This window comes from Psychrobacter sp. Ps4 (genome assembly GCF_022129285.1).
In the GTDB taxonomy this organism is placed as follows: domain Bacteria; phylum Pseudomonadota; class Gammaproteobacteria; order Pseudomonadales; family Moraxellaceae; genus Psychrobacter; species Psychrobacter immobilis_A.
This window is the reverse complement of the sequence record NZ_JADQAK010000004.1, coordinates 115,343-173,013: the sequence shown is the minus strand read 5'-3', so window position 1 is coordinate 173,013 and position 57,671 is coordinate 115,343. Positions and strand designations below refer to the sequence as shown.

Genomic DNA, 57,671 nt, shown 5'->3' with positions numbered 1-57,671 from the left:
AAGTATGGCTCCCTAATATGCGTACCTTCGGTCATGGCACCTACCGTACAAAGAAGCGTCGAGGTTTACCGCCCATAACAAACTAATTTCAAATACATACTACATTCATGAGATCGAGCATTAGCGTCTTAATGCTCATCCTTACTCAACATCAAAGGCCTGCCTCGTGCAGGTCTTTTTTATGCGCGCAATAAGGAGCCCTTATGAAACCAGTATGTCCACGCTGTCAGTCGTCCACTGTTTATGTGATGACTGATAGTAACGAGCTGTTATCACCCGCTGCACTGATCGGTCTTGGTGTCAGTCTATGCAAATCATTCAAAGTCCATCCTATGATCGGTGTGGTTGCAGGTACTGCGATTGCAGCCGTCATCGAGCTTGCAGAGCCTCATAGCACTTTACCGATGCTCATCAATAAGCAGCATCGCTGTGATGACTGTACGCACGTTTTTTCAACCCTCAACTAATGAATAAACGCATTACTCAATGCATTTAACTTATCAATAAAAAGGAAATGAATCATGGCACATTTAATCGAAAATATGGCTTATGTCGGCGATACCCCGTGGCACGGTCTCGGCAGTCAGCTACCAAAGAATCAGCCTATTGAAGTCTGGGCTCGTGAGGCTGGTATGGATTGGCGTATCGAATCCTCAGACGTCAGCTACATGGCAAGCAATGAAAAAGGCCAAAGCCTTATCATGCCCTTCGACAGCAATAAGGTCCTGTACCGCAGCGATAACCTAGAACCATTATCAGTGGTCAGTCAACGCTACCAAGAAGTACAGCCACGTGAAATTCTAGAGTTCTATCGTGATCTTACTGAACAATCACACTTTGAGCTTGAGACGGCAGGGGTATTAAAGGGTGGTCGTAAGATGTGGGCACTCGCTCGTACAGGTCAGTCTATGACTCTCAAAGGCGGTGATGTCAGTAACGGCTATCTGCTACTAGCAACCGCTTGCGATGGCACGCTTGCGACCACTGCACAGTTCACTAATATTCGTGTGGTGTGTAATAACACCTTAGCGATTAGCCTCGCTGACGGCAGCGGCGGCGTGGTGAAAGTACCGCACAGCACCTCCTTTGATGCGGACAAGGTCAAGCAGCAATTAGGCGTCTCCGTTAAGCAGTGGAATGAGCATACGTATGAGATGAAGCAGTTAACCCAGCGCCGTGTTACTCAGGCAGAAGCGGCAAACTATCTGAACCGTGTCTTCAATGATCAGGACAATGACATCATTCTGTTTAATAGTGCTAAGAAGGAAAAGGATGCGGTGCCCAATGCCCGTGCCATGAATCAGGTGATGAACATGTTTAACGGCCAAGGTCGCGGTGCAGATTTGGATTCAGCGCGTGATACCGCTTATGGGCTGCTGTCAGCAATGACAGAGTATGTGGACCATGAGCGCCGTGCTATGTCGACAGATCATAGGCTCGATTCAGCATGGTTCGGTGCAGGCGCTAAGCTCAAAGACAAAAGCTTAGAGGAAGCCTTTGCACTGATTGCCTAAAGACGCTTAGTACACGCAACGATTAAACCACGCCTAAGCGCGTGGTTTTTTTATGCCGTTTGTTTGTCAGTAATCAGTAATCAACCAATACTCAACTTAACGAAGGAATTTACCATGAACATGATCGCATTAAATACCAACACTCAGCCAAGACAGGTTAAGCGTGCCACCGCTAAGGTAAAAGCTAAGCACAGCATCGAAGATATGCCAACGCTTAAGGTTCAAAATAAAACCGTTAAACCTTCCGCTAGTCAAGCAGCCACTGCTAAGCGTTTGGTTAATACCAAAGACTTAAGCCGTGAGGACTGGTTACAAGTACGCAAGCAAGGCATTGGCAGCTCTGATGCTGCTGCCGCTTGTGGTATCCATCCGTACCTATCCATGCTTGAGCTATGGATGATTAAGACCGGACGCATGGAAACAAGCATTGATGAAGGCTTAGAGGGCTACTCACCACTGTATTGGGGCAATACCTTGGAGCCGATGGTGGCGAAATACTATCAAGAACATACCGGCAATAAGGTGCGCCGCGTGAATGCTATCTTGCAGCACCCTGATCCTGACAAAGCCTTTATGCTTGCCAATTTAGACTATGCAATTACTGGTAGTGACGAGGTACAAATACTAGAGTGTAAAACTGCTGGGGAGCATGGTGCTAAGCTTTGGAAGCATGGCGTGCCGTTATACGTCACCTGCCAAGTACAGCATCAATTGGCAGTCACAGGTAAAACTGCGGCGCACATCTGCGTGCTGCTTTGTGGTCATGAAGCCAAGATATACAAGGTTGAGCGTGACGAGCGCTTGATTTCATCCATCGTGGAACATGAGAGTCTGTTCTGGCAATACGTGCAGACCGACACGCCACCAACTCCTGATCACTCTGAATCTGCAGCTCGGGCATTAAAGCAGCTGTATCCAACGCCTAAACCTTCAAGCAAGGTTGATCTGCGTGATGACGATGGCGCTAATAAATTATTTGAGCAACTGCTAAGTTATCGTGATTACATGCAAGAGTTAGAGCAGCGTCATGATCAAGTGAAGCATCAGCTGCAAACGCTGATTGCTGATAATGAAGTGGCCGTATTTTCGATGGGCGCGATTTCGTGGAAGCGCTCGAAAGACAGTGTCGGTCTTGATAGTAAAGCCGTTATTAAAGCCCATCCTGAGCTATTAGCTAAATTCAGTAAAACCCGTCAAGGCAGTAGACGCTTTGTTGTCTTAAACGATTAAACCGCTATCTATTCTCAACACATCAACAAACCAAGTCTAGCGCATAACCGCCCACCTATCACAGGTGGGCTTTTTTATGGCTAAACATAATCTATTAAACACATAAGGAATATCACCATGATTAAAGGTCTCACTATAACCCCGCCCGTTTTAGGTCGTATCAGCATTGGACGTGTCATTGTAAAAGATGGCAAACGTCTCCCTGCCAAAGACGATCAGTTCACCATTACCAGCCAAATCCAAAACAAAGACGGCTGGGTCAATCATCCGCTTGATGCAAAGCTACGTGCAAAGAGTGATGGTAAGCTGCGGCAAATACCCGTGCGCATGCTGTTTAACGATCCGACACTAAACCTAAGAGCGGAGTACACGCTGTTCGATAGGCAAACAGGACGCCCGCTATGCGTGGGCGACGGTGAGCAATGTCAGCGCCGCACAAGCAATGGCGTAGAAACACTGCCATGCCCATCACCTGATCGCTGTCCATTAGCGCAAGGCGGTGCTTGTAAGCCATACGGTCGTCTGTATGTCAATCTGTCTGAGGACGATGAGCTGGGCACGTTTATATTTCGCACGACTGGCTTTAATAGCATAAGAACGCTTGCGGCACGCTTAAGCTACTTTGCCGCGGTATCAGGCAATAAGCTGTCGTGTTTGCCCCTGCAATTAACGCTTAGAGGTAAAAGCACCACACAAAGCTATCGCACGCCAATTTACTTTGTCGATTTGACCTTGCGTGATGGGGTGACGCTTAAAGATGCGGTATCTAACGCGCAAGCTATTGATGCGGAGCTTAGCGAACACGGCTTTAATCAGGCAGCATTAGAGGCCGCAGCGAAGCTTGGCTATGTGAACTCAGCCTTTGAGATTGATAATGACGAGGCACTTGCAGTCGTGGAAGAGTTTTATCCAGTCGAGACAGGCGATTCTGGTCAACATCAAGATGCGCATGAGGACTTGAACCATGTCTTAGCCGATCATGACGTAACCAGTATTGAGCAGGGATTACGGCAAAGCGTGACAGCGGTTAGTTAGTCTAGCGAACTAGTCATAAAAGGAGCTGTGTCATTCAGCTCCTTTTTTTTATTAGCTGCGTCAAAAGCTAACTGTCGGACGGCATGGGATGCAGTAAAAAAATATAGGACTCGGTAAGTATATGAGAGGAGATGCTCTCATTCACTTATAAGGAGCAAATCATGGAAAACTTGAATGCAACACAGCCAGTAATAGAACAATGCAATCATATACCGCAACTGCTTAGTATCAAAGATGTTGGTCATTATACCGGTCTTAGTCGTTCTACGATCTACGAGATGGTCAATGAAAAGTCTGATCGTTACGACCCAACGTTCCCCAAGAAGGTACAACTGACACAGGTGAGGGTGGTGTGGGTAGCAAGCGAGATTGCAGAGTGGATTAATACTAAGATTGCTGAGCGCTCAGTTTAAGCTTATCAAGCCGCCTTAACTCTAAGAGTATGGCGGTTTATTTTTTTAGTATTTTTTAAGCTTTTAAAAATCAGGTTAAAAAATTTACCGTTCATCTGTAGACCTCTTGCAAAAGTCAGATATTAAGCTCAAGATTTACCAGTCCTGCGAACAGCTTCATTCTTAAATCATAACGTTGACGTCGATTACGGTAGCGTTCAGCCACAATTTTGAATAGCTTAATCAGCCCTATTTTATGCTCAACCAGAATACGACATTTTGCCAAATATTGATTGGCCTGTTTGCAAAGCGCTAGCAACTCACCGCCTTTTGGTTTCTTAAAGGGGATAAAGGTCTGATCGTATAGCTTGGCTATACCTTGATAACCGCTGTCTGCTAGATAGCTGGTGTTTTTAGGCAGCCAATCAGGACAAGTTTGTTTATAAAGATTAAAGTCATGTACTGAACCGTTGCAGGTTTGCACATCCAATATCAGTCCTGTTTGCCAATGTACGATGACTTGCGCTTTTAAGGTATGTTGTTTCTTTTTTCCACTGTAGTACTGTTTTTGGTTTTTTTTGGCCGTTCAATGGGCGTTTCGGTGGCATCAATGATGACTGCTGACCAATTGATATCCTCAGGCTTACCGTGTGGTAGTTTTCGTGGCAAATCAAATCTGCCTGAGTGGATAAGGATGTCTTCTACTCTTCTGACAATGCGACTGGCAGAGGACTCATGAACGTTGAAGTCCACACCAATATGATAAAGGGTTCGGTATTCACGCCAATAGGTCAGTGCGAGTAAAATCTGCGCCTCTAAGCTAAGTTCACTTGGACGACCTGATTTGGTCTTGGAAGCTTCATGCTCTTGCATGGCTTCTAGCATTTTCTCAAAAGTGGCTTTGTGGATGCCAGTATAACGTTTAAAACCTGCATCGCTCTGTTCAAGTAGTTTGGCTATATTTGGCATATCTTTTAAATATTTAGGGTTCAGTTATAGACTTTGAGTCTTGAAACTACTTTTGCAAGAGGTCTTGTATAGAATGCTGTTCATCGGAATATGATTGCTTAAGTGTAGTGTTTACGTAATAATACGCAATATTAGAATATGCTCATACTATTTCTTTCATTGAAACGTAAATAGATTCAAAATAACTGGAGTTTTGCCATGCAATTTAACAAATCTTTAATGACAGCCGCCCTACTTGCTGTTGGCTCTTTGACTGCTGTTTCTGCGAATGCTGCTGTTACAGCGGATAAGACTTTTCAGGTCAAGATTGAAATCACGTCTGTTTGTACTGTAGACGCTACTATAGGTGCCAATGATGTTGATTTTGGCCAAGTTGTTGCAGGCACTGCAGCGACAGCTCTAGCAACCGCTCCTCTTACCGTAAGCTGTTCTAAAAACACCCCTTATATTGTTAACTTAACGCCATCAAATGCTAATACAGATGGTTTGGGTCAAATGAAAGGTCCAGGAACTGGAACTACAGAAATCCCTTATCAACTTAGAAAGGCTGCAGGTGAGTCCGCAGCAGTGTGGGGCAATCAGGGAACTCTCACTACAGCAGGCAATGGTATAGCTGGCACTGGACTAGGTGTAAATAGTCCCATTACTCACACTGTGTATGCAACGGCTACTGCTGCTGCCACAGACGTGCCAACTGGTAATTATGTAGATACTGTAACTGTAAACGTAACCTACTAATAGCTATGTTAAGTCTTTTGCTACGCCGCGTTGCGATACGCGGTATTTTTTCTGGTTTGCTTCTGTCTAGTAGTGTGGCAATGGCGAGCGGCCTTCAGGTCTCTCCCATTTCCCTCAGCTTACAAGCCAAACAAAATGCTAGTGGACTGACGCTGAGTAATACTGGTGACAACGCGGTACATGCGCAAGTGCGTGTGTACCAATGGTCTCAGGACGAAAAGGGTGATCAGCTCACCACATCACGAGGATTATTGGCCAGTCCGCCAATGATTGAACTGCAGCCGGGTGAAAAACAGCTTATCCGGATTATCCGCGCATCCGCTCCGCCAAGCGGCGTCGGAGCTGTGGAAAGCAGCTATCGACTATCGATTGATGAACTGCCTATCAAATCTGCCGAACAAAAAAGTGGCCTACAATTTGCGCTGAGCTACTCACTACCCGTGTTTGTAAATCCGGTTGGGATTACTAAAACCACCCCAAGATTGCAATGGAGTTATAGTCTACAACCAGACGGGGAGCAGATGAATTTAAAAGTTAGCAATAGTGGGAATGGTCATGCCCAATTGGCTGATTTGAGCATTATAGATGATGCTGGCAATAGTATTGACTTACATCAAGGGTTGCTGGGTTATGTTTTGCCAGGCGCCACCATGAACTGGACACTGAAAAAACTGCCATCTTCAATGAAGACAAGTGGTAAATTCAAGGTGATGATTAATGGAACTCAGACTACACAAGATGTCACGTTGGACAATTCCACTCGTTAAAGTACTTGTACTACAGAGTATAACTGTCTCATTTAGCCATGCTGTCACCTTTAATGATACTAGGTCTACCACCGCACCTGCTACGAAAACCATAGCTAATTCTCCTGATGCTAGAACTACCCAACTCAACCTCGATGAAGATGCGAGTAGTACAGAAGGCTTAGATTTATATTTAGATGTTACCCTCAACGGAGCTAACGTTGGTTTAGCTCACTTTGATTATCGTGATGGCGAATTATGGGCAAGTATTGCAGTATTGCAGCAGCTAGGTTTTATAGTGCCGCCAGGTACTACAGACCCATTACTACTAAATAGTTTTGCCAATATCAAAGTAGACTATAACGCCCGCATGCAGTCGGTGAATATTCTAGCTCCTTTAAGCATCCTTAATCTAAACACTACGGTGTTAAATACCCTCGATAACCGTCGCACTCAAGCCAGCTCTTCGCCTGGGCTATTATTGAATTATAATCTCTATGGCTCACAAACAGAGAGTAGTTCAACCAATCTAAGCGCTTATACCGAGGTACGCGCCTTCAACTCCCATGGTGTCTTGAGTTCCACTGCACTGACGACAGGTGACCGTTTTCCTAATAGCAGTGCTAATAATGGTGATAAAAACCGAGACTGGGACAGTCGTACAGTACGTCTAGATACCAGTTGGAGTCAGTCATTTCCTGACAAGTTAATTACGGTTCGTGCTGGTGACATACTTACAGGGGCACTGTCATGGACGCGGTCTACGCGTTTGGGTGGTCTACAGATTGGTAGCAATTTTGATTTGCAACCTTATATGACGACTACTCCATTGCCGTCATTTTTTGGTTCAGCCACTCTGCCCTCTGCAGTAGAGCTCTATGTCGATGGGTTAAAGCAATATAGCGGTGACGTGCCTGCTGGCCCTTTTGAGCTAAATACAGCCCCCAGCATCAGTGGAGCAGGGAATGCTCAGCTTGTATTGACCGATGCATTAGGTCAAAGCTCCACCGTTAATTTCTCGCTTTATGATACTCATCGATTACTACAGCCAGGTCTTTCTGATTGGTCAGTAGAACTTGGTGCTGTTCGTGAAAACTATGGTATAAAATCTTTTGACTACGGCAGCGATATCGCTGCTAGTGGCACTTGGCGTTATGGGGTAAGTAACCGATTCACCGCTGAGACCCATGGTGAAGCAACCAAGGATCTTGCTAATGCAGGGATTGGCGGCACATGGGTATTAGGTGGACCAGGTGGTGTTTTGTTTGCTTCATTGGCAGGTAGTGAAAGCCAAGGAAAGGGCGGATCACAATATAGTGCCAGCTACTCATGGAGTAACAATCGCTTTAATATCGGTCTCAATACTTTAGGTACCAGTGGTCATTACCGTGATGTGGCAACCCAATACGGATCAACGCCCATACGTCAAAGCAATCAATTTTCAACAGGCTATAGCACTCAATCTCTAGGTAGTTTTGGAGTAAGTTATAACGAAGTCGACTATGCGGAGGAAGATACGGCGCAATTTGCCAGCGCCTACTGGAGCAAGTATTTGGGTCGACGCCTCAGCCTAAATGCTAGCTACAACCACGACCTTAATAATTCTGCTAATAACAGTGCCACAATCGGTGCATCATTCTCGCTAGATCGTAATATTTCGCTCAATAGCAGTCTCCAGCATACTGACGATCGTAATGATTTTGTGGCTGATGTATCACAGTCAGCTCCAAGCGCAGGTGGTATCGGATGGCGAGCACAGGCTAGACACAGTATCGATAACGGCATAAATGATAATACCAGCAGTGGTGGACTAGCAGAGCTCAATTATCTTGGGCGTTATGGTCAGGTACAAGCAGGCATTAGTAGTTACGATGGTAATCATTCTACCTTTGCTAGTGGCACAGGTTCGCTAGTCATGATGGGTGGTGGCTTATTTGCTGCACGCCAAATTAACGATGGCTTTGCCGTGGTATCCACTGATGGCGTCGCCGATGTACCTGTGTTGCTACAGAACAATGTTATTGGTACCACTAATAAGCGTGGTCTATTGCTGATATCACCGTTGAATGCTTATCAAGAGAACAAGATTGGTATTGATCCCATGGACTTACCTGCTGATCTGCGTATAGATAAAGTGGCTCTTGAGGCCACACCGTCTGACCGCGCTGGTACTTTGGTGACATTCGACATTACAGAAACGCGCTCTGCCTCTGTCATCTTAAAAGACAGCAACGATGAGTTTATACCGTTAGGCAGCCAAGCACGCTTAATCAGCAAAAAGAATACGCCAGCAGCAGTGGTTGGATTTGATGGTGAGGTTTATCTGGATACACTCGATAAGCATAACACTCTAGAGGTGATTAAGCCCTCTGGTGAGGTATGCAAGGTCAGTTTTGATTATCAAAAATCAGGTGATGATATTCCACTTATGGGCCCGTTTACTTGTCAGAAGGAAGAAGAATAGTGAGTTTATTTCGGTGGTATTACAGTCCTTTTTTGATGTTAGGTGCATTTTGGCTAACAGTAGGCAACGCAAATGCTGCAGCGACTTGTAGTGCAAGTATGAATGCGGGCACTGTAAATATTGGAAATAACCTGACTTCAGATAATGTCGATAGTGAAAGTATCACTGCCACTCTGAATTATAAATGTAGTAATGGCACTGGTAGAAGGTATGTTTCAGTTTGTCTTGCTATTGATGGTGGTGATATTGCAAGCGAGATTAACCCACGCTATATGAAGAAAAGTGGAGCTAATACTCCTCGCTTAGCATTTACTATGCTAAAGCCTGATCAAACTCTTTGGGGCACTCGTAATCTTACCGGGATTAATTCAGAGTATATTGCTTATCACGAAATGCCTAGCAATACATCAATATCAATAGATGTGCCTATAAAAGTAGCCTTGTTGCCAAACTACGGTAACTCTCTTGCCACTCCAGGAGTTTACACTAACAACTTCAATGGTGGTCATACCGCACTAACTTATCAAGACCGTGTTTTTTCTACCTCTTCTGATTGTACATCGGGTGGGCAAGACGATAATCGATTTCCCTTTATAGTCCAAGCTACCGTAGTTAATAGTTGTGAAATAACTACTACAAATGATGTCAACTTGGGTGCTCATCCAGCAAGTAATACAAACATCCTTGGTAGCAGAGGGAATGCTATTGGCGTAACCTGTACAAAAGACGCACCCTATACGATTGGCCTAGCTCCGTCCAACGGTAACCAAGCTGGATCGGGGGTTATGAGTGGTACTGGCAGTAATAATGATAAAGTTCCCTACCAACTACGTTCAGCACCAGGCTTTAATGGGAAAACATGGGGTAATACTGCTACCTCTACTAGTACAGGAAATGGAGTTGCAGATATTGGAAATGGCTTAGTTCAAAATAAGACAGTTTATGTTACTGTACCGAGCGCTGATTTTAGACCAGACAACTACTCTGATACAGTTACTATTAAAGTTAACTATTGAGATAAGCATAAGAATTATTGGTAGATATTTTCAAAGCTACTACTCATTCAAGTAAAACTCAGCCATGCTATCGAGCTGCGTCTTAACTTCTTTCCAGTGAGGCATGACCTGAGTAAGCAGTCGCCAGAATCGGTCACTGTGATTGTATTCAGCAATATGACACAGCTCATGCAAGATCACGTAGTCGATACATTCTTTGGGAGCTTTAACCAAATGCGGATTGAGGACTAAGTTACCTTGAGTCGAGCAGCTGCCCCATTGTTTTTTCATCGATAGTATCTTGAAGGTAGGGGAGCTATTTACCCAAATAGCTTGAGGCAATACGGCAGCAAGGCGCTCTGCAAATATCGTTTTGGCCTTGGTCTGATACCAACCATCTAACAGTGACTTAACTTTAGTGGCTCGATCGCTTCCGTCACTGGCATTACTGTCATCATGAGTTAAGGTAACCGTTAGCTTGCCACGAATGAGCTTCACACCAGCGACTTGCTCAGGGTCGATAATCACCTTTAACACGTACCTGCGGCCCAAATAGAACTGGGTCTCACCACTGACATAGCGTCTGGGTAGCACGTCGCTTTTTTGCTTGGCAAAGTCTTGCACGTGCTGCCAGATCCAGCGAGCACGTTTTTTTACTGAATTATGTATAAACTCATCTGTCACTTGCATCGGTACAGTGACCACTACGCGCTGATCAGGATGCACCTTAATACGTAGCTTACGAGCTTTGTCTTTCCGTATCACCTCATAGCTTATTTTGTCTTGTCCATAGTGCAAATGGTGCAGCAGACCATCAGCTTTGGTATGCCTGCTATCTTCGATAGGCTGCTTGTCATTGTTTGCTGTAGTGTGCTCTAAGCGACTTGCCATGATTAGTTGCCCCTAGAGATGCCATGGCGAGTGATATCTATTACTTTATCAGACAGCTTTTTAGCGTTGTCGGTACCGATGGCCTTGAACAATAGCTTTAGCAATCCAACTCTAATATCTTTTTCCATTTGTGACGGATTCAGTGAGTTCTCTGCCACCGCTTTATTAACGACTTCATCTATATCATAGGCACAGCTGACAAGTGATTCATTGTCTAAATCGTTTTTTGCTAGGAAGTTTGCAGCAAATAAATGTTTGAATAACCCAAAGTAGGCTTGTGCATGCTTGTTATGTTTGCCTGACTCATCGATAAACTCATTAGGAATATCAGGCACTTTGCGAGCTTTGACGTCTTGTTCAAAGTCAGCAAACATCATGTATTGCTTGACTGGTGCATCGAACATGGCCTTGGCATCTTCAATGGCTTTTTTCAGGAGCTTGGAGAAATGCTCTTGCGCATAGGGATCATCAGCCAAATCTTGCTCAATCATTTTAGTGACGCGGCTGGTGATCTTATCGGTTTGGTTACGTGCCTCATCATCACTCAGCACTTCAGGCTTAATGTCTTTGCCCATATTACCGACTAGGTAAGCGCCTTTAGGCTCTCTGACTTCTATGCCTGCGATATGCTTGTTGAGTAGGGTACGAATGTCGTCTTCAAACTCATCAAAGTTGATGGTTTCATTAGCATCTTCACGCACTTGCTTACGCAGTTCAACGAAAGACTTTAAGTCCTTTTTATAACGATCTCGCTTACCGTCAAAGAAACTGTCTTCAAAGTATGAAGCAGACTGTAATGCGACTTTCATGACGTTAGCAAACTCAGTTAAAGCGGCATAAAAGTCATCACGCTTTTTCAGGCGCGTATCGATGAATACACCCTCTCTTTCTTCTATTTTAGGTGATAGAGATTGGCGAAGTGATGGACCATGTTGCTTGTTTGCGACATCAGAGAAAATGCCCCAAACCTTTTTGTGGAGCATCGGCAGTTTTTTGTACTCAGAGTCCATGGCATGGTACATACCAGCCAAGTCTTCAATGTCAAAGCCACCTTGGGTGCGCTCAGCAAGATCTTGGTATTTTTCAATAGTGATATCTAGCTCTTTTAAGATACCTCGATAATCAATCAAGTAACCAAACTGCTTTTTGCTATGCAAACGGTTAACGCGAGCAATGGCTTGAATCAGGTTATGACTCTTTAAAGGCTTGTCGATATACAGAACGGTGTTTTTGGGTTCATCAAAGCCCGTCAACAGCTTATCCACCACGATCATAATGTCGGGGCCATCGTCTTGACTAAAGGCATCGATAATGTCCTTAGTATATTGGGTATCGTCCATACCGTATTTGGGAGCGACGTTATCCTGCCACCAGTTTTGTACGATGTCTTTACTCTCGGCGTCGACGACTTCATGCCCTTCACGAGTATCAGGAGGTGACATAGCCACTACTGAGCTGACCTTACCAATGGTATCTAAGGTTTGCTTATAGCGAATGGCAGACACTTTAGAATCACAAGCCAGCTGACCCTTTAGGCCTTGTTGTTTGAAGTTCTGAAAATGATCGGAGATATCATGGGCTATCAGTTCAATGCGGCCTTCAACTTGATATACCTGTCCTTTTTTAGAGAACTTACGTTTGAGATCCGCTTTTTGATCACTCGTCAGCTTTTGGGTAATGCGGTCAAACCATTTATCGATAGCGACATCATTGGTATTGAGCTCAGGGATGCGTTCTTCGTAGAGTAGGGGCGTGACGGTTTTATCGGCTACGGCTTGCTGCATGGTGTAGGAGTGAATGATGGTACCAAATTTGTTTTCGGTCTTATCATCTTTTAATAGTGGTGTACCAGTGAAAGCGATAAAAGCCGCATTTGGCAGTGCTTGCTGCATACGGATGTTGTTTTCACCGTTTTGGCTACGATGCCCTTCATCGACTAAGACGATGATGTTGCTACTTGGGTTATAAAAGTCATCGTATTGCGCAGCCGCGCCAAATTTATTAATGATAGAAAATATAATACGCTCGTTGGTCTTGCCAATCTTTTTCGCTAAGTCTCGACCTGATAGCGCTTTGGCTAGGCGACGATCTATATCGCTTAGGGCACCTGCTGATATAAAGGTACGCGCGATTTGGTTCTCTAAATCCACCCGGTCAGTGACCACAAACACACGGCATTTAGCCAATTCCTCAAGCCAAATAAGTGCCTTGGATAAGAACACCATCGTGTACGATTTGCCACTACCTGTGGTATGCCAAATCACGCCACCCTCACGGCTTCCTTGCTCGTCAAAATTACTGATACGCTTAACTAGGGCCTTAATACCAAAGACTTGCTGATAACGCGCTACGATTTTACCTGCTTTACTATCAAACAGCGTGTAGTAGCGGGTCATGTCCAGCAGTCGATCTGGGCGCAGTAAGCTGATGATTAGCCTGTCTTGATCGGTCACAGCTAACTCGCCAGCAGCAAGCAGCGACTGATATTCACGCTTATCATAAGCGCTACGCTGAGCAAATAGATGGTCGATTTGAGCGTCATCTAAGCGCTGGTTTTTTAGCCGATAAAACTCAGGCTCGCTGATTTCTTCTTCAATCCACTTCGACCAAAACTTTTCAGGGGTGCCGCAAGTAGCGTATAAGCCTTCATGACCATTGACCGCAAGCAAGAGCTGACTGTAAGCAAACAGATGCGGAATGTACTTTTGACCTTGATTGCGGATGTGCTGCGAGATGGCTTGCGCATTGGTCGATTGATGCGGATTGTTTGAGTCGGGGCGTTTGGCCTCTATGACCACCAGTGGTAGCCCATTCACAAAGCAGACAATATCAGGTATCACGTTACCAGTCGCATCAGCGTTTTGCACAACCATCTCTTCGCTAACATGATAAGCGTTATTTTCAATATTTTGCCAGTCAATAAGCTGAATAGTAGGCGAGGCTCTTTTACCATCGATAAATTCGGTGACGTTGACGCCGTAGAGTAGGGCGTCATACAGCATTTCGTTAGCTCGCGTTAACCCTAGGTTCATTGCAGGGTTAAGCTCGCTAATGATTTTGTCGATACCAGCATCAGACAGGTGGTGCTGCTGACCTTCGAATGGAAAGGTTTGACGGGTCAAGTACTCACGTAATACAGGCAATAGCAGCACTTGGTTACTGCTATTGGCTGCTGAGTACGCTGGGGTCTGTAAACTAGAGCTACGCAGCTTTAAACACTCTTCAGGGGATAGGTAGCGATAACCCAAATTCATTAGTAGGATAAGAGCGGGAACTTTTGAGCTAAATTCTTCTTTGAAGTTGATGCTGGGATTGGTCATATCTGCCCGTCTCGATTACATTGTTCATAATCTAATTTGATTACATCCGATAAGGGTGTGAATCTTGGATTCAAAACAACTTCTCTTTCCCCAGCTCTCATCCAAAAAATATCAGAATTACTTATAGTAGTTTTGATCACAACTCGATCTTCTTTGTCAAACCCATAGTGATTAAAAGCGAATGCTTTTGCCGTATCAAAATCAGTAGTCCAGGATTGCCTATTCCTATAGCTCTTATCTTCAAACGATTTTAAAGAACATCCTCTGTATACAGTCATCTCAGCTGGTTGTTCAGAGTAATCATCCACAGGTGAAGATATTACTACTATAGGAAACCATTCATTTTCACCACGATTTACATGTTTATAAATAGCTTTATACACCTCTGTACTCTTTGAGATGTTAAGCTGCTGAAAACAGCTGAACATTGCGTCCATAAATTCATTTTGTTCATCACTACCATCTTGACGATAATGAATCTCAGGGTCGAGTGGAACAGATTTTTTAGAGTCCATAAGCATGTTAAAGAGCAATTTATTTGCTCTTCTTTTGAAACCGTCATCAAAACTATCGTACTTCTCAAAGAAATGCTCCATCTCAATCTGCATCTCGTTTTTTAAGCAATCTAGCACTGACTGTGGAAGCCCAACTATAATCATTCTGCACTACCCCTAAACAAAGAAAAACCGCCAAGGTTGCGCGTTGCCCAAAGGCACTAAGCGTGACGGTTGTATCAAACACAGCGTAATTAGCTACGATGTCACGGTAACTATTCATAGTAAACCAAGATCATCAAACAATCGCAGAAATAAATATCTATATTAGAATACTATTATTTATAGTCTATCAAATATAGAGCCTTTATTAGGAGTGAAAAACTTCTCATAAAACTTGGTTGCGTAATCATCAGTCATACCAGCGATAAAGTCACAAATAACTCTCATTTGTGCAGATTCTTGCGCTTTTTCTACGACGTTTTTTCCTTCTTGCTCAAATTTTTCTCTAGTAGACTGTGATAAGTATTTTTCTGGATATTTCGAAGCATCCTCTTTAGCCTCTATCCAAATTTTTTTAGTGGGTTTTGGTAAAAATCGCTTTGGGTCTTCCGATAATACTTGAAACAGCTCTATTATTAATTTTTGACCTTTAAACTCAAGCTGCTGAACATTTTCATCTTTTATAACAATATCGAATACGATGTTAAAAATATGCTCTCTTAACTGTTCAACTCTGCTTTTTAATTTAACTTCATAACGTAATAATGGATCTTTACATCTTGAACCATTATCCTCAATAATCACATTAGTTATCATCAAGTGAACTAGACAGCCGATTGCATTTTTTCTTTCATGACTAGCATTACTAAAAAGCCTCTTAGTGATGTTATCAAACTTTAACTCACTATTACCTAGCTCATTTGATAGGTTATTAAACAAGTTAGTTCTAGACTTAAAATGATTTTCCCATTGTGCCTGATTGATCATGCCTAATGATAGTGCGTCTTCCAAGTCGTGTAGGCTATAAGAGATATTATCTGATAAGTTCATGATTGAACAGTCAAGAGACTTAAAACAAGTTTTATCATGCTTATTTTCTTCTGGTTTAGACCTAACAAATTTCTTCACGTCTTTAGGACTAAACCCTTTAAAAACAAAGTCCACAATATCTTTGTCAGTATCGTGATAACATTTAGGTGGTTTCTGTGAATCTGCTTTGAATAACCAATAAGGTGTATCTGTATCCTGCTTAGATTCGTAAACACGGTTATTGACTAAACCACTATATGCAGCGGGATACTTTAAAACACCTAGTAACATTCTTCTTGTAGGATTTAAGCCATGGTCAGCAGTATATTTGTCCAACTTCCCAAGGATTCTTAGCGTTTGACCATTCCCCTCAAACCCACCGTAATTTCTCATGCAATAGTTGAGAGCTACTTCACCTCCATGACCAAAAGGTGGATGCCCAATATCATGCGCTAAACAAATAGCTGTAATTAGAGATATATCAGGCAAGTGATCTTTATGTTCTTTAAATTTCTTCTTTTTACTAAGATATTGAACAATACCTCTACCAATTTGAGCTACTTCCATAGAGTGTGTCAATCGAGTTCGATAGAAGTCACTTTCACCCAAACCTAAGACTTGAGTTTTGGACTGTAACCGCCGAAAAGCAGCTGAATGTATTAGCCTTGCTTCATCTCTATCATACTCACTGCGAACATCACCACGACGTTGGTCTGTAGGCTCTCTTCGCTCTTTCATTTTTTTCTTATCAATACTATCAGTCATTTATATTGCTTCTTTGAATTAAATTTCGCTTAAGTATCGTCTATATTATTTGCATAAGCAAACCTTTGTTTATATTAGATCACCACCCGAACCTTACCCGTCAACAACACCTGCATCAGCGCCTTTTTTTCTTGCTGCAAATCAGCCAGTTGCTGCTCAAGCAATTCAATCTCATTATCAGCATTGGTTAACACGGTGGCGATTTTTTGTTGTTCTTCGAGTGGTGGCAACATTATTAGACAATGATTTATTTCCCCAAGATTGATCTTCCTAGGAAATGCTACGTGAATGGTTCTTTTCCATAATTCACGATGAAATTCTTTTGAGTTAATATAGTAAGTTAGAAATCTAGAATTAAACCTATAGTTTGATTTGATCAATGCTAAGCTAACATAAAAGGATGCTTTAACATCCCATGTCAAACATTTAGCAGTTCCAATATCACCAATTCTTGTCATCAAAATATCATTTTTCTCAAGTTTTACACGCTTATTTTCTTTTTCGTATACTTCCTCAGAAATATATTTTGTGTTTGAAAAATCATTTCTTGTTAGGTGTTCAACACTATAAAAAGGTATACCTTGTTCAAGATATTTTGGTGTACTATGAGTCCCATCATAAATTTTGGTAACGTGCCCAAGCTCTACCTCTTCCCACTCACCCGCAAACGGTTTCCCCTCATCATCAAGCAACCACTTTTTACCCGTCAGCAACTGCTGCATCAGGGCTTTTTTCTGCTGGGTACTATTGTCAATTAAACGCTCGGTGGTGCTAATCGCTTTATCCCAAGTCGATAGAATTTTGGCGATTTTTTGTTGTTCTTGGAGGGGTGGAGTTAATATTTTTGTAGATTTAATAGTTTTTAGCGAAAGGTTTTTTATTGTAGAGCCAGTTAGCTCTGTAGTGTAGAAAGCTTGAGTTTTAGAACTATCCAATGTGTAGTATATGTATTTGATATCAACATCATGATTCACATTTATATAGCACGCACTTTTACCTAGAACAACATTTTCGTTGTTATAAAAAGCTAAGTTACCAATAGTCCCATTAATTGACATTAGAATCGTTCTATCACTCAAATCTCTTCCATGATTCTCAGCATCTTCTGGGCAAACTTTCTTTGTCGTAGATGAAATTGTTATCGAACCATTTTTTAGGTTATTGCCATTAATAAAATGGATATCTGACTTCTCGGTATATTTAGGTGTACTATGAATACCATCACTTATTTTTGTAGTCAGATCAGCTAGCTGTTTAATCTCCCAACCATTAGGCACCATAACCCAACTCCTTTAAAAATCCCGCCATCTCAGTCTCTAAACTTTCCAATTCAGCCTTTAACTCAAGACGCTCAGCACGCACCGCCTCCAAATCGATCTCCGCCTCTTCCTCAAAGGTATCGACATAGCGCGGAATGTTTAGGTTAAAGTCATTTTCTTTTATCTCATCAAAGCTTGCTAGATAAGCGTATTTATCAACACTTTCTCGCGCCTTATAAGTCTCAATGATTTTGGCAATATTATCCTCAGTCAGCTGATTCTGATTTTTACCTGATTTGTACTCATTACTGGCATCGATGAACAACACCGTGTTATCCGCTTTATTCTTTTTAAACAGCAAAATAGCGGCTGGAATACCCGTGCCAAAGAACAGCTTTTCGGGCAGACCAATCACCGTATCGAGTAAATTTTCTTCAATCAATTGCTGACGGATTTTACCTTCACTAGAGGCACGAAACAGCACGCCATGCGGTACGACCACACCCATACGACCGGTATCGTTTTTGAGCGTTTCAATCATATGAGTGATAAACGCATAATCGCCTTTAGTCTTGGGCGGTACACCGCGATGGTAGCGACCATGCGGATCATCGGTTGCATCTTCATGACCCCATTTACTAAGCGAGAAGGGCGGGTTGGCAGTGACCACATCGAAGCGTAATAGATTACCTTTGTCATCGAGTAACAACGGATGGCGCAGGGTATCGCCCCATTCAATGCGGTGATTGTCTTCCCCATGTAAAAACATATTCATCTTTGCCAGTGCCCACGTCGAGCCAATCGCTTCTTGCCCAAACAGCGCATAGTTCTTGCTGCCAGAGTTTTTACGTGCCATGGCTCCGCATTTGATAAGCAACGAGCCAGAGCCACACGCAGGATCGCAGATAGCATCACCTTCGACAGGCTCTAATATAGTTGCCAATAGAGTAGATACTTCAGGCGGCGTATAGAACTCGCCAGCACTGGCACCAGCGTCAGCCGCGAAGTGCTTAATTAAAAACTCATAGGCATTACCAATCACATCCAAGCTACCCACACGAGAGGGGCTGAGGTTCATGACATCTTTGCCAAAGTCTTCGAGCAAATGACGCAGTAGCTCGTTTTTCTTCTTCTCATTACCCAGACGATCGGTATTGAAGCTAATATCTTGGAAGACGTTTTTTAGCTTATTACCGTTGGCCTCTTCAATTGCATGCAGCGCTTCATCGATACGCTGACCGTTGCCGGGCTGATGACGCAGCTCGTATAAATCCCAAAAGCTTGCGCCATCTGGCAGTACAAAGCGCTGGTTCGACATCAGCTCTTTGACCAAGTCCGCATCGCCATATTCTGCCATGAGCGTGTTGTACTCATCTCTATACATATCAGACAAATACTTCAAAAACAGCATGGTTAATATAAAGTCTTTATAGGTATCGGCACTGATCACACCACGAAAGGTATCGCAGGCATCCCAAACGGCTTTGTTAATCTCAGATTGACTGATAGAGGTGGTATTGTTTGAAGCCATGTAAGTGTCTTTCCTTAAATGAGTTTTTGATTGATATTTATAGGGATTGATAGTTATCGTGTTATTGGTTTAATGCATCATGGCAGGTATCTTTGTTCATAGTAATGCTAGTCAGTGGTTGGCGGTCTTGATCGTAGTATAGATAAGAAAATGTAACGTTATTCGCTGCCATGTATTTGTAAGGTATAAAGGTGTCCGTACAGAAGTTCTGCAACGTTTCTACTGAAGATAAGTCTCGTATGAGTTGGCCTTTTTCATCTGCGTTGAGCGGTATCGTATACGTCGTACTGATTTGACCGAAATATGGTGTCATTTCCATTTTTTCAATTTTGAAGGATTTATTCGTATTTTTTGGTGACGATTGAGCTTGCTCATCATTTAAGAAGCGGAAAAACTCAGCTGCTAACGCAGTATTTAAGTACACATAGTTTTCATCGATAATATCCATCGATTTTAATGTTTCATCTATCTCTGATCCGGCATGGCCCACATTAGAAACAGTTGCAAACAGCATAGCTAATAGAATTTTTTTCATTTTACCTAATGAACTCCAAACCATTATAAATAGTCCACTAGCTGGCGCAAATGGCTACAAAAAAGAGGCAGTTTGAGACGATATTTTATTAATGTTGAGCAAAGCATTACCAAACTGATCATTGGTTCAATGGTAAGCTTCCATAAAGGATTGGTCTAACATAAGAGGATAATCCCAATTATTATTGTAATAGATACTATCAGAAACATTCTTTAAATTAACCTATGTGTCTAAATCAGTCATTTAGCCTTTTTAGTAGATAGTATATTGCTCAATAAGTTTTCAAATCTTAGTCTGAGACTTTACTACTAAGCATTGCAAGCACCTTATCCTCTCCTAGCTGATCAATCAATGCCTGAAGCTGAACAGAAGGATCAGTTTTTGTTTGCCCATCCGCTCTAAACTCTTCCGTATCTCTACCTTCTCTTAAAGCGTCTAAATAGTCAGCCCATTTCTGCATCATCTCCGCACGATCATCAATATACTCAAATCGACCATACGCGGCTCCATTAGGATCTTTAGTCGTATGACCCAATGCCATCTCTACAAGCACAAGTGGATACTTGAGCTGCTCTTGCAGTATGGTCTTAGCTGTTGCTCTAAAGCCATGAGCACAATGTATGTCTTTATAGCCCAAATCCTTTAAACGCTTATTAGCAGTAGCGTCAGATATGATCTGATGCTTTTTTGCCGTTTGGCTAAAAAATACGTATTCAGTATGACCGTTGATTTTATGCTGCTCACCTAATATGTTAACAGCTTGACGAGATAGGGGAATCACCATGTCCTTGACCATATTTACCTTGCCTTGACCCTTCAAAGGCTTTAACTGCCATCTACCAGCTTGTAGGTCTAGATCTGCCCAGCGCATACGTCTTAAGTCACCATTGCGAACAAAGAGAAGTGCTAATAGCCTAAGGGAATTAATGGTGTTTGGATCACCTTCTATTGTTTCAATATCCCGCAGTAGCTTAGCAAGCTCTTTGGGCTTGGTAATAGCAGGACGATGACCGTAGCTCGATTTAGCCAATTGGCTTTTGATTAATGCCGCAGGATTACTACTACAAAACCCGCGAGCACCAGCATAGATAAATACATCGCTGGCAATGCCAGCGCAGCGTTCAGCCTTATCCGTAGGCTTGCCATCTTTATTCAAAGTCTTAGCTTGGATGTCCAAAAAAACCTCAAGCATTCTAGGAGAACTAATCTCGCTGATTGGCTCATTGCCAATGTAGGAGCATATTAGCTCTAACCGACCTTTCTTACGAATGAGGGTATTACTCTTCTGAGTCTTATCTAGACTGTCAAAGTACTCCCAAGCAAAGTGATTAAAAGAGTTTTTAGTTTTACTAATAAATCTTTTCTTTATTTCTTCACGATGAAATTTTGGGTCAATACCTTTGCTTAGTAGGTCTTCATATTCACGCCAAACTTCACAGGCACGAGCATACGAGATACTTGGATATATACCGATGGAAATAATACTTTGCTTAGGATTTGAAGGCGGGTAGTATCGATACATCCATGACTTAGTCTCAGTAGGACGTACCATTAAGAATAGTTTAGGATGGTTTTTGACAGGAACGAAGTACTTCTTATCTTCAGGCTTATGGCTGCTGATACTTCGGTCTGAACTGATCGCTTTTCTTTCCATACCCTATATCTCCATAAATACACTCAAAACTCAGTATACTTGACAGTATACTCAAAGTGCATGGATTAGGATAGATTCATAGGACAGTATGGAACGTCAGATACAACAAAGCCCCTGATATCAGGGGCTTTAGCTGTTCTATAAGATAGTATAGGACTATGTAATGGTACCCGGAGCCGGACTTGAACCGGCACGCTATTACTAGCGAGGGATTTTAAATCCCTTGTGTCTACCAATTTCACCACCCGGGCAAAACTTGTATTATCTAAAAGTAAGCTTTCTACTTGTTAGATAGTGGTCGCTATTATAAGCATTTATATTAATAAAGCAAGCTAAAATTAATATAATATGAATAAAATTTTAACCTAAATAATTGGAGGCTGAGGTCGGAATCGAACCGGCGTTAACGGAGTTGCAGTCCGCTGCATGACCACTCTGCCACCCAGCCAATCAAGGACGCCTATATTAGCAAATATAATTTAAATTACAAGTTATTTTTTAGCTAAATGCGAATTATCTACTCAATTCTCCTTATTTGACCATAAATTAATGGCTATTCAAAGTATTAAGAGGTCAAATTAAGCTATTATCAAGCTTAAAATTAGGAATGGTTCGTCAAAAAACATCATAATTATCAAACACACAACGAAATAATATCTTTATTATTTCGTTGTGTGTTTGATAAAACGAGATAGGGAATAGATAGTGTTTTAAAAAGGTCTTGTTTGAGCTAAAAAGGAGACCGTTTATTATCGAAAAATCAGCGTTATATGTCTGTCATTAAAGCGCTGCAAATGAGAGTTTATGAATAAGTGCGCTTAATGAGAGAGTCGAGCATAAAACTTTATAGGTCTGAATAATTTGAATAGTAAGTGACTCTGTTATCACGCAAAAAACCCGCTAATCCTAAGCCATAACGCTCAGCGACACGCACTGCGGTACTGGTAGGTGCAGACATACCGACTAGCCAAGGGATGCGCCCACGAATCGATTTTTGTATCAGTTCAATCGATAGGCGCGAGGTCATAAGGACGCAGCTAATCTCTATTTTATTGCGCAGTTGCCAACCGATCAGCTTATCAAGCGCATTATGGCGTCCTACATCTTCGAATAGGTATAGCTGCTGATTATACATCGTCGCAGCGGCGTGTACGGCACCAGTCAATTGGTGAGTATGCTGCATCGCATCGACTTGCTGGCGTATTGCTAATAGACAGTCAAGACTTGGTGTATCTGCCTTTTGTCTGTTTTGACGATAGATACTCAAGTCAGGCAGTGCTTGTGTTAGCCCTGTGATGCCGCATATACCACAACCTGTACGCCCTGCTAGCTGACGTTTTTGCGCTTGGATACGCTGATGACAACGCTGGTTTAGTACTAGCTCCACCACATAAATGTCATAATCTTGCAGTGACGATAAGCTTTGTTCAAATGCTGCAGATTCTAAACTTTCATCCGTAGCATCTCTTATAAATCGTTCCTTTATAAATGAATCTTGCGTGAGATTTTGATAATCTGCAATATCATTCAGTTGGGTAACTTCCCAATCAAGCAGCTCATGACTATGCTGAATTAAGCCTTCGCTAGACAAAAAGCCGACGGCTAAATACTCTAGCTGGTGAGGGCTTGCCATCAGTACCGCATAGTGAATACCATTGATAACGATAGCAACCGCAGCTTCCACTGCTAAGCTCGCTGATTGGCAGTCGATACTGATTTGCTGCATATGGGTCTGTGCAATATTAGTCTTAGCAACACGGGTCTCAATAATGTTGTTAGAGTTATACTTATCTGTCGGATAATGATGCTTTTGCGCCCAATGATTACGTGCAAGCGGCGTTGCAGATGACTCTATAGTTTCTGACGTCTTATCTGTTAGGGTGTTTACCGAAAAATTATCGCTATATTTTGCGTCAGTTTCAGTATCACTTTGGGCAATCATAATACCTCGTTATATCGTATGGTCATTACCAAAATTATCATCTCCTTTAAATATATGCATCATTCAATGATTCGCCCGTTGCTGACTATGCATGATCGGTCGTAACAGCATTTGCCTCAACGCGTTGCAAAACAACGGTCGTCGATTTATACGCTGGTATGTGAGAGTCTGGTGCATGCGTGTCTAAATCAAATAAATCATTACATTCAGGATAATAAGTTGCGACAGCGTTAGCGGCGATATCCATCTCAGTCAATACTAACGGCCCTAGCGTGCGTGGCTGAGCGGTACCGTCTGTGTTATTTGAACCATTTGAGCTGGCATGGCGAGATACCATTACTCGGTCACCTGCTTGCCAACCCAAACGAGTCATTTCATCTGGGTGCATAAACAACACATCACGGCGAGTGGTTTGGCGATAGCGATCTTCAAATCCGAAAATCATGGTATTAAATTGGTCATGGCTACGGACACTGGTCAATTGCCAAATTTTTTGTTCATTGTTTGGCGCACTATTAGTATTATCATTGGGTTTTTTGTCATGGTGAAAGGCTAAAGAGGTCTCTGCCATTTGTGCTGCGACGTAGGTGATAGGGTATTGTGGTACTTCAAATTGCGCTTTGCCACTGTCAGTATTCCACACACGATGCCGCGCAGAATGGTACAAATGAAAGCCACGCTCGGTTTCGCGAATACGCTGATTAAAGTCTTCAAAACCGTCAATCGCTTGGGCGATATAATCACGAACGATGTCAAAGTCTTCACTCATTGCTTGCCAAGGAATGGACGAATCAGCACCAAGCAAATGAGTGGCGATATCTGCCACAATTTGTGCTTCAGATTTCAACGTATCGCTGACGGGTTTCAGGTTGCCTCGAGTGGGTACAATCTGACACATGGAATCTTCGATAGTGGCAAATTGCTCACCTTTGGCAGTAATAATACGTTCGGTACGACCTAAGCAAGGCAGAATAAGATTGTTCGCGCCCGGATACAGCATAGTTTCATTAAGTTTAGTACCGACAAAAATATTGAGCTGAGTGGTGGTGAAAGCTTGCTGAATTGCACTGGTATCAGGTGCTGCCACGGCATAATTACCGCCCATACTCATAAATACTTTTAGCTTACCGGCAATCAATGCTTTTGCACCAGAGACCACATCAAAGCCATTTTCTTGCGGCATCGGACGTTCAAACACACGCTCAAGGCTGTCTAGTAGCTTTTGTGCAGGGCGCTCATGGATGCCCATGGTACGGTCGCCCTGTACGTTAGAGTGACCACGGACGGGAGACGCGCCTGCGCCATCAATACCAATCATACCCATTAATAATAATAGGTTGGTAATCATCGCTACATTGTCATCGCCTTGGACGTGCTGAGTGATGCCCATGCCCCAGGTGCAAATGGTCGCAGGACTCGCCGCTACCAGTTTTGCTATAATAATGATTTCCTCTTTACTGATACCAGACCCGCGTTCCACATCAGGCCATGATTGTTGGCGCAGCCATGCGTCGAGTGCCTCATATCCTGACGTATGCTCATCGATAAAGCTTTGATCGATTTTATTGTTTTTAGTCAGCCACTTAGCGATACCGGTCAAGAGTGCTGCATCGCCGCCGATCTGAATTTGAATGACCTCATCGACCATCTCATCACTTTGACCAGCTGCCATATGCGTGGGCTTTTGCGGATTTCTAAATTTACGTAAGCCTTGTTCGCGCATAGGGTTGATTGAGAGGATTCGACAGCCTTGCTCGTGAGCATGAGCAAGCATTTCAAGCATGCGTGGATGATTGGTCGCAGGATTTTGTCCAAACATCAATATCAGTTTGGCTTGCTCAAAGTCTTCCAATTTCACGGTCGCTTTGCCAATACCCAACTGTCTACCGAGCATTACCGACGTTGGTTCGTGACACATATTGGAGCAATCTGGTAAATTATTGGTGCCAAAACAGCGCACAAACAGCTGATACATAAAGGCGGGCTCGTTGGTCACACGGCCTGAGGTATAAAATAGCGCCTCATCTGGCGAATCAAGCTGTCCTAACTGCTCAGCGATACATTGATAAGCAGCTTCCCAAGAGATTGGTAAGTAGCGGTCTTGCGCGGCATCATAATATACAGGCTCTGATAAACGACCACTATGCTCAAGCTCATAGCCCGACCAGCCTTGTAATTCAGTGACGCTATGTCGCGCAAAAAACTGCGCATCGGCTTTTTTTGTCATGGTCTCACTAGCAATGACTTTGATACCATTTTCACAGACGTCGATGGCTTTATGTGATTTGTGGTCAGGCCAAGCGCAGCCCGGACAGTCGAATCCGCCTTTAGGTTGGTTGCTTTTTAGCACACTTACGCTACCCCGTAAAAAAGTCTGATAATCCATCAGCTTACGAGTAGAGGAAATCAGCGCAGGCCAACCGGCAGCAGGGTGGGAGTAGACAGGAATTTTGCGCATGACAGACCTCATAGTAAATGGCGGTAGCGAACTTTGATATACAGCAACTATATAGTGACGAGCGAGAAGTTTGTAGAAGCATTAACTTTGACATACTCCCACCACTTTCGCCAAGCTCAAGTGGGGGATTCTAAAAGCAGATGCTCTTAGGCGACTTTCTCACGAAGGTCGCTTGTTTTCTGTTTCAACGGGCGACCCTTACTGCATCCTCCCTCCGCAGACAAAACGGCATGTCCTGCCGCTAATATATTACGAGCCGCATTAAAATCAGCGTTCGCAACATACCTACATTTGACGCACTCAAATTTAGACTGAGTTTGTCTATTCTCTTTAGCAATATGCTGACATTGAGAACAGGTTTGACTGGTGTAGTGTGGGTTTACCTTGATCAGTAACCCACCGCGCCATTGCTGTTTGTACTCAAGCATATTAACCATCATGCCCCAGCCTTGATCTAGGATTGATTTGTTTAATCCCGACTTGGCTTTAACATGACGACCTTTGTTCTCCACCGACCCGCTGGCTGATTTCGACATATTAGCGACCTTTAAATCCTCACAAGCAATCATGGCGTGGTTTTTGCTGATGCGGGTGGTGATTTTATGCAAGTAGTCATGGCGAATATTAGCAATGTGGCTGTGTAGCTTTTGAATCTTGCGGTTTTGCTTTTTCCAGTTTTCACTGAATTTTACTTTCTTTGCTAACCCTCGTTGCAATTTGGCAAGTTTGAGTTGATTGGTTTTAAAACTGTTTTTCGGTTTGATGTACTGACCGTTTGAAGTGGTGAGTAGTTTGCTGATACCCATGTCCAAGCCAATGGCGCTTGTGGCAGGGTGACGAGGGTTCTCATCCAGTTCTCGCTCCGTACCAAAAGACACGTACCAGTGCCCTGATTTCTTGCTGATGGTGACATTTTTAATTGTACCAATGATGTCTTGCGACTTCCTAAACTCCACCAGGCCAATGCCATTAGGCAGTTTTACTCGATTACCTTCAACACGGCAATATTTATCAAACTGAACCAAGCGAATTGAGTCGCAGCCATCGGATTTGCGCTTAAATCTTGGCATCAACGAGCGTAGCTGGATTTCTGTGCCGTCAGCCAGTTTAAAGAACTTGGGTTTGCGAGGTTTCTTTTTATTGTCTTTTAATCTGGCATGTACTTTAGGATCAAAGAACCGCGACCAAGCCGATGCCAGATCGCGTACTTTTTGTTGTAAAGACACAGCGTTTGAGCTGCTTTTTAGGAAGTTAAAATCAGGATTACTTTTTAAATCTATAATTTTATTAACCAGATTGGTGGCATTAATAAACTCATCTTTAGCAAACATCTCAAATGAGATTGCCAGCATTTGATTCCAAACAAAACGTGCAGAGCCGACAAGATTATTTAAAATAACCTCTTGCTCCGTATTAGGCTCAAGCCTAAATTTATACGCTTTGTTGATTTTCATAAATGCTCGTGGTGAGTTATAAGTATTACAATAATTAATTATTATACTGGATTCAGGCGCATATTATGTAATTTAAACATTGAAAATGATGCGAAATTCACCGCCACCCTAATGTCGGATGGCGTCCTCTTTCGCGGGTTTGATAGATAACAAAAAAACCTTTAAGAAAAATGCATTTTCTTAAAGGTTTATCGTGTCAATGCTCACTCACAAGCGAGCATAGAATGATGTCTGCTAAGTGAAGTCCTCTTAAGTAAAGTCTTTATAAATACCGTCTTCTTAAGATATTAGTAACGCGCGTCTTTAGGTTTTTTACCATTTGGCCAATCATTGACCTTACCAGCAAAGTCAGGGCGCGGCTGATGAGTAAAGAAGTGCGCCACATCGACGGCATCTTGATCGCTCAGCACATTTCCGTGACCCCATAAGCCTTTGGTCTGAATACCCATGGGCATGTTGTATTTTACAAAGGCTGCCGCCTTGTAAGTACGTGCCATACCAGCACCGATATTAAAGGATTCATCGCCCCACAGTGGCGGGAACACGATATCGCCGCGACTGTCTTTGATGCCTTCGCCATTATCACCATGACAAGTTGCACATTGAGCTTTATAAATTTGTTCGCCGCGGACAGGGTCTGGGGTTAATGATTCATCCACTTTACCCGTATTTTGGATATCGACTTTTTGCTCTTTTGGGGTGTTTTGCGATAGCCACTTCATATAAGCCAACATTGCCAGCATTTCAGGGGATTCAGGTTTCAACGGTTTGCCATTCATTGAGCGCTGGAAGCAGCCATTAATACGTTTGGTTAAATCAACTTCCTTACCAGATCGTGGCATCACGCGCGGATAGAAGTTATAACTATTGATGTACGGATCACCCAGTGGAATTTTACCTTGTGAAATATGGCAGCTGTTACAGTTCATTTGCGCGCCCACATGCTCTGGCAGTAAGCGCTTAGTTTCGTTTAATAAGCGTTTACCATAAAATATCTCATCAGCATTTGGTTCATCCAAGATAGCCGTATCTTGCGGCAGCACATAAGTGCCGATATCTTCGTTGGCATCATCAGTGGTGACTAAGCCGTACTCAGGTGCATTCTGCTCGATAGGCTCGGGCTGCGAGCAACCACTACTGATAGCGGCGATACTAAGCGCTGAAGCAGTAAGGATAGCGGTGGTTAAGTTGCCTATGGTCATTTTTTGAGAGATAACGCGAGCAATAGTAGGCAAGTTGAGTGGAGATTTTTTCATTATTTTGCTCCTTTTGTTTGCGCGTCAATACTTAAGTCTGGAGCAATATCCGTACTGGTTTTTGGTTTTTTGGCGAGGAAAGCCCGCATTTTTACCACGTCATTGACATCGATTTCAGGCGCTTGGTTGGTCCAGCTATTGCGGACATAATTGACCACTTCTGCCACATCTGCATCGCTAAGATTGCTGAATTCAGGCATAGTAAATGCCATACGGTCATGTGGAGTTTCAGGCATACGACCACCGCTCAAGGTAATCTGTAAGACCGAATCGGCATTGTTAGAATAAACCGCACTATTGCCATCAAGCGCTGGGAAAATACGCGCGACTCCTTTACCATCGACACGGTGACAAATTTGGCAATATTCGGCGTACAAAATCGAACCGCGCGAATCATAGTCACCATCTAGTAATTTTTGCGTAGTGATGTCTTTTTTCGCAGGCAGTGTGGCTTCTTTGTTTGGTGCTGGCGTTAATGTTTTTAGATAAGATGACATGGCGTTGATGTCGTAGTCGGTCATATACTGGGTGCTATGCTCAACCACTTCGGCCATGGCACCAAAGGCAGCAGTGGTATCAGTACGACCAGTTTTGAAGAAGTCATTTAATTCTGCAACCGTCCAAGTGCCAAGTCCGCGATGCTCACCGCGGATACTTTTGGCGCGCCAACCATCGATGATGGCACCGCTCAAATACTTGTTAGAATCTGCATTACTTAGAGCGATTTCTTGAAAGCCAATACCGCGCCCAGTATGACAAGAGCCGCAGTGCCCAGGACCTTCGACTAAGTATTGACCACGAGTCAATAGTGCGTCGTCTGTCTCAGGGACAAAGTCACGCTTGCGATCAAATAAGACCTGCCAGTATGCCAAGGGCCAGCGCCAGTTTGCTATCGGAGGTAGCTCGCTTTTTAGATTGGCTTGCTTGACGGCTGTGACATCGGACATAAAGAAGGCGTACATCGTGGCTAAGTCTTCTTCTGGCATGAGCTGGTAAGAGGGATACGGCATAGCAGGATATAAGGCTTTATTATCACTGCGTACCCCATGCTTAACGGCATTTTTAAAGTCGGCGAAACTGTAGTTGCCGATGCCAGTTTCTTGATCGGGTGTGATATTGGTCGAGTAAATTGCCCCAAGTGGCGTTAGCATAGGCAGACCGCCTGCATAAGTCTCGCCATCGAGCGTGGTATGACACGCAATACAGTCAGCAGTGCGAGCGATATATTCGCCCTGCTTGATGAGAGCAGGATCAGTGATATTGACCTCGATATCGTTACTGCTGGTGCGCATATTTGGCAGTAATTTCCCAATAATAAAGGCAACCACCAGCCCGATGATGGCTGCTATTATTATAATCAGTGGCCATTTTTTCATAAGCCCGCCCTCCATAAGATATTTTTACCAAGCTTATAATTCATCACCCATATTTCATGAGGTGTATTAATCATTCTTATTGAAATCAAAATTGAAATCGAATATTTGTGACTTAAGCTCAGCGAATTAAAAGTTACACGACTGTCATCTAGTATAGGGTAGCGGGTAATATTGTGATATTGTGGAAAACCACATTATGATTAAGGTTTTTAATTATAATGTACGTTTGGTAGGTCAAATATAAGGCTAGGTGTATGCATAAAAAGTCTAAAATTTGGACTATCTTAAAGGCTTGTTTTATTACCGTGGTAGCATGGGCTGCTTGGTTGCCGCTATCTAATGCCACCGCCCAGACTTACTATTTGGGTGTGCTGGCACCGCAAGGCGAGACAGCCGCACAAAATCGCTGGCAGCCGTGGCTTGACGAGCTTAATGATCAGTTATCAGATGACACCGTGATATTGGTACCTTTGGCGCTGGAAAATTGGCAACAGCAAATAGAAGCACAGCAGTTTGCGCTAGTGCTTGGCCCGCAAGTGCAGTTTATAAAAATGAATACTATCAGATGGCGCTGGCTGGCTACCTTACAAACAGAGACGGCTCAATTAAATAGCAATGCGCAAAACGCTCGTGATAAAAGTTCTCGTGATAAAATTTTTAGCAATCAAGGATTTGATGCTGAGGGTATTAATGGGCAACAATCGCAAAATCAGCTATCGACGACAGTCACCCTCGCCAATGAATTTAATAAGCTAAATGAATATACGCCATTAAAACAGCCGAGTGCGATGGAAGAGGTCGCCAGTGCTTTATGGGTCGCTGCCGACAGTGATATTTATCGTTTGCAGGATTTGGAGCAACGTCATATTGCTGCCGTCGACACTGACGCATTTGGCGGTTATTTATTGGGCGCACATTTATTACAGAAAAATGGCATTACGCCAAATCACTATCAAACACAGTTTGTCGGTTATCCGATAGAGCGCACTTTGCATGCCTTGGCTAGTGGCAAAGTAGACGCTGCCATTACGCCGCTTTGTTTGATGGAGGATATGGCAAGGCGCGGTCAAATCAATGACAAGCAATACCGTCTCATTCATCCAGTCGCCACTGTATCCAGCTGCCACTCTTCAACGAAAATATATCCAAATTGGACACTGGCAGCGACCGAGCAAGCGCCAGATGCTTTGGTGCGCCAGATCAATCAACATCTATTTGGCAAGCGTCAATTAGAGCAGCGCTGGTTACCAGCAGAATCAAGTAGCGATGCTGAGCGCATCCTTTATGAGATGAATCGCCATCCCGCCCAAAAGCAGCTGAGCGCGCATATGATCGACTGGATAAAGGCGCATCGATTATGGATGGCTGTGATTATTTTGGTTGTCCTGATATCGACAGTAAATTATGCTTGGATGAGCTGGCTGGCATGGCGGCGGCAAAAAAAGATAGTGCGGCAAAATAGACTAATCCGTGATTATGATCAGCAGTTACACCAATCAGAGCGCTTTGCGGTCATCGGTGAGATGAGCGGTGCTATCGCTCATGAAATCAATCAGCCGCTGGCAACCATTCAAAATTATGCGCAAGGATTATTGATACGCAGTCAACATGCAAGGTTGTCTAAAAATGCTATCGACATAACGCCACTTGACAATGCGGCAACAGAGAATGCTCTACAGCAGATTGTCAATGAAACAGAACGCGTCGCTGCTGTGGTGACTAATATCCGCCGCTGGGCTGGACGGTCGCAAGCGAATGAAACTCGTGTCGATATCGCAGCTATCTATCAACAGTGCATCTTATTATTGGGTGAGCAAGCAGTAGGTGTCAATTTTTGGCTGGCAAGTGATTATCAGCATTTAACCTTGCCAAATTTATTATTAGATCAGTTACTGATAAATAGCATGACCAATGCTGCACAGCAAGGGGCGACCAATATCATGCTACGCTGTCAGGCAGAGAGGTATAATAATAAGCAATGGTTGGTATTGCATCTAAGCGATGACGCTGGCGGCTTTGATCAAACTCAGCTGAATAGGCAGCACCTACCAGAGAGCCTACCCAGTCAATATGCTACCCAGTCTACGAAAACAGACGGTCTAGGATTAGGACTGATGATATGTCAGCGCTTATGCAAGTCGCTGGGCGGTATGATGCAGCTAAACAATATTGATGTCGAGCATGAAATTGAGCAAGTTTACCAAGTAATGAGCAGCGAGCAGCACCGCTTTAAACGTAGCTTAAACGGTAAAATCCAACTGCTACAAACCAATGCTAACTATCAGCTGTCAAACACGGTGGGCGCACAAATATCTTTTTATCTGTCATTATCTTTAGCGAATAATGACGAAAAACTCTAATGAATATCAATAATGTATTTAGCCATAAGGTCACATATGACGTCTAATCAACTCTCAAATGAGCCTACGTGCTGGCAAGATGAAAGCAGTCATCTGTCTGACGATTTATCAGGCATTACGCCAGAATCGCTTATCATTCATATCATTGACGACGAAGAAAGTGTGCGCATGTCCTGTGATTTTTTGATTAGCAGCTTAGGGCTATCGACCCAAGTGTGGGCAAGTGCTCTGATATTTTTACAGCAAGTCAATATCTATCGTCCAGCAGTGATTGTGAGTGATTTGATGATGCCAGAGATGAGTGGTCAAGCGCTACAAGTGCACCTTAGTCAACAGGACAGCCCTATGGCATTGATAGCGCTAACGGGAAATGGCGAGATTGCTGATGCTGTCAATATGCTGAAGCAAGGTGCGGCTGACTATCTGGAAAAACCGATTAATAGCCGCCGGCTACAAGAAGCGCTTGCGCGTGCGCAAGACCTCACTCTAAAACGCGCCACGCTTTATGATATTAAAAATCTTTATGCGCAGCTGACCGATAAAGAAAAGCAGGTCGCCAATGAGTTACTGCAAGGCAATCTGAATAAAAATATCGCCAACCATTTAGATATATCGGTCCGCACGGTAGAGGTGCATCGCTCACAAGTGATGAAAAAAATGCAGTCACAACATGTCAGTGAGTTGATTCAAAAGTTAGTATTGCTTGATGCTTAAAAATTAAGACAGTCGTATCAATTAAAGCAGTCATAAAAAAACGCCTGATATTAAACAGACGTTCTATTTTTTCAAGAGTTGAAGAATTTTGCTAAGTTATTTAACTCAATATCAAGCTATCATCTTCGACTTTTTCGCCGCGAGTTTGCTCAAACATATCAAGTAAGTCATGTACAGTCATGCCTTGACGTTTATCGCCAGCCACATCTAATACCACTTGTCCTTGATGTAACATCACTGTTCTGGTGCCATGCGCCAATGCCTGCTGCATCGAGTGGGTAACCATCATCGTTGTAAGCTGATTGTCCGTTACAATTTTATCGGTCAATTCTAAAACGAAAGCAGCAGTCTTAGGGTCGAGGGCAGCAGTATGCTCATCAAGCAATAAAATTTTGGAAGGTTGCAATGAAGCCATCAATAGGCTAACAGCTTGACGTTGACCACCGGATAACAGACCCATACGGTCGGTCAGACGATTTTCTAGCCCCAATTTTAATACTGATAATTTTTCGCGAAATAAATCACGGTTATTTTGGTTGAGTGCAAAGCTCAAACCACGTTTGCCGCCGCGCTTATAAGCCAGCGCCATGTTTTCTTCGATGGTTAATGCTTCACAAGTCCCCGCCATCGGGTCTTGGAAGACACGAGCCACCCAATGGGCGCGTTGGTGCGCGGTCTTTTTGGTGACATCGATACCATTTAATAAGATTGAACCGCTATCGACGCGCGTGGTACCACTGACCGCATTTAAAAAGGTTGATTTACCCGCGCCATTGGTACCGATGACAGTGACAAATTCACCATCAGCGATGTTGAGATTGATACCGCGTAGGGCAGGGTTTTCAATGGGCGTTCCAGGATTAAAGGTCAACCGCAAATCTGTAGCTTGCATCATAATAATTATTCCTTATGGTTGCACATTGACATTAAGCCCGAACTTTACGACTTAAAAATTTATTTTTAGCTTTTGGCAATACCAAGGCAAATACGACGAGTAGCGCTGTAATCAAGTTTAAATCTTGCGGACCAAAACCAATACTACGGAGCGTATCGCTCGATAGCGCCACCTGAATAAATAGCTTGTACAGCACCGCACCGACGACCACGGCAAAGGTAATCAGCCAAATTCGCTTGGCAGGAATGATGGTTTCACCGATGATGACCGCTGCCAAACCGATGACAATGGTACCAATACCGATCGAGATATCTGCGCCACCTTGAGTCTGCACAAACAATGCACCTGCTAGAGCAATCAAACCATTAGAAATCGCCATACCAATGATGGTCATCCATGAGGTATTGATGCCTTGCGCCTGTGCCATGCGGAGGTTGGAACCCGTCGCCCGCATCGAAAGACCCGTTTCGGTACTATAGAACCAGTTTAAAAATAACATGGCAGCTATCACCACGACACCAATAATTAGACAGCGCATCCAATAACCGTTGCCATCAGTGACCAAGGTGCTAAAGACCGTGGTTTCACCCAATAATGGCAAGTTCGGCGCACCCATAATCCGTAAATTGATAGAATATAGTGCGACCATCACCAAGATACTGGCAAGTAGTTGCAGGATGCCAAGTTTGACGTGTAGCCATGCCGTAACAATACCAGCGACTGAACCTGCCAACATACCAAAAGCACAGGCAAGCCATGGGTTGACACCAGCGATGATAGAAATACCAGCGACAGCGCCACCTAGTGGAAAACTACCGTCAGCGGTCAAGTCGGGGAAGTCGAGGGTGCGAAATGAGATCAGCACACCAAGTGCTACTAGGCCATAAATCAGACCGCTTTCAAGTGCACCAAAAAAAGCAATTAAAGACATAAGAGATCAGTAAGTCATAACCAAGCGTTTAGCAACTAACGTTCTAATATCGATTCATAGAATGAGTGCGTGATATAGATCAGCGCTGTCTCATCTATACGTCAATTTTAGCTAAACGACTAAGCGGTGAATTTAACAGATTAAACAATCTGCGGTTAGGGTAAACCAAAACATGTCACGATCAACAGCTATCATAAGCTACCTAGGTTCAAAGCTTTGATTAAAAAAAGGGCAAATTTAGAAATGACGCAAATACTTTATATTTAATCAATGTGGTTTAAATAAGAAGCCCAGCCTACTGATTCATAGCTGGGTTTCTGATGTTAAACATTTAGCCTCATCGCATAAAGGTAGATGACGGCTGACACCAAATCCATCAAACTCGATATCTACCTTATGATAGCTGTAATGAGCTAGCTATAAAAGTGCGTTATTCTACCACTTCTTTTGCTTTATCGATAACCGCTTGTGACAAAGTAATGCCTTCTTCTTTGGCATGCTTTGGACTAACGTATAGATCCAACATTTGCGGGGTGTAGACAGGAATAGCGCCTGCTTTTTCACCATTTAAAATACGTACCACGATTTTGCCTGTTTCGCGACCAAGCTCGTAGTAATTCACGCCCAATGCAGCAACGGCACCACGCTCAACTGAGCTAGTGTCAGACGCAATCAGTGGGATTTTGCTCTCTTTAGCGACTTGATATAGTGATTCGTAAGCCGATACGACGTTATTATCGGTTGAGGTATAGATCATATCGACCTTACCTTCGAGGCTACGTGCTGCCATCGCAATATCAGTACTACGCTGGGCAGGCGCTTCGAGTACATTGATACCTAGTGGTGTCAGTTTTTCTTTTAAGTTTTTCAAGATAATCGTTGAGTTGACTTCGCCTGGGCTATAAACATAGCCGACATTCTTCAGGCTCGGGATGATTTGACGCATCAATTCAATTTGTGGCTCATAAGGCAGGGCATCAGAGCCGCCAGTGACATTGGTGCCAGAGCCATCTAGTTTGGTCACTAGTTTGGCGGCAACTGGGTCAGTGACTGCTGAGAATACTAAAGGGATACTGCTAGTAGCAGCAGCTACTGACTGCGCTGATGGAGTACCAATCGCAACGATAACGTCTGAATTGTCTGCGACGAATTGCTTAGCAATCTGTCCAGCAGTGGCAGTGTTACCCTGTGCGCTTTGGAAATTAACCTTTAAATTTTCACCATCCTTAAAGCCTGCTTCATTAAGCTCGTCGATAACGCCCTTACGGACGTCATCAAGCGCTGGATGTTCGACGATAGCTGTGATTGCGACAGTCTTCATAGCCGTGGCTGCATCGCCAGTCGCAGCTGTATCAGTGGTGCTGGTATCTTGTGCTGATTGATTACAGCCAGTCAAGATGGCAGTACAAACGCCACCTAATAATAGTGCTTTACTAAAGTTAAAATGACCAAAACGATTTTGATACAACATGGGTCTCACTCCTGAAAATAATAATGTGTCCGTACATTATTTAATTTATAGATAAAAGGTATAGATGGATAAAGGGTAAAGCGAGCCATCTATATAGAAGGCTAAATGTTATTTTTCAGTGCTACTTGTCAAAACTATTTATCCGTATTATTTATCCGCACTCTGCGCTTGTTTGTCGATATTAATGGCATTTTTTAGCAGCTCATCAGTCAGGCTGAAGCCTTGCTCAGCCGCATGTTTCGGGCTTGCATATAAGGTTAAAGTATTCATCACTTCAGGCTTAACGCTACTAACTGCTTCGCCATTTAAAACACGATACACCATTTTGCCTGTGGTACGACCAAAGTCATAATCATTGACACCAAGTGCCGCAGTTGCACCACGTCGCACACTGAACTCGTCTGAGGCAATGACAGGAATATCAAGCTCATTGGCAGCACCTGCCATCGCTTCAAAGGCGGATACCACATTATTATCTAGTGAGGTATAAATCACATCAACACGACCAGCAAGGCTACGAGTCGCCATCGCCACATCCGTTGGGCGATTGGCGGTTACGTCTAATATCTTAAGCCCACGCGCAGGCGCAGCTTTTTTTAGTTGATTGAGTACCACCACCGAATTGACCTCACCTGGACTATAAACATAGCCAATGGTTTTTGCATTAGGCGCAATTTTTTGAATATTGTCCAGTTGCGGCTCGATAGGTAGCTCACTAGACAGTCCTGTCACATTAGATTGGATAGGCGTATTGTTCTCATTAATGAGCTTTGCCGCGACAGGGTCTGAAATAGCCGTATAAATAACCGGAATCGTCTTAGTTGACGCAACGATAGACTGAGCTGATGGCGTCGAGATTGCCACGATGGCATCTGGATTGTCTCCTGCAAACTGCTTCGCAATCTGACCTGCTGTCGCTGTATTGCCTTGAGCACTTTGAAAATTAATGGTTAGATTTTGGCCTTCAACATAGCCATTATCTGCCAACTCATCAATAATGCCGCGACGCATCGCATCTAACGAAGGATGTTCGACGATTTGAGTGATGGCTAATGTCTTGGCAGGCTTGTCAGAATCTGCGGCGGCACTTGTATCTGTCGTTGCAGCAGTGTCGGTCGTGTTTGAGCAGCCAATTAATCCAAGCGCGGCGCTCATAGCAGCACCGAATAGGCTGAAGCGTAAAGTAGTAGCAAAGGTCATTTTATTGGGGCTCATAGGTTAGAGAGTGCAGGTTACCCGAGTCAATGTTATGTGCATGCTGAGATAACGGGCTAACATCAAAGTAATCAATCCATTGATCATTACGTCCATATTATGACAGTAATGTAACTTATGGCAATAAGAAATTAAAACGCGTTTGTCATTACCTCTGTAAAGAACGTACTGAATCAATATTCATCGATATTATCTTCTATATAAGCACTGATTTTGGCGATTGACCAGCGATAGTTTTGGGACAATAAAAAAGATGCCCAGCTGGACATCTTTTTTGTTTGTTGAGTAAGCCTAACTATTAAGCAAGCACATCGCCAATCACGCAGTTGTCAGGTAAAGTAACCACTGTCAGCTGAGTTTTTGGATTGCCAGTTGATAGCACCATACCTTCTGAGACACCAAACTTCATCTTACGCGGGGCAAGATTGGTCACGCAAATGACCTTTTTATCTAGCAATTGCTCAGGCTCATAGAACTTACGGATGCCGCTAAACACATTGCGCGGTTTGTCTTCGCCAACGTCCAAGGTAAATTGTAAAAGCTTATCTGCGCCTTCGACATGATTGCAGGCTAGAACGTGAGCGACTTTCATCTCAACTTTGGCAAAGTCTTCGATGCCGATATAGTCAGTTTGCTCAGTATTTGTCTCAGCATCTATATCAGTAGCAGCTTCTTTTGCTGGCTTATTATCTTTTTTAGCAACGGCTTTGCTAGCCACAGGAGCAGCAGCTTGAGCCAAAGATTCTTTTGAGGCCTCAACCATCGCGGCAACGTCTTTTTCTTCTATACGCTGCATCAAAGGCTTGAACTTATTGATCTTGTGCCCCAGTAGCCACTCATTACGGCTGGCAAAGCTTAAGTCGTCAATGTTCAAAAACGCTTTGGCATTGGCGGTTAGCTCAGGCAATACTGGCGCAAGGTAGACCATCAATTGACGGAAGATATTAATCGCGACCGAGCAAACATCTTGAACTTCTTGCTCTGCGCCTTCAACCTTAGCAAGTGCCCATGGTTTTTTCTCATCGATATATTCATTGGCTTTATCAGCACATTGCATAATCAAACGCATGGCACGCGAAAACTCACGGTTCTCGTAAGCGGCAGCAATCTCATCGCCCGTTTTGGTAATATCTTCTAATAAACTTGGCTCAGCGCAGACTTCTGTGAGCATGCCGTCGTACTTTTTGACCAAGAATCCAGCACTGCGGCTAGCGATATTGACCACTTTACCAACCAAGTCAGAGTTAACCTTTTGCATGAAATCTTCTAAATCAAGGTTGATATCTTCGACTTTATCAGACAATTTACTAGCAAAATAATAACGCAGGTATTCAGGATGTAAGTGATCAGCATACGTTTCGGCTTTAATAAAAGTACCGCGTGACTTACTCATTTTTTCGCCATTGACCATCAAGAAGCCATGAGCAAAAACACCCGTTGGTGTACGGAACTCACTACCAGCAAGCATAGCAGGCCAAAATAGCGCATGGAAATAAACGATGTCTTTACCGATGAAGTGATACACCTCGGTTTTATGCTCGTTTTCTTGCATCCAATAACGGTCGAAATCAAGCGCCTCGTCTGTACCTGCGCGCTTATCGCATAGGTTTTTGAAACTCGCCATGTAACCGACTGGCGCATCTAGCCATACATAAAAATATTTGTCTGGCTCATCGCTTGGGGTATTTGGAATCTGAAAACCAAAGTAGGGCGCATCACGGGAAATGTCCCACGTTGCCAGACCTGCTTCAAACCATTCTTGTAGTTTATTGGCGACCGATGTTTGCAAGCGATTGTCACTACGCGTCCAATCTTTTAAGAATTGCTCAAATTCAGGCAAATTAAAGAAGTAGTGCTTGGAGGTTTTTAGAATAGGCGTGGCATCTGATAACGTTGAATGCGGGTCTTTAAGATCCGTTGCATCATAGGTCGTACCGCAAACTTCACAGTTATCGCCGTATTGGTCTGCCGCTGCGCATTCAGGGCAAGTACCCTTGACAAAACGATCGGCTAAAAATAGCTGTTTTTCAGGGTCAAATAATTGTTCGACATCTTTTGTACTGATATGCCCAGCATCATTCAAGCGACGATAAATCAGCTCAGAAAAATGCTTGTTTTCTTCTGAGTGCGTGGAGTGATAATTGTCAAAGTTAATCAAAAATTTGGCAAAATCTGCTTCATGCGACGCTTTCACCGCGGCAATTTGTTCCTCCGGTGTGACGCCATTGGCTTCTGCTTTGAGCATGATTGCCGTACCGTGTGCATCGTCTGCGCAGACATAAGTGACCTGATGGCCTTGCGCTTTCATGGCACGTGCCCAAATGTCGGTCTGAATATATTCTACAAGATGCCCCAAATGGATATGGCCATTGGCGTAGGGCAGCGCACTGGTTACTAGAATCTCACGCACTTTTATCACCTATATTTTTATATAAACGGGTTGGTTATCAAACGTCTTAAGCGGTTTTGAGCTATTAGACGCGATACTATTAATATCAAACTATCAATGCTAAAACGTATTAAGCAAATAAAAATTTAAAAAAGTGTGCCTATGATACCGTAATTCGGCCAAATTTGTGACATTACCTGAGTAATTAATATAGTCGCTAATAAAGCGATTAACTCTATACGGTATATAGAGTGTCAATCAATTATGAGAGATAAATAGTCGGTTGTATTTAGAGGTAGTAATGAGAAAGCATGCATAAAAAACCCACCAAGCAATCGCTCAGTGGGCTCTTTGGTATCAAGCAATAATCGTTAAATTTAATTATCTTTAAGGTTTAATAAATGCCTCATTCTAGGATATTAGAACGAGCCAAATATCGTCCCTAAAATGATAACGGCGACCACAGCAATAAGTGGAATCACCATCGTTACCATGGCGACGTTTAGATAGGACTGCTTATGGGTCAAACCACAAATCGCAAGTAAGGTGATGACCGCACCACTATGCGGTAGCGTATCCAAACCACCTGCTGCCATCACAGCAACACGGTGCATCAATTCTGGGTCAATACCCGCTGCGACCGCCATTCTTAAATAGTCTTCACCCAACGTCGATAACGCGATACTCAAACCACCAGACGATGAGCCAGTAATACCAGCCAGCGTAGTCATCGCCACCGCTTCTGAGATTAAAGGATTGTCAGGTGTTAGATTTAAAATACTATCACGAATGATGAGGAAGCCTGCTAGCGAGGCGATAACCGCGCCGTAGCCAACTTCTGAGGCAGTATTAAAAATCGGCAGCATCGAATCATAAGTACCACGGTTGATGGTTTTTTGCAGATTATTCCAATGACCGATACGTAGCAAAATTAACACCGCACAGGCCACGACTAACGAGATGATTATTGACCATAAACCCAGTGAGCCTGCGATATTTAGATCAGGAAACTGAGCTTGTAAGCCGCTAAAATCCACTGATGGAAAGACAGTGTAAGTTAATAGAGCATTCAAGCCAATGACCAACACCAGTGGAATCATAGCAATAGTAAATGAGGTGTGATGCGTATTTAATACCTCAGTTTCTTTTTTGGCTGCGCCAACGCCGCCCACATCCTCTTCGTCATGCTGACCATAGCCTTCGCCTGCTGCATTGGCTTTTCTGGCGCGTGATTGTAGCCATAACCAACCGCAAATAAACATGATGGTGCCGCCGATAATACCCAAGATAGGCGCGGCAAAAACGTTGGTATTATAGTAAGGAATCGGAATGGCGTTTTGAATGGCAGGCGTACCTGGCAATGCCGTCATCGTAAAGGTGAATGAGCCTAAGGCAATCGCTGCCGGAATCAAGCGCTTAGGAATATCAGCGGCTTTAAACAAGTCTTTGGCGATTGGGTAAATAGCAAATGCCACCACAAATAACGAAACGCCACCATAGGTTAAAATGGCACAAACTAAGATAACTGCTAAGATGGCTTTGCTGGCACCAAGCTTTTCGACCACGGTTTTGGCAATCGCGGTCGCCGCACCAGAGTCTGCCATCAAACGCCCAAATAGTGCACCCAGCAAGAATATAGGGAAAAACTTAAGTAAAAATCCACTCAATGCGCCCATAAACACATCGGTATAAGCAGGAATCGTGCTTAAAAAATCACCTGATAATAGTACGGCTAATGTCGCCATAATCGGTGCTAATATCAACACTGAATAACCGCGATAAGCAAAAAACATCAGTAATAATAAAGTAATGACAATAGCAAAGGTACTAAACATGATCGCCCTCCTTGGCAAAGTTCAATCAGCGAGTATGCAGAGCATAGTGATATCGGTCAATAAAATTATTTAAAATAGGCAATATTTGATATTTTATTAAACATAAATTCTGTCTTAATGAGATATTGCCCCATCATATATACCGCTACTGCGCTGGCTTGTATATTCCTATGGTTATTCTCTTCTCGCTACGAGAATAATATGGTAAGTTAGCACAAGATTTTTAATTATGATATATCGATAGAAACTGTATTAATATAAATATGGAAATATTGAGTGATGTCACCCACTCATAATCATTGATGATAGAAGTTAATAACAAAAAATAGACTTGCAAGGAGATAAGCATGAGTCAATCAAAAGTATATAGCAGTGCCGAAGAAGCGCTAAAAGGTATCGTCAGCGATGGACAAACCCTCGCTATTGGTGGTTTTGGTCTGTGCGGTATTCCTGAAGCGCTCATCGAAGCGTTACGTGATAGTGGTGTTAAAGGGTTAACTTGCATCAGTAATAACGCAGGCGTCGATGATTTTGGCTTAGGGTTGCTATTACAAACGCGCCAGATTAAAAAAATGATTTCATCCTATGTCGGTGAAAATAAAGAATTTGAGCGTCAATACTTGGCAGGCGAGTTAGAAGTTGAATTAACGCCGCAAGGGACGTTAGCGGAAAAACTACGTTCGGGCGGTGCTGGTATTCCTGCGTTTTACACCGCCACTGGCGTTGGCACACTGGTCGCTGAAGGCAAAGAAACCCGTGATTTTGACGGTCGTACTTATATACTTGAGCATTCATTGCGCGCTGATGTGTCATTAATCAAAGCGCAAAAAGCGGACAAAGCGGGTAATTTAATTTTTAACAAGACGGCGCGTAACTTTAATCCAGATTGCGCCATGGCAGGCAAAATTACCATTGTCGAAGTCGAAGAAATCGTAGAGACAGGTACGTTTGATCCTGATGACGTGCATCTGCCGGGTATCTTTGTGCAGCGTATCGTCTTGAATAGTAATCCTGAAAAGCGTATTGAAAAGACTACGACTAAAGCAGTCGAAAGCGCTTAGTTACAGGCTTTATAGAATTTTTTAAAGTGTTAAATTAATAATAGAATATTGTAATACTATTCCTAAAAATTTGAGTAGCAAGGAAAACGAGTGAAAGTGCTACATTTAGTAGACTAAGCGAGTTTGACACCGCTCATCATATTTTTTGGGGTCGTTATAAAAATAAGGAAGTTATCATGGCATGGACAAGAGAGCAGATGGCACAGCGTGCCGCACAAGAGCTACAAGACGGCTATTATGTCAACTTAGGCATTGGGCTACCAACCCTAGTCGCCAATTATATCCCTAAAGATGTCGATGTTTGGCTACAGTCTGAAAATGGTCTATTAGGTATCGGCGAGTTTCCAACGGCAGAAAATGTCGATGCAGATTTGATTAATGCGGGTAAACAAACCGTCACTGCCGAAGCGGGTGCCAGTTATTTTAGTAGCTCAGAGTCGTTTGCGATGATTCGCGGCGGTCATGTTAATCTGGCGATATTGGGTGCGATGGAAGTGTCAGAAAAAGGCGATTTAGCCAACTGGATGATTCCCAAAAAAATGGTCAAAGGCATGGGCGGTGCGATGGATTTGGTTGCTGGCGTGCAGCGCGTGATTGTCTTGATGGAACAGGTCAATAAACACGGCGAGCCAAAAATCCTTGCCAATTGCGAGCTACCATTGACGGGCAAAGGGGTGGTCGACCGTATTATTACCGAACTTGCTGTACTAGACGTCACTGACAACGGTTTAAAGCTAGTTGAGCTGGCAGAAGGTGTTAGCTTTGATGAGCTACAAGAAAAAACGCCAGTGAGCATTGCTCAATAAGCTTGTTAGATATATTTGGCACAAACCTCTAAAAAACCTATTTGATAATGGACTATAAAATATGGCGACCACATTACAACAAGATTTGACTGGCAAGGTGGCATTGGTCACCGGCGCTGCCAGCGGTATCGGACGTGATATCGCTGAAACTTATGCCAAAGCAGGCGCAGCGGTTGGTATTGCAGATATTAATATTGAAGCGGCTCAGAAAACCGTTGATGCTATTGAAGCGGCAGGCGGACGCGCATTTGCCATTGCCATGGATGTGACTTCAGAGGAGGCGGTAAATGCTGGTGTGCAGCAGCTTGTCGATACCTTTGGTGCTATTGATATTCTCGTCTCCAATGCTGGTATTCAGATCATCAATCCGATTCATAAAATGGCGTTTGAGGATTGGAAAAAAATGCTTGCCATTCATTTGGATGGGGCATTTTTGACCACCAAAGCGGCGATACAGCATATGTATAAAGATGACAAAGGCGGTACCGTCATCTATATGGGCTCAGTACACTCGCACGAAGCCTCACTTTATAAAGCGCCTTACGTCACAGCGAAACATGGGTTACTTGGGCTGTGCCGTGTATTGGCCAAAGAAGGCGCTGAGCATAATGTACGCGCGCATGTGATTTGCCCAGGGTTTGTTAAAACGCCATTGGTCGAAAAGCAAATTCCGCAACAAGCGGCTGAAAAAGGCATCAGTGAAGAATCTGTAGTCAATGATATTATGTTGGTCAATACGGTAGACAAAGAATTCACGACCGTCGATGATATTGCCCAATTGGCATTGTTTTTAGCAGCATTCCCGAGCAATGTATTTACAGGTCAGTCTATCGTTGCCAGTCACGGTTGGTTTATGAATTAACTGAGTGGTGAATTAATGGGTTTGCGGGTTGTTTGATTGGTTTAAGAATCATGGGCTTGCTAATAAAAGACCAATCCATTAGCATCTAGTTTTATATTAATTTGAGCCAATTAGATTGGCTCTTTTTTATGAGCGCTTGAATACCGTTTCGGGTCGCACGGAGTAAGTATAATGAATGATAAGGATTTTGCAAAAACGCTTGCAGCAAAATTAAGCCGTGCTATCGAGCAACAGCAGTTTGAGCAATCAATCAATCAACTTCAAAATTTGCGCCCGATTGATATTGCCGATGTTCTGGCACTCATGGAGCCAAATCTTGCGTGGCAGCTACTTGAGCATCTGCCCAATCGTTCTACCGTGTTCTCCTATTTAGAAACGGATATTCAGGTTGCACTTGCCTATGTATTTCCTCGGGCTATATTAGCAAAGATAATAGGCGAGATGCCTGCGGATGAGCGCGCAGATTTATATAAGCGCCTCAGTCAAGATCAACGTGATGCCTTGTTGCCCGCATTGGCACAGGCACAACGTGAAGATATTCGTAAGTTATCTGCCTATGAGGAGCGCACTGCTGGTGCGTTGATGACGTCTGATTATGCGACTTTAGCTGCTCATATGACTGTCTCTGAAGCATTGGCAGCACTGCGCCTAGAAGCACCTGATGCCGAAACTATTTATCATGCTTATGTGATTGATGATGAGCGTAAATTATTAGGCGTTGTCTCTTTACGAGTACTTATTTTAGCGGCTCCTGAACAGCTGATTAATGACATTATGATGAGTACAGTAGTGTCTTGTAATGTCAATGATGATCAAGAAGACGTTGCGAAAGTCGTGGCTCGCTATGATTTAATTGCGCTGCCTATTACCGATGATAGTGGTGCTTTGGTCGGTATTGTTACCCACGATGATGCGATGGATGTGGTGAGTGATGAGGCAACCGATGATTTCCATAAGTCGGGAGGTGTCTCGACCATGGTTGGCAAATTAAAAGACGTCAGCGTTCGGGTGTTATACCGTAAGCGGGTCTTTTGGTTAGTGTTCTTAGTATTTGGTAACTTGCTCTCAGGCTTTAGTATTGCAAAATTTGAAGATGTGATTGCCGCCAATTTGGTATTGGTGTTCTTTTTACCTTTATTGGTCGACAGTGGCGGTAACGCTGGCTCGCAGTCAGCGACCTTGATGGTGCGAGCTTTGGCGACTGGCGATGTGGTCATGCGTGACTGGTTTTCGTTATTGGGTCGAGAGGCGGTGGTTGCGTTGATGCTTGGGGCGACGATGGCGGTGGCTATCTCAATCATCGGTTATGTACGTGGTGATGCAGTGGTGTCGTTAGTGCTGGCACTGAGTATGATGTCGGTGGTGATGATTGGTTGTGTGATTGGTATGAGCTTACCTTTTGTGCTTAATAAATTAGGTTTTGACCCTGCCACTGCCAGCGCGCCTTTGATTACCTCTGTCTGTGATGCCTCGGGGGTACTTATTTATTTGTTTATTGCTTCACAGTTTTTGTCTATCGGTTAACGCTGCTATAAAGCCTAGTCCCACTAGCGTTGTGGTTTTTTTATAGTGTTAATTCAGCTACACTGTCACTATAAAAGGTCTGGCTAACACGCTCACGAGCGGTATTGTTCACGACAGTATTCACTGAGTTTTTGCCATGCCCACTCACTTGTATAGGCAGTAATAGTCGCTATGTTTAACTTTATGAAGAAAACCTCCACCAAAAAATCAGAAACACCAGAGCAGCGAGCAGAGCGCGATAGTGCCGTGGACAAGGTGCTGCTTGGTTATGAGGTAGGTACTGTCAGTATTGCCACCATGGTAACGGGGCTTGAGCGTGATGGTGACCAGCTCACCTTAGACTTGCGTCTACCCGTAAATAGTAATCCTGAAATTATCCAACAAGAACTTGGGCAACTGTTACATCCGCACGGGATCAAGACTATTCATATGAATGTTCGTCTGCCCGCACCGACGAAAGGCTCGGGGTCAAGTCTGCCAAAAGCAATGCCAAAAACCACTAATGCCATGGACAATCAACATAAACCAGCGGCAAATGCTGATAGCAATACTACTGTTGAACCACCAATTACCAAAGCCGCGCCGACACAAGCGTCACTCGCCGCGCATCCGCGTATTCGTCATATTATCGTCGTGGCGTCGGGTAAAGGCGGTGTTGGTAAATCCACTACTACGGTCAACATTGCTTTGGCATTACAAAAGCTAGGCAACCGTGTTGGCGTACTGGATGCCGATATTTATGGTCCTAGTATGCCAACGATGCTGGGCGTCGATAATGTCAAACCTGAGCTGGAAAACGAGCAGTTTGTTCCTATCAATGCGCACGGCATGGCAATGCTATCGATTGGTAGCTTGCTCGATGGTGACAATACTCCTGTCGCATGGCGCGGACCAAAAGCCACTGGTGCGCTGATGCAGCTGTATAATCAAACCAACTGGCCGCAGCTAGATTACTTAGTGATTGATATGCCACCGGGTACGGGCGATATTCAGTTGACACTAGCGCAGCGTATTCCCGTAACGGGTGCCGTGATTGTCACGACGCCGCAGCATATTGCCTTACTTGATGCGCAAAAAGGCATTGAGATGTTTAACAAAACCAATATCCCAGTACTCGGTGTGGTCGAAAACATGGCACTGCATACCTGTAGTAACTGTAATCATACTGAAGCTATCTTTGGTACAGGCGGCGGTGAAAAAATCGCTGAGCAATATCAGGTGCCGCTGTTAGGTCAGTTGCCATTGGCGAGCGGTATTCGTGCACAAGTGGATAAAGGTGAGCCGAGCGTATTAGCCGATGATGAGTTTGCGCCGTACTATCTTAGCATTGCTAAAAATATCGAAGCCACTATTAATAAATTCGCTAAGCCTGTCAATGATAAGCGTATTTTTTAATAGTAGTTCTTAGTGATAGTGGAACAGCTTAAGTAGAAAATCGTTAAAGAACTTATATTTTTAACAAGGGAATATTGTGAGCCTATCTATTTATCAATGTCATTTAGACGATATTCCCAAACAGTATAGGTGACTGAAATTATTGCGTCCGCCGATATATGTGGTTGAGCTCTCAAACAATCAACTGATGGCCATTTGCTACTCTAAAGATGGGAGTAGCAAACGGCATCAGAAAATGTGACAGAAAGGTTGGCAGATGGATTGACCAGCATTGAAGTTAAGATGATAACAGCAGCGTTTTTTTTGGCTTCAGGACAGGCAAAAAGAAGAGTGATACATACCACAGTCAGCTATCAAGGACAGATAGTAGCTGTAAATAAACAGTAGCTGTAAATGAATAATACCTTTAGAAAAATTTGGCTAGGATGCTTTAATCATGAATCAAAATCGCAATGAGCAAGATCAGCAACAACTATCTACCAGCAGTAAGCCAGTTGTTCTCAATGAGCTAATTAAAAACGGTCAGCCTACTTTTGGCATCTTTGCTCACGTTAAAAATATCAATTATTTGGACTATCACAGCCATCTAGTCTCACAAAAAACCTTACCAAACTGGCGCAAAGAGTTAAAAGTCAATCAATTTTGCTTTATTCAAATTATCCAGCCGCCTTATCGGGTTTGTCTGGCATTGGCAACGATTAAGTTGGCAACCAGTGCCTTTGTTTATCTTTATAACGATGAGACTGAGCAGCTAGAGGTTTGTGAAGCATTGCAGCCGTTGACACGGCAAACACAGTTAGAAGGCGATTGCTATCAAGGGCAAATGGCATTTACCCATAGTAGTCTCACATTAACATTGGATTTTACGCCTTCACAAATCGCAGTAGCATTGGACAGTAAACACATTACGCTTGATGCGACGCTACAGCGGCAAGCAGCGCCATTAGCAGTCTGCACACCAACGGGCAGGCGTGGCTGGACCTTTACTCAAAAAGAACCGTTAACTGCTCTTTCTGGTCACTTGCTTATTAAAGCCCATTCAAAATTTAACACTGATGCTCAAACCAAACAAATCCACTTTTCCAAAACGACTATCGCCAATCTCGATTGGACGCTTGGCTATATGCGCCACAAGACCAATTGGTTTTGGAGTTGTATCAATAGCTATTTGCCAGATGGTCGTCATTTTGCCCTAAATCTAGCGATGGGCGTCAATGAGACCGGTGTTAGCGAAAATGCGTGCTGGGTGGATGGGCAGATTTATTATTTACCGCCTGTGATGTTTGTCCGTGATGGTTTAAGTTTGCCAGCTAATGAGCAAGATGATAATGCTAAAACCATAAATAATACGCGACAGCCTTGGCGCATCTATCATCAAAACCTAGGCTGGAGCAATGTTGATATTGACTTAACCTTCACGCCGATAACCGTTTATAAAAAGACGGATAACTTTGGTGTGCTTGCCAGTATATTTGAGCAATGGCTTGGCTTTTATAGTGGTGAGATTCGTCTAAAAGATGACGTTATTAAAATCGATAAGACAATGGGCTTAGCAGAAGATCATTTCGCTAAATGGTAGGCGGTTGTCGTATTGATTGTAGATTTATATTAAACGCAGGCAAGCCTATAAATTAAGCGCTCAATTCCGTATAATCGTCGCTATCAAAATACCGTTCATATCGTAAATTTTATTTTATAGCTGCTAAGGAACAACAATGTCTATCAAGTCTGACCGCTGGATTCGTAAAATGGCTGAAGAACACGGCATGATTGAGCCGTTTGAAGCGGGCCAAGTACGTTTTAATGATGCAGGCGAGCGTTTGGTTAGCTACGGTACGTCAAGCTATGGTTATGATGTACGCTGCGCGCCTGAATTTAAAGTTTTTACCAATGTTCATTCAGTGATTGTAGATCCAAAAAACTTTGATGAAAAAAGCTTTATTGATGTCATCGGTGACGAGTGCATTATTCCACCAAACTCGTTTGCGCTAGCACGCACCATGGAATATTTCCGCATTCCACGCGATGTATTGACGATCTGTCTTGGTAAATCAACGTATGCCCGTTGCGGAATTATCGTCAACGTGACGCCGCTGGAGCCTGAGTGGGAAGGGCATGTGACTTTGGAATTTAGTAACACCACCAATCTACCAGCGCGTATTTACGCAGGCGAAGGGGTGGCACAAATGCTATTTTTCCAAAGTGATGCTGATGACGTATGTGAAACCAGCTATAAAGATCGCGGCGGTAAGTATCAAGGTCAACGTGGCGTGACATTGCCAAGAACCTAGTAATTTTATATGCTAACTGAAAATGTAAAACGATAAATCTTCTAGATTAATTATAAAAAGGCTGACCGTATATAATACGATCAGCCTTTTTTATACCGAAAAATTGACTATTTCAATACTTTTAAACCTGCTTTATTATCACGTTTGGCTTTAGGTGTCGCAGTAGGGCTCTTCTGTGAGCTTACTATCGCATCATCTTGAGGTTGATAGTTGTCATATTCATTGGGGTCAAAAAACATCCCTTGCGAGTTTTCTTTTGCATAAATACCTAATACCGATGTCATAGGTACCCAAATCTCTTGTGACACGCCGCCAAAACGCGCACTAAAATGAATATAATCACTTTCCATACTCATATTACCAGTCGCACGGCTGGCAATATTCAATACGATACGACCATCTTGCACGTGTTCCCTTGGAATCTGTACGTTTTCGGCAGTGGCATCAACCATCAGGTAAGGCGTTAGTTGATTGTCTTCTATCCACTGATAAAGCGCGCGCACCATATAGGGACGTGTTGGGGTAATAGAGGTGGTTTCGCTCATCTAAGGGTTTCCTATACTGATAATTTGAATATAATAACTTAAAGGTATTTTTTTGTTTTCTATTTTAAGACAGCGGTTAAGCATTGTCTAGGGTGTGTCCTACTCTTGCAAATGGTGATAAAAATTGCAGCCAAACAAGAAAAATAGTACTGATAATATCGAAATATAAGCGAGTTATTTGACACAGTTTGACAAAGATTTAGTCATTTTTATCCCATTTAAGGTTTAATGCTCAGATTGAGGATACACCCTAATTAACGCACACTTTTTTGAAAGCTAGTACGCTCAAAGACCCGCTGTTGATAATCAAATAAAGGGCGACTAATCGCACGTGGCAGCTCAATTCCCATTTCTTCAAGTCGCCATAACAAAGGTGCTAACAATACATCACACCAGCCAAACTCGTCTGCCATAAAATAAGGTTTATGAGCAAACAGTGGTGACAACGTAATCAAAGAATCGCTTAACTGTTTTTTCGCAATAGCAGCTTGTGCTTTATTAAAGCTATTAGGGTGCATGAGTAGACGCTTACCGAGTACCAGCCAATCATGCTGAATACGCCAAGCCAGCTGGCGAAATTGGGCACGCTCTTGCGGGGTATCTGGCAGTAGCTTGTTTGTATGGTAACGCTCTTCAAGATACTCAAAGATAACGTTGATCTCATACAGTGCGATTTCACGTTGTTGCAGAACAGGTAAGGTGTGATAGGGATTCAGCTCGGTTAAATCTTCAGGCCGTTCAGAGTGCAAGCGTGATAGATAATAGGCAAGCTTTTTTTCCTCAAGTAATAGGCGCACTACATGACTGTCGTAGCCGTCATCAGCGTATAAAATCAGCTGACTACTTGGAATGTCGTTCGCATCAATCATGAAAGCCTAATGTTAATAGTAAAGCCTATCATCGTAAACAAAGTTGTCCTGATTATCAAGGCAAGGTACGTAAACATTGCGGGTGAGCCTTGTTTTAAATAATGGTCCAGTGTTTTATGGTCTTTTAAGAGACAAAAAAAGGCACTACCAGAGTAGTGCCTTTTTTTCGATAAAAATATATTTTTTAATACTTAATTATTTTACATCTTTCCAGAACTCTTTGTTCAATAAGTAAACTGGAATGAGTAATACTAATAAGAATAAAATCACAAAGAAGCCAATCACTTGACGGTCATGACGGTTAGGCTCTGCCATCCACGCCATAAAGTTAACCAAATCACCCACTTCGGATTCAAACTCTTCAGCACTCAGCTCTTCTTGCATATTATGCAATACATGAGGCATCGCCGCATTGGCAAGTACTAAGTTATTGGCACCCCAAGGACGGCTTGGGTCTTCATAAAACGATAACAGGTAAGTATATACCCAGTCATCGCCACGTAGTCTGGTCTCAAGTGATAGATCAGGAGGCGCTGCGCCAAACCATGATGCTTGTACTTCAGGATCAATTTCAGCATTGATATGATCACCGATTTGATCGGTGGTGACCATCAAATACTTTTCGACCAACTCAGGTGGTATCTCTAAATCTTTAGCAATGCGCGAGTGACGAACATACTGGGCAGAGTGACAACCAGCACAGTAGTTCATAAAGATTTTCGCACCGTTTTGTAGCGAGCCCTTATTGGTAAAATCAATAGGGGCAGTACTACAAGCTAAATGTTCTTCAACACCCTCAGCATTGGTGAATGTACCACATCCACCGCCACCAGCTGCCAGTGCAGTACCAGCCGTCAAGGTTAATGCCGCGCCTAAGCCTAGACCCGCTAGGGATTTAATTAGCGTGTTCATTAGTGACCTCCGGTAACGCGTTCTGGTGGCTGTTTACACTTCTCAATAGAGGTATAAATTGGCATCAGTAAGAAAAACAAGAAATACAAGACAGTGAAGATACGAGCCATCAATGTTGCTGTTGGTGTCGTTGGCGTCGCGCCTAAGTAACCTAAAACTAAGAAACTAATCGCAAACACGGTTAAAGCAATTTTAGATAAAATGCCTTTATAACGTATAGAGCGTACAGGCGATCTGTCTAGCCATGGTATCAAGAATAGTACGGCAATCGCACCACCCATCGCAATCACACCACCCAACTTGTCAGGAACCGCACGTAAAATGGCATAGAATGGCGTGTAATACCATACTGGTGCAATGTGTGCTGGTGTTTTCAATGAATTCGCTGTCTCAAAGTTTGGTGGCTCAAGGAAGAATCCGCCGCCTTCTGGGAAGAAGAATACCACTGCAAAGAACAAGATAAAGAAGACCACGATACCAATCATATCGTGTACTGTGTAGTACGGATGGAATTCAATACCATCTAACGGCACACCATTTTTATCTTTTAGCTTCTTGATATCAATACCATCAGGGTTGTTCGAACCCACATGGTGTAGCGCCACAATATGCATGAATACTAAGCCCACAAGTACGAGCGGGATAGCAACCACATGTAGAGCAAAGAAGCGGTTTAGGGTGATACCTGAGATAATATAATCACCACGTACCCATTCTGCAAGCCCATCACCAATCACAGGTAGAGCAGCAGGAAGGTTCAAGATAACCTGTGCACCCCAAAATGACATGTTGCCCCAAGGAAGTAGGTAACCGAAGAAACCTTCTGCCATCAATGCTAAGTAAATACCCATACCGATGAGCCAAATAAGCTCACGTGGTTTCTGGTATGAACCATATAGCAGTGCTCTGAACATATGCAGATATACGACCACAAAGAACGCAGATGCGCCAGTTGAGTGCATATAACGGATGAGCCAACCACCTTTGACATCGCGCATGATGTATTCAACAGACGCAAATGCCCCTTCGGCACTTGGGTTGTACATCATGGTCAGCCAAATACCTGTTACCAATTGGTTAACCAATACCACCATTGATAACACGCCAAAAAAGTACCAAAAGTTAAAGTTTTTTGGTGCATAGTACTTTGACATATGGTATTCATAGGTTTCGGTCGCTGGAAAGCGTGCGTCCACCCAATGCATTAACTTTTTACCCATGCTCATATTAAGCCTCCCCAATCGTCAAGATGGTACCATCCATGTTGTAATCTGGGACAGGTAAGTTAAGCGGTGCAGGAACGCCACTATAAACGCGACCCGCCAAGTCATATTTAGACCCGTGGCATGGGCAGAAAAATCCGCCATACCAATCATTACCACCCAAGTCAGCCGCGCCAACATCAGGACGGTAGTTTGGTGCACAACCTAAATGTGTACAGACGCCTTCTACTACCAATACTTCTGGCGAGATAGAGCGTTCTGGATTTTTACAGTATTCAGGTTGTAATGATGCATCAGATTCAGGGTCAGACAGTAAAGGTTTTACTGACGCTAAAGTCGCTAGCATATCTTCTGTGCGTTTGACCACAAAAATGGGTTTACCGCGATATTTGACAACGATCATCTGTCCTGCTTCGATAGAACCAATGTCTTGGGTCACTGCAGCCCCTGCAGCCTCAGCTTTAGCGCTTGGGTACCAAGAACGGACAAAAGGTGTTGCCACAGCAGCTACCCCAGCTGCACCAATCGCGGCAGTCGAGGCAATAAGAACTCTACGGCGTTGTACGTTAACGCCTTCGGCTTGGCTCATTAATACTTCCTCCAGGTGAATGAAATGGGATTATCCCACACTGGGTTTGTGGCTTAGAAAATGTACAATATCAAGCCACTTTGGCTGTGCCTAATTTTGCTAATTGTTGCTATTCTAAGCTATTTCGGTGATAAAATAAATTATTGCGTTAAAAATAAAGCAACCTTGATAGAACATACTCTAAGGTTGAATAGGAGAATTGATGCAAAATAGCTGCATTATCAATGTCTCACATAGATTTTTTGGCAAGGATTATAAGCGTGATGACCTTATAATTAATAAGGATATTTTGCAATAGCGAATGATACTCGAAATTAAGGTAATGTTCACTAACTTTCAGTACCTAACTACTATGTAAGTAGTCGTAAACCAATAATCACCGCTTTATAAGAATAAAACGGTGATTATTTCATTACTTTTTATGTCTTATAAAACTCCAAGTTTTATAAAACATGGCTTTAGTCGCTAACGTTAGCTCTCAAGCTCACTCCAACGCTCAAGCTTACTCATCATCTCATCTTCAATCTTCAGTAGGCGCTCACTGGCAGCAGTCGCTGCATTAACGTCAGTGGTGAACCATGAGCCATCAGCCAGTTTCTCTTGCAATTGGGCTTGCTCAGCTTCTAATGCAGCGATTTCTTTTGGCAAATTGTCCAGTTCACGCTGTTCATTGAAATTGAGCTTTTTGGCAGCTTTGTTAGGTTTTGCTGCGGTTGTCTTATTGGTAACTTTACTGGCAGTATTTGCATTATTGGCTGGTGCTCTAGCCGCGTGTGCGGCTTGCTCACGGTTTTTCTGTACCAAGTATTCTTGATAACCACCGACATACTCTTTGACGATACCTTTGCCGTCTTCATCTTGGTCAAATACCCAAGTAGAGGTAACGACATTGTCCATAAATGAGCGGTCATGGCTGATTAGCAAAATCGTACCGCCAAAGCTGGCGACGGACTCTTCTAGTAGCTCAAGTGTCGCCATATCCAAGTCGTTGGTTGGCTCATCAAGTACCAGAATGTTGGCAGGCTTTAATAGCTGTTTTGCAAGTAGCACGCGGTTACGCTCACCACCTGATAGTGCTTTGACAGGGGTACGCGCACGCTCTGGGGCAAATAAGAAATCTTGTAGATAGCTCATGATGTGTGTCTTACGACCACCCACTTCTACAAAGTCTGAGCCTTCAGAGACGTTTTGCGCCACACTGGCTTCAAGGTCTAACTGATCGCGCAACTGGTCAAAGAAAGCGATTTTTAAGTTAGTGCCTAATTCAACACTACCAGTCTTTGTGACTTCATCATCAGACATATCGAGTAGGGCTTTAATCAGTGTGGTTTTACCCGCACCGTTGGGTCCGACAATGCCGATTTTATCACCGCGCATAATAGTGGTTGTAAAATTATCAACCAATACGTTGCCATCATATTCAAGATGTAAGTTTTTAACTTTACAGACCAGCTTACCGCTTTTCTCACCTTGACCCATCGTAATGTTCACATTACCGACTTGCTCACGGCGATCGCTACGCTCTTCACGCAATGCTTTTAGCTCGCGGACACGGCCTTCGTTACGGGTACGACGGGCTTTGATACCTTGGCGAATCCATACTTCTTCTTGCGCCAGTTTTTTATCAAAGTTGGCGTTATTTTTTTCTTCAGCGAGTAACTGTAGTTCTTTTAGCTCTTGATAGCGTGCATAGCCACCTTCGCCTTGAGTGACGTCATAGCTGGTTAATTGACCACGATCTAGCTCAATGATGCGCGTCGATAGTTTGTTAACGAATGCTCTATCGTGGGTCACGAATAGTAGGGTCAAACCTTGCCAATCCAATAAAAAGCGCTCTAGCCATTCAATACTATCAACGTCTAAATGGTTGGTTGGTTCATCGAGCAGCAGTACATCAGGTTTGGTGACCAATGAGCGTGCTAGTAGTACACGGCGCTTACGACCACCTGATAATGAAGATAAATCATCATCTGGATCCAGCCCCATGGTTTTGATCAGGCGGGTGGCTTCGCGCTCTAAATCCCAACCGTGTACCGCATCGATATCATGCTGCAAGTCTGCCATACGCTCACAAGCATCCATGTCGCCATTGGCACATAAGTCAGTTTGGGCATTGTAGTTGATAAGCAGCTCAGCCGTGCGGCTGCTACCACCCATAACGATGTCTAGGATACGTCCGCTTGTCTCAGGAACGTCTTGTTCTAGCATCGCCACGCGCACGCTGCTATTGATAATGACTTCGCCGCTATCAGGTTGTAAGGTGCCGTTAATTAGCTTAAATAAGGTGGATTTGCCTTCGCCATTACGGCCAATTAAACAGACACGTTCACCTGCTTCAATAGCAAAATCAATGCCATCAAGAACAGGAGCGACGCCAAAAGCAAGGTGGATATCTTTTAAATGTATCAGAGCCATAGAATATCTTAAGCTTATATAATAGTGAGGTAGGGGTTGCTGCAAAATTGCGAGCAGTATAACATGCCATCACGTGACTGTAGTGAGCGTAAATGATTTTATCCGCACTATTTATAGCTTTTATTAACGGCTGCTATTTTATAAAGAGCATCGTCATCTAATTGCTACTTTTTATCGGTCATCGAGCCATTTTATTAATGAATCCTACCAGTCTTATGTTTATGATAATTCAGAGAAAAATATGAATCAATTTAATCCTCAAGATAAGGCTCAGAACGAGGCTTTAGCTGTGCATGCTGATCTACAAACGCAACAAATCATTGATTTACAGATGAGTATGGCGCATCTAGAGATGACAGTAGAGCGACTCGATGAGGTGATTGCGCGGCAAGATAAAGATATTCAGACATTACAACGACAGTTGCAGCTGATTTATAAACAAGTGGAAAGTCAGGATCCTGAAGGCGGCATTGCACCTTTTGATGTAATGGCAGAAAGACCCCCTCATTATTAATATCTGCAAAAACTAAATGGTTGAAAATTTATGACTATAATATCCACTATATCCGCATTATGAAATACAGATACTGTTCAGTCATAATCGGGAAATAATGTGTTTTTGCAGTTGTTTTAATGTTCGAAAATCATTACTATCCTCCACCTCGGATGCTGCTTGCTTATTAAAATTAAGTAAAGTAGTAAAACAATGCGGACGTTTGGAGATACATAATGCGCGCAAATTTTCATTTGAAAACTCTCACAGTAGCTGTTGCTGCTCTTTCTATTGCTAGCGTTGCTAGTGCTGCTGGTCTTGATCGTTCAGGTCAAGATATCACTGCATTCTTACAAGATGGCACCTACGCCGAATCTGTTTATACTTATATCGATGCCGATGTGAGTGGTAACGACTTGTCAGGCAATAAGCTCAATGATATCGCAGAGTCTTATGATTTTTTCCGTTATGGTGTAAAAGCAGATATTAACGACACGTTTAGCATCGGTATTTTATATGATGAGCCTTTTGGTGCAGCTGCGGATTATAACGGTCAAAACGATTTCGTTACCGACAGTGATCGTGACGCTATCATTCAAGACTTTACAAAAAACCCTAATATTACCGAAGCTTATGTCGATAACGTATTAATACCACAATTGCAAGGGGCGCTTGCTCCAGGTAATCCAGGTGGTCTAACTGCTGAAGAATTACAAGCCGCTCAAGGTCAGCTTATTGGTCTTGAAGCCGCTAAAGGTCTAGCAGCAGTAGCGGGCGAAGCGACGCAAGTAGAAGTACGTACTGAGAGTATTACTGGTATTCTTGG

The 57,671-nt window shown here is 43.3% G+C and carries 48 protein-coding genes and 2 tRNA genes (2 of these 50 running past the window's edge); 21 read left to right on the top strand and 29 right to left on the bottom strand.

Annotated elements, in window-relative coordinates; all coding sequences use genetic code 11:
- From I3252_RS04185 to I3252_RS04160, 6 genes are all read left to right on the top strand, one after another.
- A protein-coding gene (locus tag I3252_RS04185) for an inovirus-type Gp2 protein (protein WP_238034319.1) crosses the window boundary here: on the top strand, positions 1-86 show its end. 844 nt of this gene lie to the left of the window's left edge; only the last 86 of its 930 coding nucleotides appear in the window; its start codon lies off the left edge, out of view; the stop codon is at positions 84-86.
- A 117-nt stretch (positions 87-203) separates the two neighbouring features.
- On the top strand, positions 204-467 hold the full coding sequence (locus I3252_RS04180) for a hypothetical protein (protein WP_179799099.1): 264 nt from the start codon (positions 204-206) through the stop codon (positions 465-467).
- A 54-nt stretch (positions 468-521) separates the two neighbouring features.
- Entirely contained in the window at positions 522-1,514 is a 993-nt protein-coding gene (locus tag I3252_RS04175) for a DUF932 domain-containing protein (protein ID WP_238034318.1), read from the top strand.
- A 204-nt stretch (positions 1,515-1,718) separates the two neighbouring features.
- Positions 1,719-2,744, top strand: coding sequence for a lambda-exonuclease family protein (locus I3252_RS04170; protein ID WP_238034329.1), 1,026 nt, complete (start codon positions 1,719-1,721; stop codon positions 2,742-2,744).
- Positions 2,745-2,861: 117 nt separating this feature from the next.
- Complete coding sequence (locus I3252_RS04165) at positions 2,862-3,779, top strand: hydrolase or metal-binding protein (RefSeq protein ID WP_238034317.1); 918 nt, start codon at positions 2,862-2,864, stop codon at positions 3,777-3,779.
- A 161-nt stretch (positions 3,780-3,940) separates the two neighbouring features.
- Positions 3,941-4,192, top strand: coding sequence for an AlpA family phage regulatory protein (locus I3252_RS04160; RefSeq protein WP_238034316.1), 252 nt, complete (start codon positions 3,941-3,943; stop codon positions 4,190-4,192).
- A 115-nt stretch (positions 4,193-4,307) separates the two neighbouring features.
- Here the strand turns inward: I3252_RS04160 and I3252_RS04155 are convergent, their stop codons facing one another.
- Both I3252_RS04155 and I3252_RS04150 read right to left on the bottom strand, forming a co-directional pair.
- Positions 4,308-4,688 (bottom strand): transposase family protein, encoded by a 381-nt coding sequence (locus tag I3252_RS04155; protein ID WP_238034328.1) that lies wholly within the window; start codon positions 4,686-4,688, stop codon positions 4,308-4,310.
- An 11-nt stretch (positions 4,689-4,699) separates the two neighbouring features.
- A complete protein-coding gene (locus tag I3252_RS04150) occupies positions 4,700-5,140 on the bottom strand; it encodes a transposase family protein (RefSeq protein WP_201501705.1) in 441 nt (146 codons plus the stop codon).
- A gap of 198 nt (positions 5,141-5,338) precedes the next feature.
- Between I3252_RS04150 and I3252_RS04145 the strand changes: the two genes are divergently transcribed.
- Genes I3252_RS04145 through I3252_RS04130 form a run of 4 tightly spaced genes read left to right on the top strand, consistent with a single transcriptional unit; the run spans position 5,339 to position 10,104 of the window.
- Positions 5,339-5,878, top strand: a complete 540-nt coding sequence (locus tag I3252_RS04145) for a spore coat protein U domain-containing protein (RefSeq protein WP_238034315.1) — start codon at positions 5,339-5,341, stop codon at positions 5,876-5,878.
- A gap of 5 nt (positions 5,879-5,883) precedes the next feature.
- Positions 5,884-6,645: a molecular chaperone gene (locus I3252_RS04140; protein WP_238034314.1), complete on the top strand. Its 762-nt coding sequence runs from the start codon at positions 5,884-5,886 to the stop codon at positions 6,643-6,645.
- Complete coding sequence (locus I3252_RS04135; protein WP_238034313.1) at positions 6,596-9,088, top strand: fimbria/pilus outer membrane usher protein; 2,493 nt, start codon at positions 6,596-6,598, stop codon at positions 9,086-9,088. The genes I3252_RS04140 and I3252_RS04135 overlap by 50 nt, the downstream gene beginning before the upstream one ends.
- Complete coding sequence (locus tag I3252_RS04130) at positions 9,088-10,104, top strand: spore coat protein U domain-containing protein (protein WP_238034312.1); 1,017 nt, start codon at positions 9,088-9,090, stop codon at positions 10,102-10,104. The genes I3252_RS04135 and I3252_RS04130 overlap by 1 nt, the downstream gene beginning before the upstream one ends.
- A gap of 39 nt (positions 10,105-10,143) precedes the next feature.
- Here I3252_RS04130 and I3252_RS04125 read toward each other — a convergent pair whose 3' ends face one another.
- The 15 genes from I3252_RS04125 to I3252_RS04055 form a co-directional block, all read right to left on the bottom strand.
- Positions 10,144-10,974, bottom strand: coding sequence for a SprT family zinc-dependent metalloprotease (locus I3252_RS04125; RefSeq protein ID WP_238034311.1), 831 nt, complete (start codon positions 10,972-10,974; stop codon positions 10,144-10,146).
- Between the two features lie 2 nt (positions 10,975-10,976).
- Positions 10,977-14,294 carry an HsdR family type I site-specific deoxyribonuclease gene (locus I3252_RS04120; RefSeq protein ID WP_238034310.1) on the bottom strand — a complete coding sequence of 1,106 codons (3,318 nt, stop codon included), beginning with the start codon at positions 14,292-14,294 and terminating at the stop codon, positions 10,977-10,979.
- Entirely contained in the window at positions 14,291-14,953 is a 663-nt protein-coding gene (locus I3252_RS04115) for a hypothetical protein (protein WP_238034309.1), read from the bottom strand. Before I3252_RS04115 ends, I3252_RS04120 begins: the two co-directional genes overlap by 4 nt.
- A 177-nt stretch (positions 14,954-15,130) precedes the next feature.
- Positions 15,131-16,585, bottom strand: coding sequence for an anti-phage deoxyguanosine triphosphatase (locus tag I3252_RS04110; RefSeq protein WP_238034308.1), 1,455 nt, complete (start codon positions 16,583-16,585; stop codon positions 15,131-15,133).
- A gap of 74 nt (positions 16,586-16,659) precedes the next feature.
- Positions 16,660-17,865, bottom strand: a complete 1,206-nt coding sequence (locus I3252_RS04105) for a restriction endonuclease subunit S (protein WP_238034307.1) — start codon at positions 17,863-17,865, stop codon at positions 16,660-16,662.
- Entirely contained in the window at positions 17,855-19,375 is a 1,521-nt protein-coding gene (locus I3252_RS04100; protein WP_238034306.1) for a type I restriction-modification system subunit M, read from the bottom strand. Before I3252_RS04100 ends, I3252_RS04105 begins: the two co-directional genes overlap by 11 nt.
- 61 nt (positions 19,376-19,436) lie before the next feature.
- Positions 19,437-19,934 carry a hypothetical protein gene (locus tag I3252_RS04095; protein WP_238034305.1) on the bottom strand — a complete coding sequence of 166 codons (498 nt, stop codon included), beginning with the start codon at positions 19,932-19,934 and terminating at the stop codon, positions 19,437-19,439.
- 265 nt (positions 19,935-20,199) lie between these two features.
- Positions 20,200-21,564 (bottom strand): integrase arm-type DNA-binding domain-containing protein, encoded by a 1,365-nt coding sequence (locus I3252_RS04090; protein WP_238034304.1) that lies wholly within the window; start codon positions 21,562-21,564, stop codon positions 20,200-20,202.
- Between the two features lie 164 nt (positions 21,565-21,728).
- Positions 21,729-21,815 (bottom strand) — tRNA-Leu (locus tag I3252_RS04085).
- Between the two features lie 123 nt (positions 21,816-21,938).
- A tRNA-Cys gene (locus I3252_RS04080) sits at positions 21,939-22,012 on the bottom strand.
- Positions 22,013-22,408: 396 nt separating this feature from the next.
- On the bottom strand, positions 22,409-23,506 hold the full coding sequence (locus I3252_RS04075; protein WP_193009401.1) for a formate dehydrogenase accessory sulfurtransferase FdhD: 1,098 nt from the start codon (positions 23,504-23,506) through the stop codon (positions 22,409-22,411).
- Positions 23,507-23,591: 85 nt separating this feature from the next.
- Positions 23,592-25,964: an FdhF/YdeP family oxidoreductase gene (locus I3252_RS04070; RefSeq protein WP_238034303.1), complete on the bottom strand. Its 2,373-nt coding sequence runs from the start codon at positions 25,962-25,964 to the stop codon at positions 23,592-23,594.
- Positions 25,965-26,110: 146 nt separating this feature from the next.
- On the bottom strand, positions 26,111-27,418 hold the full coding sequence (locus tag I3252_RS04065) for a transposase (RefSeq protein ID WP_238034302.1): 1,308 nt from the start codon (positions 27,416-27,418) through the stop codon (positions 26,111-26,113).
- A 287-nt stretch (positions 27,419-27,705) separates the two neighbouring features.
- Entirely contained in the window at positions 27,706-28,674 is a 969-nt protein-coding gene (locus I3252_RS04060; protein WP_226950204.1) for a c-type cytochrome, read from the bottom strand.
- Positions 28,674-30,050, bottom strand: coding sequence for a cytochrome c (locus I3252_RS04055; RefSeq protein WP_238034301.1), 1,377 nt, complete (start codon positions 30,048-30,050; stop codon positions 28,674-28,676). The genes I3252_RS04060 and I3252_RS04055 overlap by 1 nt, the downstream gene beginning before the upstream one ends.
- A 254-nt stretch (positions 30,051-30,304) precedes the next feature.
- On the opposite strand from I3252_RS04055, the gene I3252_RS04050 reads away from it, so the two are divergent.
- Together I3252_RS04050 and I3252_RS04045 are read left to right on the top strand one after the other, a co-directional pair.
- Positions 30,305-32,410 (top strand): PhnD/SsuA/transferrin family substrate-binding protein, encoded by a 2,106-nt coding sequence (locus tag I3252_RS04050; protein ID WP_087815045.1) that lies wholly within the window; start codon positions 30,305-30,307, stop codon positions 32,408-32,410.
- Positions 32,411-32,446: 36 nt separating this feature from the next.
- Positions 32,447-33,124, top strand: a complete 678-nt coding sequence (locus I3252_RS04045) for a response regulator (protein ID WP_176393072.1) — start codon at positions 32,447-32,449, stop codon at positions 33,122-33,124.
- A 100-nt stretch (positions 33,125-33,224) separates the two neighbouring features.
- Here I3252_RS04045 and I3252_RS04040 read toward each other — a convergent pair whose 3' ends face one another.
- The 6 genes from I3252_RS04040 to I3252_RS04015 all read right to left on the bottom strand — a co-directional run bounded on the left by I3252_RS04040 (position 33,225) and on the right by I3252_RS04015 (position 41,860).
- Positions 33,225-34,019, bottom strand: a complete 795-nt coding sequence (locus I3252_RS04040; protein ID WP_045446787.1) for an ABC transporter ATP-binding protein — start codon at positions 34,017-34,019, stop codon at positions 33,225-33,227.
- A gap of 31 nt (positions 34,020-34,050) precedes the next feature.
- Complete coding sequence (locus I3252_RS04035; protein ID WP_045446789.1) at positions 34,051-34,950, bottom strand: ABC transporter permease; 900 nt, start codon at positions 34,948-34,950, stop codon at positions 34,051-34,053.
- A gap of 430 nt (positions 34,951-35,380) precedes the next feature.
- Positions 35,381-36,421, bottom strand: a complete 1,041-nt coding sequence (locus tag I3252_RS04030; protein WP_087815043.1) for an ABC transporter substrate-binding protein — start codon at positions 36,419-36,421, stop codon at positions 35,381-35,383.
- A gap of 147 nt (positions 36,422-36,568) precedes the next feature.
- A complete protein-coding gene (locus I3252_RS04025; protein WP_193009397.1) occupies positions 36,569-37,621 on the bottom strand; it encodes an ABC transporter substrate-binding protein in 1,053 nt (350 codons plus the stop codon).
- A 313-nt stretch (positions 37,622-37,934) separates the two neighbouring features.
- Positions 37,935-40,046, bottom strand: coding sequence for a methionine--tRNA ligase (gene metG / locus I3252_RS04020; RefSeq protein WP_201553654.1), 2,112 nt, complete (start codon positions 40,044-40,046; stop codon positions 37,935-37,937).
- A gap of 398 nt (positions 40,047-40,444) precedes the next feature.
- Positions 40,445-41,860, bottom strand: a complete 1,416-nt coding sequence (locus I3252_RS04015; protein ID WP_087815040.1) for a GntP family permease — start codon at positions 41,858-41,860, stop codon at positions 40,445-40,447.
- A 347-nt stretch (positions 41,861-42,207) separates the two neighbouring features.
- Between I3252_RS04015 and I3252_RS04010 the strand changes: the two genes are divergently transcribed.
- From I3252_RS04010 to dcd, 7 genes are all read left to right on the top strand, one after another.
- Positions 42,208-42,921: a CoA transferase subunit A gene (locus I3252_RS04010; protein ID WP_238034300.1), complete on the top strand. Its 714-nt coding sequence runs from the start codon at positions 42,208-42,210 to the stop codon at positions 42,919-42,921.
- A 176-nt stretch (positions 42,922-43,097) separates the two neighbouring features.
- Positions 43,098-43,727 carry a CoA transferase subunit B gene (locus tag I3252_RS04005; RefSeq protein ID WP_045455208.1) on the top strand — a complete coding sequence of 210 codons (630 nt, stop codon included), beginning with the start codon at positions 43,098-43,100 and terminating at the stop codon, positions 43,725-43,727.
- Between the two features lie 61 nt (positions 43,728-43,788).
- Positions 43,789-44,589, top strand: coding sequence for a 3-hydroxybutyrate dehydrogenase (locus I3252_RS04000; protein WP_238034299.1), 801 nt, complete (start codon positions 43,789-43,791; stop codon positions 44,587-44,589).
- 171 nt (positions 44,590-44,760) lie between these two features.
- A complete protein-coding gene (mgtE, locus tag I3252_RS03995; RefSeq protein WP_198329729.1) occupies positions 44,761-46,113 on the top strand; it encodes a magnesium transporter in 1,353 nt (450 codons plus the stop codon).
- A 171-nt stretch (positions 46,114-46,284) separates the two neighbouring features.
- Positions 46,285-47,508: an iron-sulfur cluster carrier protein ApbC gene (gene apbC / locus I3252_RS03990; protein ID WP_238034298.1), complete on the top strand. Its 1,224-nt coding sequence runs from the start codon at positions 46,285-46,287 to the stop codon at positions 47,506-47,508.
- 436 nt (positions 47,509-47,944) lie between these two features.
- Positions 47,945-49,087, top strand: a complete 1,143-nt coding sequence (locus tag I3252_RS03985; RefSeq protein WP_201501510.1) for a DUF2804 domain-containing protein — start codon at positions 47,945-47,947, stop codon at positions 49,085-49,087.
- Positions 49,088-49,223: 136 nt separating this feature from the next.
- Positions 49,224-49,799, top strand: coding sequence for a dCTP deaminase (gene dcd, locus I3252_RS03980; RefSeq protein ID WP_011513914.1), 576 nt, complete (start codon positions 49,224-49,226; stop codon positions 49,797-49,799).
- Positions 49,800-49,906: 107 nt separating this feature from the next.
- Here the strand turns inward: dcd and I3252_RS03975 are convergent, their stop codons facing one another.
- The 6 genes from I3252_RS03975 to I3252_RS03950 all read right to left on the bottom strand — a co-directional run bounded on the left by I3252_RS03975 (position 49,907) and on the right by I3252_RS03950 (position 56,352).
- Positions 49,907-50,344, bottom strand: coding sequence for a ClpXP protease specificity-enhancing factor (locus I3252_RS03975; protein WP_238034297.1), 438 nt, complete (start codon positions 50,342-50,344; stop codon positions 49,907-49,909).
- Between the two features lie 254 nt (positions 50,345-50,598).
- Positions 50,599-51,213 carry a glutathione S-transferase N-terminal domain-containing protein gene (locus tag I3252_RS03970; protein WP_193012896.1) on the bottom strand — a complete coding sequence of 205 codons (615 nt, stop codon included), beginning with the start codon at positions 51,211-51,213 and terminating at the stop codon, positions 50,599-50,601.
- Positions 51,214-51,408: 195 nt separating this feature from the next.
- Entirely contained in the window at positions 51,409-52,125 is a 717-nt protein-coding gene (locus I3252_RS03965; RefSeq protein WP_045446804.1) for a cytochrome c1, read from the bottom strand.
- Complete coding sequence (locus I3252_RS03960) at positions 52,125-53,330, bottom strand: cytochrome bc complex cytochrome b subunit (protein ID WP_173936707.1); 1,206 nt, start codon at positions 53,328-53,330, stop codon at positions 52,125-52,127. The genes I3252_RS03965 and I3252_RS03960 overlap by 1 nt, the downstream gene beginning before the upstream one ends.
- A 22-nt stretch (positions 53,331-53,352) precedes the next feature.
- Complete coding sequence (petA, locus tag I3252_RS03955; RefSeq protein WP_045446807.1) at positions 53,353-53,937, bottom strand: ubiquinol-cytochrome c reductase iron-sulfur subunit; 585 nt, start codon at positions 53,935-53,937, stop codon at positions 53,353-53,355.
- A gap of 471 nt (positions 53,938-54,408) precedes the next feature.
- On the bottom strand, positions 54,409-56,352 hold the full coding sequence (locus tag I3252_RS03950) for an ATP-binding cassette domain-containing protein (RefSeq protein WP_238034296.1): 1,944 nt from the start codon (positions 56,350-56,352) through the stop codon (positions 54,409-54,411).
- Between the two features lie 241 nt (positions 56,353-56,593).
- On the opposite strand from I3252_RS03950, the gene I3252_RS03945 reads away from it, so the two are divergent.
- Positions 56,594-56,866 (top strand): SlyX family protein, encoded by a 273-nt coding sequence (locus tag I3252_RS03945; protein ID WP_045446813.1) that lies wholly within the window; start codon positions 56,594-56,596, stop codon positions 56,864-56,866.
- 215 nt (positions 56,867-57,081) lie between these two features.
- On the top strand, positions 57,082-57,671 hold the beginning of the coding sequence (locus I3252_RS03940) for an outer membrane protein transport protein (RefSeq protein ID WP_238034295.1). The gene runs 805 nt beyond the window's last position; 590 of the gene's 1,395 nt are visible here — the first part of the coding sequence; the start codon lies at positions 57,082-57,084; its stop codon lies off the right edge, out of view.

What these genes read in the sequence shown, in the direction of transcription:
- I3252_RS04075 (WP_193009401.1), bottom strand. Translation starts at nt 23,506, where the DNA reads ATGATTGCCCAAAGTGATACTGAAACTGACGCAAAATATAGCGATAAT.
- I3252_RS04180 (WP_179799099.1), top strand. Translation starts at nt 204, where the DNA reads ATGAAACCAGTATGTCCACGCTGTCAGTCGTCCACTGTTTATGTGATG.
- I3252_RS03985 (WP_201501510.1), top strand. Translation starts at nt 47,945, where the DNA reads ATGAATCAAAATCGCAATGAGCAAGATCAGCAACAACTATCTACCAGC.
- I3252_RS04035 (WP_045446789.1), bottom strand. Translation starts at nt 34,950, where the DNA reads ATGTCTTTAATTGCTTTTTTTGGTGCACTTGAAAGCGGTCTGATTTAT.
- I3252_RS04025 (WP_193009397.1), bottom strand. Translation starts at nt 37,621, where the DNA reads ATGACCTTTGCTACTACTTTACGCTTCAGCCTATTCGGTGCTGCTATG.
- I3252_RS04045 (WP_176393072.1), top strand. Translation starts at nt 32,447, where the DNA reads ATGACGTCTAATCAACTCTCAAATGAGCCTACGTGCTGGCAAGATGAA.
- I3252_RS03945 (WP_045446813.1), top strand. Translation starts at nt 56,594, where the DNA reads ATGAATCAATTTAATCCTCAAGATAAGGCTCAGAACGAGGCTTTAGCT.
- I3252_RS04100 (WP_238034306.1), bottom strand. Translation starts at nt 19,375, where the DNA reads ATGGCTTCAAACAATACCACCTCTATCAGTCAATCTGAGATTAACAAA.
- dcd (WP_011513914.1), top strand. Translation starts at nt 49,224, where the DNA reads ATGTCTATCAAGTCTGACCGCTGGATTCGTAAAATGGCTGAAGAACAC.
- I3252_RS04120 (WP_238034310.1), bottom strand. Translation starts at nt 14,294, where the DNA reads ATGACCAATCCCAGCATCAACTTCAAAGAAGAATTTAGCTCAAAAGTT.
- I3252_RS03975 (WP_238034297.1), bottom strand. Translation starts at nt 50,344, where the DNA reads ATGAGCGAAACCACCTCTATTACCCCAACACGTCCCTATATGGTGCGC.
- I3252_RS04010 (WP_238034300.1), top strand. Translation starts at nt 42,208, where the DNA reads ATGAGTCAATCAAAAGTATATAGCAGTGCCGAAGAAGCGCTAAAAGGT.
- I3252_RS04000 (WP_238034299.1), top strand. Translation starts at nt 43,789, where the DNA reads ATGGCGACCACATTACAACAAGATTTGACTGGCAAGGTGGCATTGGTC.
- I3252_RS04060 (WP_226950204.1), bottom strand. Translation starts at nt 28,674, where the DNA reads ATGAAAAAATCTCCACTCAACTTGCCTACTATTGCTCGCGTTATCTCT.
- I3252_RS04015 (WP_087815040.1), bottom strand. Translation starts at nt 41,860, where the DNA reads ATGTTTAGTACCTTTGCTATTGTCATTACTTTATTATTACTGATGTTT.
- I3252_RS03970 (WP_193012896.1), bottom strand. Translation starts at nt 51,213, where the DNA reads ATGATTGATGCGAACGACATTCCAAGTAGTCAGCTGATTTTATACGCT.
- I3252_RS04160 (WP_238034316.1), top strand. Translation starts at nt 3,941, where the DNA reads ATGGAAAACTTGAATGCAACACAGCCAGTAATAGAACAATGCAATCAT.
- I3252_RS04065 (WP_238034302.1), bottom strand. Translation starts at nt 27,418, where the DNA reads ATGAAAATCAACAAAGCGTATAAATTTAGGCTTGAGCCTAATACGGAG.
- I3252_RS04110 (WP_238034308.1), bottom strand. Translation starts at nt 16,585, where the DNA reads ATGACTGATAGTATTGATAAGAAAAAAATGAAAGAGCGAAGAGAGCCT.
- I3252_RS04140 (WP_238034314.1), top strand. Translation starts at nt 5,884, where the DNA reads ATGTTAAGTCTTTTGCTACGCCGCGTTGCGATACGCGGTATTTTTTCT.
- I3252_RS04090 (WP_238034304.1), bottom strand. Translation starts at nt 21,564, where the DNA reads ATGGAAAGAAAAGCGATCAGTTCAGACCGAAGTATCAGCAGCCATAAG.
- I3252_RS03950 (WP_238034296.1), bottom strand. Translation starts at nt 56,352, where the DNA reads ATGGCTCTGATACATTTAAAAGATATCCACCTTGCTTTTGGCGTCGCT.
- apbC (WP_238034298.1), top strand. Translation starts at nt 46,285, where the DNA reads ATGTTTAACTTTATGAAGAAAACCTCCACCAAAAAATCAGAAACACCA.
- I3252_RS04005 (WP_045455208.1), top strand. Translation starts at nt 43,098, where the DNA reads ATGGCATGGACAAGAGAGCAGATGGCACAGCGTGCCGCACAAGAGCTA.
- I3252_RS04125 (WP_238034311.1), bottom strand. Translation starts at nt 10,974, where the DNA reads ATGGCAAGTCGCTTAGAGCACACTACAGCAAACAATGACAAGCAGCCT.
- I3252_RS04145 (WP_238034315.1), top strand. Translation starts at nt 5,339, where the DNA reads ATGCAATTTAACAAATCTTTAATGACAGCCGCCCTACTTGCTGTTGGC.
- petA (WP_045446807.1), bottom strand. Translation starts at nt 53,937, where the DNA reads ATGAGCCAAGCCGAAGGCGTTAACGTACAACGCCGTAGAGTTCTTATT.
- I3252_RS04040 (WP_045446787.1), bottom strand. Translation starts at nt 34,019, where the DNA reads ATGATGCAAGCTACAGATTTGCGGTTGACCTTTAATCCTGGAACGCCC.
- I3252_RS04070 (WP_238034303.1), bottom strand. Translation starts at nt 25,964, where the DNA reads ATGCGCAAAATTCCTGTCTACTCCCACCCTGCTGCCGGTTGGCCTGCG.
- I3252_RS04095 (WP_238034305.1), bottom strand. Translation starts at nt 19,934, where the DNA reads ATGGTTTGGAGTTCATTAGGTAAAATGAAAAAAATTCTATTAGCTATG.
- I3252_RS04030 (WP_087815043.1), bottom strand. Translation starts at nt 36,421, where the DNA reads ATGTTGTATCAAAATCGTTTTGGTCATTTTAACTTTAGTAAAGCACTA.
- I3252_RS04105 (WP_238034307.1), bottom strand. Translation starts at nt 17,865, where the DNA reads ATGGTGCCTAATGGTTGGGAGATTAAACAGCTAGCTGATCTGACTACA.
- I3252_RS04050 (WP_087815045.1), top strand. Translation starts at nt 30,305, where the DNA reads ATGCATAAAAAGTCTAAAATTTGGACTATCTTAAAGGCTTGTTTTATT.
- I3252_RS03960 (WP_173936707.1), bottom strand. Translation starts at nt 53,330, where the DNA reads ATGCATTGGGTGGACGCACGCTTTCCAGCGACCGAAACCTATGAATAC.
- I3252_RS04165 (WP_238034317.1), top strand. Translation starts at nt 2,862, where the DNA reads ATGATTAAAGGTCTCACTATAACCCCGCCCGTTTTAGGTCGTATCAGC.
- I3252_RS04055 (WP_238034301.1), bottom strand. Translation starts at nt 30,050, where the DNA reads ATGAAAAAATGGCCACTGATTATAATAATAGCAGCCATCATCGGGCTG.
- I3252_RS04150 (WP_201501705.1), bottom strand. Translation starts at nt 5,140, where the DNA reads ATGCCAAATATAGCCAAACTACTTGAACAGAGCGATGCAGGTTTTAAA.
- I3252_RS04170 (WP_238034329.1), top strand. Translation starts at nt 1,719, where the DNA reads ATGCCAACGCTTAAGGTTCAAAATAAAACCGTTAAACCTTCCGCTAGT.
- I3252_RS03965 (WP_045446804.1), bottom strand. Translation starts at nt 52,125, where the DNA reads ATGAACACGCTAATTAAATCCCTAGCGGGTCTAGGCTTAGGCGCGGCA.
- I3252_RS04115 (WP_238034309.1), bottom strand. Translation starts at nt 14,953, where the DNA reads ATGATTATAGTTGGGCTTCCACAGTCAGTGCTAGATTGCTTAAAAAAC.
- I3252_RS04135 (WP_238034313.1), top strand. Translation starts at nt 6,596, where the DNA reads ATGGAACTCAGACTACACAAGATGTCACGTTGGACAATTCCACTCGTT.
- I3252_RS04175 (WP_238034318.1), top strand. Translation starts at nt 522, where the DNA reads ATGGCACATTTAATCGAAAATATGGCTTATGTCGGCGATACCCCGTGG.
- mgtE (WP_198329729.1), top strand. Translation starts at nt 44,761, where the DNA reads ATGAATGATAAGGATTTTGCAAAAACGCTTGCAGCAAAATTAAGCCGT.